We start from the raw sequence: 55,990 nt of genomic DNA, 5'->3' as shown, positions 1-55,990 counted from the left end.
CAGCCGGGTTCGCGGGCCGAGGCAGTCGATCACCACGAGCGCCATCAGGATCAGGTTGATTTGCCCGAACCACAACGTTTCGCGGACCGGTTCGAAGGCCAGCGACCCGGCACCGACCAGCAGCGCGGCCAGCAACGCGGTTCGCCGCCGGGCATGCGGGCGGACCACGACGTAGACGGTCCCGCAGAGCGCCGCGAGCGAGACTGCGAGCATCAAGATCGCGCCCAGCGGCAGCGGCATCGCGGCGAACACCAGGAACACGACGGCCGCGAACGGCGGGTAGATGAACGGCAGGATCAGCCCGGCGCGGGTGGGCGGGAGCGGGCCGTAGACGTCCTCGCCCTGGGCCAGCGCCCGCGCGCCGGACCGGTAGATCTCCAGGTCGAGCGGCCACATCGTGCAGACGAGCCAGAGTATCGCCGCCGCCACCGCCACCGAGGCGATGACCAGCGCGAACACCGTTCGCCGACGGCCGCCGACGTCGTCTAGCCACCGGCGCAGCGCGACAGCGGGGGGCCGGAGGGAAGTCACTCCGCGATCATGCCGGTGCGATCACCCGTTCGCGCAGTGGGGGCGGGACCAGGCCACTTCGTCGACCGCGAGCCACGGGGCGTTCGCGGCGGCCGCGGGGGTGATTCCGGCGAAGGCTTTGACCTCGTGGTGCAGGTGCGACTGGTCGACATATCCGCTGTCCGCGGCCACCGAAGCCGGGCTTTCGCCAGCGGCCAGCCGGTGTACCGCGTGGTCGAAACGGACCAGTTGCGCGGCGCGTTTCGGGCTCAACCCGAGCTGGCTGCGGAAGCGGGACCACAGCCGTTTCCGGCTCCAGCCGGTCTCGTCGGCCAGTTGTTCGATCCGCACCTGACCGTGGCGCGCGTCCATCCGCTGCCAGGCGAAGGCGATTTCCGGGTCGACCGTGCGACCGGCCTCGTACCGTTTCCCCAGCGAGGCTTCTACCAGCGCAAACCGGTCGTTCCAGGAGTTGAGGGCGCGGAGCCGGGCGGGCAGCTCAGTAGGCCAGACGTCCTCAAGGGACACGACCTCGCCGCTGAGATCCGTCCCGAGCACCGCGTGCGCGACCCCGGGGGACAGCCGGATCTGCATGCATTCGATGTCCTGCCCGCGCACACGCATCCCCTGCGGAGCGAGCCCTGCGACAACACTGCCGCGAGCGACGTCGTTGACGAGCAGCCGTTCGCGCAGATTGACGAACAGCGTGACCGCCGGATACGGGACCACCGTCAAGTCGACCAGGTCGACGGTGTCGCCGACAAACCCGGCCATCTGGACACCGGGCAGCCGACTCGGTCGGGACGGCACCGCGATGCTGTGTTTGATGGCGCCGGCTCCGCCGTCGCGGGCGGGATCGCCTTTAAGTCGGCGTGTCGAGGAGCAGCGCACCCGGCCCGGGGGGCCGTGCACGCTGCTCCTCGACACGCCGACGCGATCCCGCGTTGTGGTCCTGATCTGGTACGCGGAGCGTGCGCGCTTCGATAGCTGGACTGACGACGAGGTCCGCGCTGCCGCGAAAGCCGCCGCCGACGCTGTGGTCCAGTGCCCGCCGGAGGACCTGCCGCCGTTCCACGGGATCCCGTTGCCGATCAAGGACCTCGCCACCGTCAAAGGCTGGCCGACCACCTACGGCTCGCTGGCCACCGACCGGGCTCCGCAGCCGAAGTCGGATCCGCTCGTGCAGCGCTTCGCCGACGCCGGTTTCCTCCCGCTCGGCAAGACCACGACGTCGGAATTCGGCGCGGTGCCGTTCACCGAAAGCGAGGCGCAGGGCATCTCGCGCAACCCGTGGGACCCGGACCGCACGCCCGGCGGTTCGTCCAGCGGCTCCGGGATCTCCGTTATCGCGGGAATGGCTCCGGTCGCGCACGCGGAGGACGGCGGCGGCTCGATCCGCATCCCGGCGTCGTGCACCGGTCTCGTCGGATTGAAGCCGACCCGCGGTCTGATCACGAACGCCGTGGTGGAGGTCGAAGGTTTCGCGACCAGCGGCGTCGTGAGCCGGACGCTCGTCGACACCGCCGCGGTGCTGGACGTCATCGCGCGGCACGACCCCGGTGCGTGGTGGTCGCAGCCGACGCCTACGCGGTCCCTTGCTCAGGCGCTGACTAAAGAACCGCCAGCTGGCCTGCGGATCGGCGTCCTCACGACGTCCCTGATCGACGGCATCACCGTCGACCCGGCTTGCCTGACCGCGGTCGACAAAACCCTCCGCGCGCTCGAAGAAGCCGGACACCAGATCGTCGACAAACCGCTTCCGCTGCCGACCTCAGCGGAGCTGATCTCGACGTTCATGAAGGTTTGGAATGTCGCCAGCGCAGGCATCCCGCTGGTCGACCCGGACCGCGTCGAACCGCACAACCGAGCCCAGCGCGAAGCCGCGAAGTCGGTCGATTCCTGGACGTACGCGGAGAGCGTGCACAAGACCCAGGTGCTGTCGCGACGCATTGTCGAGGCCTTCACCGACAGCTTCGACCTGCTGGTCACGCCCACCATGGCCTGCCTGCCGCCGAAGGTCGGCGCGTGGCGGGCGAGCGGAAACCCGGTGGTGGCCGCGTATCCGATGGGCGTCTTCACGTCGCTGTTCAACGTGACCGGCCAGCCGGCGATCTCCCTCCCGCTGCACCACGACGAGGCCAGCGGCCTGCCGGTCGGCGTCCAGTTGGTCGCCGCGCCGTGGCGGGAAGACCTGTTGTTGCAGGTCTCCCGCACGCTGGAGCAGGCACTGCCCTGGACGGACCGGCGGCCGCCGGTGAGCTAGCCGACGTAGGCGGCCAGGTGCTTCCCGGTCAGCGTCCGCTTCTTCTTCACCAGCTCGGCGGGCGTTCCCTCGAAGACCACCTGGCCGCCGTCGTGCCCGGCGCCGGGACCGAGGTCGATGATCCAGTCGGCGTGCGCCATCACGGCCTGGTGGTGCTCGATGACGATCACCGACTTGCCCGATTCGACGAGGTGGTCCAGCAGTCCGAGCAGCTGTTCCACGTCGGCGAGGTGCAGGCCGGTGGTCGGCTCGTCGAGGATGTACACACCGCCGTTCGATCCCATGTGCGTCGCCAGCTTCAGCCGCTGCCGCTCGCCGCCGGACAGCGTGGTCAGCGGCTGGCCGAGCGTCAGGTAGCCGAGCCCGACCTGCTCCATCCGCTCGAGAATCCGGTGCGCGGCCGGGGTTTTCGCGTCGCCTTCGGCGAAGAAAGCGGTGGCCTGGGCGACCGACATCGCGAGCACCTCGCTGATGTCCCGGCCGCCGAAGCGGTACTCCAGCACCGAGGCGTCGAACCGCTTGCCCTCGCAGACCTCGCAGGTGGTGGCCACCCCGGCCATCATCCCGAGGTCGGTGTAGATGACGCCGTTGCCGTTGCAGTTCGGGCACGCGCCCTCGGAGTTGGCGCTGAACAGCGCGGGCTTCACGTTGTTGGCCTTGGCGAAAGCCTTGCGGATCGGTTCGAGCAGCCCGGTGTACGTCGCCGGGTTGCTCCGCCGCGAACCGCGGATCGGGGCCTGGTCCACCGATACGACGTCATCGGATTCCCGAATGGACCCGTGGATCAGCGAGCTCTTGCCCGACCCGGCGACCCCGGTGATCACGCACAGCACGCCGAGCGGGATGTCGACGTCGACGTCCTGCAGGTTGTGCGTGTTCGCGCCGCGGATTTCCAGCACGCCCGTGCGTTCCCGCACCGACGGCTTGAGCGAGGCACGGTCGTCCAAGTGCTTGCCCGTCAACGTCTTGCTCGCGCGCAGACCGTCCACAGTGCCCTCGAAACACACCGTGCCGCCGTTCGTGCCCGCGCCCGGACCGAGGTCGACCACGTGGTCGGCGATCGCGATCGCCTCCGGCTTGTGCTCCACGACGAGGACGGTGTTTCCCTTGTCCCGCAACCGGAGCAGCAGTTCGTTCATCCGCTGGATGTCGTGCGGGTGCAGGCCGATGGTGGGTTCGTCGAAGACATACGTGACGTCGGTGAGCGACGATCCGAGATGCCGGATCATCTTCACCCGCTGCGCCTCGCCGCCGGACAGCGTGCCCGCCGGCCGGTCCAGCGACAGGTAGCCGAGCCCGATCTCCACGAACGATTCGAGCGTCTCGTGCAGCGACTTCAGCAACGGCGCGACCGACGGTTCGGACAGCTTCCCGACCCAGTCGGCGAGGTCGCTGATCTGCATCGCGCACACGTCGGCGATGCTCATCCCGTCGATCTTGGCCGACCGCGCCAGCTCGCTCAGCCGCGTCCCGTCGCATTCCGGGCACGTCGCGAAGGTCACCGCCCGGTCCACGAACGCGCGGATGTGCGGCTGCATCGCCTCGACGTCCTTGGACAGATACGACTTCTGGATCCTCGGCACCAGACCCTCGTAGGTCATGTTGATGCCTTCGATCTTCATCCGCGTCGGTTCCTTGTACAGGAAGTCCTGCAGCTCGCGCTTCGTGTACTTGCGGATCGGCTTGCTCGGATCGACCAGGCCGGAACCGCTGTAGAGCCGGTAGTTCCAGCCGCCCGGGGTGTAGCCGGGGATGGTGAGCGCGCCGTCGTCGAGCGATTTCGTGTCGTCGTACAGCTGGGAAAGGTCGATGTCGTTGATCGAACCGCGGCCCTCGCAGCGGGCGCACATGCCGCCGGTGATGCTGAAGCTGCGCCGTTCCTTGATCTCCTTCCCGGCGCGCCGCACGGTGACCGCGCCCGCGCCGCTGACCGAGGCGACGTTGAACGAGAACGCCTGCGACGACCCGATGTGCGGCACGGCGAGCCTGCTGAACAGGATCCGCAGCATCGCGTTGGCGTCGGTGGCGGTGCCGACCGTCGAGCGCGGATCGGCCCCCATCCGCTGCTGGTCGACGATGATCGCGGTGGTCAGCCCGTCGAGCACGTCGACCTCGGGCCGGGCCAGCGTGGGCATGAAGCCCTGCACGAAACTGCTGTAGGTCTCGTTGATCAGCCGCTGCGATTCCGCCGCGATCGTGCTGAACACCAGCGAGCTCTTGCCCGAGCCGGACACCCCGGTGAACACCGTCAACCGGCGCTTCGGGAGTTCGACGCTGACGTCCTTGAGGTTGTTCACGCGGGCGCCCTGCACGCGGATCAGATCGTGGCTGTCAGCGGCGTGCTCCGACGAGGGCGTGGGCTTCCCCTTGGCCTTGGTCATCGTCTCTCCCTGTTTCTTCCCCAGAGGTCCGGCTCGGACTTCTTCAGCTCGCTTGCTGGATGCGGATCAGGTTCCCGGCCGGGTCGCGGAAGGAGCAGTCGCGGACGCCGTAGGGCTGGTCCGTCGGCTCCTGCACGACCTCGGCGTCGCTGGCCTGCAACCGGTTGAAGGTCGCGTCGACGTCCTTGGTCGCCAGGTTCAGCGCGGCGTAGGTGCCCTTGGCCATCATGTCGGCGATCATCCGGCGTTCGTCGTCGGTGAGGCCGGGGAACGCGGCGACCGGCTGCAGCACGACCGAGGTGTCCGGCTGTCCGGGCGGGCCGACGGTGATCCAGGCCAGGTCCCCGTACTTGACGTTGTTGCGCACCTCGAAGCCGAGGACGTCGCGGTAGAAGGTCAGCGTCGCTTCCGGATCGGTGTGCGGGAGGAAGCTCGCGTGAATGGTCATCTCCATGCCGATCACACTAGGTTCGCGCCGAACGGGGTGCTTCTCGATTCCTGATCGGTCTCGTGACCTGTTTCGCGACGCACGGCGCCATGCCCTCGGTCGCTCCGGTCTCCTCCTGGCGGTAAACGCTTGGCGGCTTCCCGACCAGCTCGGTAAACCGGGTACTGAACGTCCCCAGCGACGAAAAGCCGACCTCGAAACACACCTCGGTGACGCTCAGATCGCCTCGGCGCAGCAACGCCATGGCGCGCTCGATGCGACGGGTCATCAGATACGAATACGGCGACTCTCCGTAAGCGGCGCGGAATTGCCGGCTGAGGTGCCCGGCGGACACGTTGATGCTCCGCGCGAGCGCCTCGACGTCCAGGGGACGCGCGTACTCGCGGTCGATCCGGTCGCGCACCCGGCGCAACCGTGCGAGATCGGCCAATCGCTGCGCGTCGTCCGGTTTGCTGGTCACCCCGAAATCGTGCCACGACGATGGCCGCGGTCCCAGCAATCCGCTCTTTCGGGCTGGTGGCCGATTCGTTCAAGACCCTCGCGCGGCACCCGTGCGACGGTGTCCGGGTGACTGTGAAATGGGAGGCCGTCGCCCCGTTCCTCGCCGGGCACGGCCGGTTGCTGGACCAGCGGCGGTTCGAGCTGCTGGAAGGAAACGGGCGAGCCGAAGAGGTACTCGCGGCGGTCGCGGCCTACCGGAATCCGGACGGCGGCTACGGCTGGGGACTGGAGCCGGATCTGCGCGCGCCGGAAAGCCAGCCGGGCGGCGCGCTGCACGCGTTCGAGATGTTCGGCGACATCGCGCCGGCGACCACGCCGCACGCGGTGCGGTTGTGCGATTGGCTCGAGTCGGTGTCGTTCGCCGACGGCGGGCTGCCGTTCGCGTTCCCGGTCGCCGATCCGACCGCGTGCGCTCCCTTTTGGACCGGAGCCGACCCGACGGCGTTCTCGTTGCAGAGCACCGCGTTCGTCACGTCGGCGGCGTGGCGGGTCGCCGAACACGACGGGGCGGTCGCGGCGCATCCGTGGCTCGCGCGGGCGACCGAGACCTGCCTGCGGGCGATCCGGGACCTCGACGAGATGCCGCACGTCATCGAGTTGAGCTTCGCGATCCACCTGCTGGACGCCGCGTACGACCGGTACCCGGAGGCCGACGAACTCCTGACGAAGCTGGGGAAGTTCCTGCCGGAGAGCGGAATCGTCCCGGTACAGGGCGGCTCCGAGGGCGAGGTGCTGCGTCCGCTGGACTTCAGCCCGGTGCCCGGCCCGTCCCGGCGGCTGTTCGCCCCGGAAGCCGTCGAAGCGGACCTGACGCGGCTGGAACAGGGCCAGCAGCCCGACGGCGGCTGGACGGTCGACTTCGCCAGCTTCTCCCCGATGGCCGCGCTGGAGTGGCGCGGCTACGCCACCGTCGGCGCGATCTCCAAGCTGCGCGCCAACTCCCGGCTCGGCTAAGCGCACCCCAATGTGGCATTGGGTGCATCTGACGCACCGAATGCCACATTGGGTGCATGCGACGCACCCAATGCCACATTGGGGCGGTGCGGCTCAGGGCCAGAGGCGTTCGCGGATCCAGCCAGCGGGTTCGCGGCGGTAGCGGACCCGGATGTGCCGCCGGTCGTGCGAGGCCTGCCAGAACTCGACCGATTCCGGTTGGATCAGGTAGCGCGTCCACGTTTCCGGTGCCGCGTCCGGGTTTTCCGCCACCCACTCCGCGGCTGCCTCGGCCGCTTCGACCAGCTTCGCCGGGTCGGACAGCACCTCCGACTGATGCCCGACGTACGCCTCGGCCCGCGAGGCGGGCGGTCGCGCGAGGAAGTCGTCGGCGGACACCTCGGCCGCGGCCGGGACCACCAGACCGCGCACGCGCACCTGGCGTCCGCGACCAGGCCAGAAGAACGTCAACGCCGCCCGGGGGTTCGCCGTCAGCTGCTGGCCCTTCGGGCTTTCCGAACTGGTCGCGACCGCCCAGCCGTCCTCGTCGACGTTCTTCAGGATGACCACGCGGGCATCCGGCGCGCCGTCGGCGTCCACTGTGGACAGAGTGACCGCGTGCGGGGCCAGCACGTGCTCGCCGGCTTCGGTCAGCCAGGCGAGGAACAGCTCCTCGGGCGTTTCCGGGGTGCGGTCCGGGTCGAAGTCCGGGAGCTGTTCGGGGAACGACTGCCAGCCGCGCAACGAAACCATGTCACCGACCGTACGGCGGTTGCCCCGGCGGCGGGTAATGCGGCGGCTGCGGCCCGGCCGGACCCGCGGCGGGCGGGGGAGCGGTCTGCGGCATCGGCCCCTGCGGAATCTGCCCGGGGAAACCGCCGGGACCCGATTGCGGGGGCTGCTGGTAAGCGGCCTGCTGCGCCTGCCACTGCACCTGCTGGAAAGCCTCGGCGGGCTGCGGGAAACAGAATGTCAGCTTCGCGTTGATCGCGCCGTGCATCGCCGCGCCCCAGAGCTTCCCGCCGGTGAACGCGTACGTCGCGCCCGCGTACGGATCCACCGCGACCATCCGGGTTTCGCCGCCGAACTGGTTGCTCGTCTTCGCGCTTGCCAGCTGCGCGGCGTCCGGATGCACGCGCCCGACGAGCCCGCAGATCACCACGGAAGCGGCGGTCCAGCCGATCGTGCCCTGCACGTTGGCGCGGGCGTGCTGGGTGGCCATGCCGGTGAACTGGTGCAGCGTCGCCGCGTCGACCTCGGGATAAGCACCGGCCACGACGCAGTAGTTCATCGTGGACAACATGATCGACTCGGTGAACAGGCCGACGGCGGCGGTCACCGGTCCGATCTGGACGGTGTTGAGCCTGCCGCCGCTGCGCACCACGCGTTCGGCGACCACCTGCAGGTACTGCTCGGGCGTGAGCACGTCCGCGACCTCCCGGGCTGAGCGGAATCCGCCGTCATCGTCGCACGCGCCGCCTTCGCGCGGACTTCACCGGGCATGGTTGACTGTGCCCGCCATGCGCCGACTTCTCGTTCTCGCCCCAGCCCTGGTCCTGCTCGCCGGCTGCAACCCGTCGAGCCCGGCGAAGGAGACTCCGTCTTCGGCGCCGGCGAGTTCCGCGTCGGCTTCCGCGGGGCTGCCGCCCGATCCGCAGCCCGCGCGCACCGCGGAGTGCCCGTACCTGTCGAACGAGACGGTGCAGGACGCGAACGGACAGCACGTCACCAAGGTGAGCGTGTCCGACGACGAGCCGCATCCGACGTGCTTCTTCTACCGCCCGGACGGCAGCCTTCAGCTGTCCGTGCGCGTGTACGTGGGCAAGAGCGACGTCGCGACCGCGCTGGTCAACAAGGCCGCGCCGGTCGACACGTCGAACCCGGCCTCGGATCCGGCGGGGTGGAAGGGCGGCTACCAGCCGGCCGGCGACGGGGTGGTCTACGCCGTCGCGAAGGGCGAGGCCGCCGTCATCGTGACGAGCAATCAGAAGCAGAGCATCAAAGCACGCACAGTGGCGAAAAAGGCTATCGCTGCCCTGAAGCTCTGAGTAACGGGCTCCGCACGGGTGAGTGAAGTTGATCTTGTATTACTCTAAGCAGCACGCGCAGTCCCCCCAACACTCGCGCGGCGGGTGCCCGTCCGGCACCGAATACTTGGTTACCCCTTTTGACGACAAGGACAGATTCGTGGCTGACACCCTCAAGGAAATCCTGCTCGACTCGAGCCGTCGCCCCAGTGTGGTCACCGACCTCGGAGAGCTCGTGGACGCCGAGGTCTCCGACAAGGGCGGGGTCTCGGGCGCGGTCGTGAAGACCGGCTTCGCCGCCGTCAAGAAGATCAAGCCGGGCATCATCCCGTCCGCGGTCGACAGCCTGCTGGACGACTTCGCCGGTGCCCTCGAGCCGTTCTACGGCGACTACCGCGCGCAGGGCGGCAACGACTTCGGCGCGTACCTGACCGGCCGCTCGGACGAGGCTTCGGACGCGCTGCTCGGGGTTACCGACAGCCGTGCGGACCGCAGCAGCCGCGACAGCATCAAGAAGGTCTACTCGAAGCTGCGCCCGAACGGCAAGAAGAACGTCGCGGAGGCGCTGCCGCGGCTCGGCCAGCTGATCGACAAGCACGCCGCCACGGTCTGAACCGACTGAGCGACAACACGAAAAAGGGCCCCGGGACGCACTTCCCGGGGCCCTTTTCGCGCGTTCAGTTCTTCTTCTCCGCAGCCGACGTGCTCGGCGCCTTGCCGTTCGTCTTCGGCTCGCCCGGCTTGGCGTCCTTCGCGTCCTTGGCTTCCGGAGCCGGCTTCGCGGGCGGAGCGGGCGGGGTGGCCTTCGGCGGCGCCGGGGCGACCGGCGGCTCCTGCTGACGCGACTTCAGCGCGACGGCGGTGCCGACAGCGACCGCGCCGAGACCGAGGATCCACGGCCAGCGGCGACGCTTGCGAGTGCCCTTGGCCGCGCTCTTCGCCTCTTCCAGCGCGACGCGGAACTCCTTCTTCGCCGCCTTGAAGTCCTTCTTGCCGCGGCGCTTGGACTCGCCGGCGGACGAGGCGGCCCTGATCGCGGCCTTCTTGGCCTTGCGGCCCGGCTTCTTCAGCTCGGCGATGCGGGCGAGCGCTTCCTTGCGCGCCGCGGCGGAGCTCTTCTTCAGCTCCTTGCGAGTCAGCTCCGTCTTCTTCGCCAGCTTGCGGCGGGCCCGGCGGCTCCGCTTCCCCAGCTCCTCCGCGCCGGCCTCGGCGGCCTTCGCGCCCGCCTTGCCAGCCTCGACGACCAGCTTCCGCAGGTCCGCCGAGCCGGACTTGGCCGACTCACCGACCGATTCCACGGCCCGGGTCATGGTCTTCACCTCATCAATCGTTGTGAAACAGATCTGTTGCTTGACATCTATCCTGCCCTTTTTCCGCCCGCACCGCTGCGGCTTCCCGTTCGAGGCGGATCGGAAACCTCAAGAAAGTGGTCTCTTCCTGGGCTGATGTCCAGCGCGACGGGCCGGGACCGCCCCCTGAACCCCCCATTTGTGCGAAGGGGTGGCACGATGGCGGCGTGACTGAAAGCGCCCGCAAGGCCACCCTGCACACCAACCAGGGTGACATCCACGTGAACCTGCTGCCCGACCACGCGCCGAAGACCGTGGCGAACTTCGTGGGGCTGGCCACCGGCTCCAAGGAGTACACCCAGCCGAACGCGAAGGGCGGCAACTCCGGTCCGTTCTACGACGGCTCGATCTTCCACCGCGTCATCGACGGCTTCATGATCCAGGGCGGTGACCCGACGGGCACCGGCCGCGGCGGCCCCGGCTACAAGTTCGGCGACGAGTTCCACCCCGAGCTGCAGTTCTCCAAGCCGTACCTGCTGGCCATGGCGAACGCCGGGCCGGGCACCAACGGCTCGCAGTTCTTCATCACCGTCGCGCCGACCTCGCACCTGAACTTCCGGCACACGATCTTCGGCGAGGTCGCGGACCAGGACTCCCGCACCGTCGTCGACGCCATCGCGACCGCCGCGACCGGCCCGGCGGACCGCCCGCTGTCCGACGTGGTCATCGAGAAGATCACCGTCGAAGACTGACGAGCCGCAGGCAGGGACGGGGTTTCGGTAGGTTGGAGTCATCGTGAGCCAACCGCCGAACCCGTCCGCGCCGTCCATGCCCGGTTGCTGGTGGCATCCGAACCGCCAGACCGGACTCAGCTGCGCCCGCTGCGGGCGTCCGGCCTGCCCGGACTGCCTGCGCGAAGCCCCGGTGGGCTTCCAGTGCACCGACTGCGTGCAGACCGGGGCGCAGCAGCAGAAACAACAGCAACGGCAGTACCGCAACGCCGGGATGGGCTCCCGCACGATCGCGGGGGCCCGGCTGTCGAATTCTTACGTCGTCACCGCGACGTTGATCGCGGTGAACGTGGTGATCTTCCTGATCACCGCGATCCAGGCGAAGAGCCTGTTCAACAACGGTTTCGCCCCGCTTGAGCAGATGGGCGTCCTGCAGACCCGGGCCGCGCTGGGCAACGGCGAGTGGTGGCGGATCATCACCTCGGGTTTCCTGCACTACGGGCCCATTCACATCGCCGCGAACGCGTTCTCGCTCTGGATGATGGGCCGGGCGCTGGAGCAGGTCTTCGGCAAGGTTCGATATCTGGCGCTTTATTTCGTGTCCATGCTCGGTGCCTCCACCGCGGTGCTGCTCTTCGAGGACACCCGCCTTGGCACCGCCGGTGCCTCCGGCGCGATCTTCGGCTTGCTCGGCAGTTACGCGGTGATCGTTCTCAAGCTCCGGCTCAACCCCACCGCGCTGCTGATCAACCTGGTGATCAACGCCTACATCACCTTCTCCATCTCCGGCATCTCGCTCTTCGCGCACGCGGGCGGGCTGGTCACCGGGGCATTGGTGACGGCCGCGATGCTCTACGCACCGGCGCGGAACCTGGCCCGCTGGCAGGCGATCGGCACGGCTATCGTCGCGGTCGCGCTCGTCGGGCTGATCGGCTGGCGAGCCACCGAGATCCCGCCGCAGACGTGCCTGTACGTGCAGTACCAGGGCCAGTCCCAGTACGTCTGCGTGTCGTCAGGCTCCGGTGGAGCGAGTACGTAGCTCGGTCAGCACGTCCAGCACGTCGCGAGGATCCTCGCCGAGGTCGGTCTGCCCGAAGATGAACAGCTGATCGCCGTGCTCCAGCTCAAGCGTCACGCCGTCGCGGCCGAGGCGGCGCGTGCTGCGCAGCCGGACCGTCGTGCCGGTCCAGGGGAGCCGGTGCGTGCCGTTGAGCGTGCGAGCGCGCAAACCGTCGTCGTCGGCGGCCAGACGCGGCCGTACGAGCGTCCAATGGACCGCGAACGCGCCGACGGCCAGCGTGGCGAGGCCGGTGAGCACCGCGCCCTTGCCGTCGCCGAAGGTCGCGTCCAGCACGGTTCCGACCAGCAACAGCGTGGTCAGGCCCCACGCCACTACCACGAGGTTTCGGCGCGGAGCCCACGAGGCCGGGTGGTTATCCACAGGGGTTATCCACACTGGGGATGAGTCACACCGGTGTGATTCGGTGTCAATCGGCCGTCCGGAGCAAAGCTGATCCGGCGGATGGTCAGCGCCACCGCATCGTCATCAGCAGGCCGGCGATCATCGCGGCGAATCCGATCGCGAAATTCCAGTTTCCGAGCTGGCTGAGGAACGAAACCTTGTCGCCCGCGATGTAGTTCACGACCAGCCAGATCAGCCCGAGGAGCATGAGGCCGAACATGACGATCTTGTAGAACAGGTTCGACGGTCCCGCGGCCTGGACCTTCACCGGGGTGCGGCGGTCGACAGGCGGGGTGTACGCGGTCTTCTTGCGGACCTTCGACTTCGGCATCGTTTCCTCGCGTGCTCTCGGGCATTCCTGGTGGCGGCATCCTGGACGAGGTCCCGCTGTCGGGGTGCGCAACCAGCGCCACGTGCACACGTTAACGTAAAGGACGGCTCCGCAGCACCGGGCGGGAGCGGTCGGGTTTCTCAGACTGTGACAATAGCGCCACCTGGAGTGCCGAGGAGGGCTCCGGCCGGGCGCGGGAGGAGCTTGCGTGACGCCGCAAGATTGGCCGGGCGAGGACGACCGCCGCCCCGGCACGGGACCTGACCGCCCGGTCCGCCGACAACCCCCGCCGCCGAGAAGGCAGTCCGGGGAGACGCCGCCGCGGCGAAGAGTGGCCGGCGATCCGGGCCGGAGATCACCCGAACAGCGCACGCCGATCGACCGGGGCGGACCGGCCCAGGGCGGCGGCGAAAACCGGCCTGGGCAAGGGCGGGCAGGGGATGGCAAGCCCCGCGAGGGTGACCCCCGCGGCGGTGATTTCGGCGGCCCTCGCGGTGCCGCACCCCGTCGTACCGCCGAGTTCCGCGCCGAGGACAACCCGCGCGGCGAACGACGCCCGGCCGACCCGCGTGCGGGTCGCCCCGAACCCGGGGACCCCAGCCGCCGTCCCCGCAGCGGAGATCCCCGCCGTCAGCCGGAAGAAGGCCGTCAAATGCCTCGCCGGGTAGGCGCTGCGGCCCCGGATCCGTCCCGGCGGCGGATGACCGGCCCGGAGTTCGCCGAGCAGCCGACCGAGGTGTTCTCCGCGGTGGCCGTCGCCGACGAGGACGACAAGAAGAAGGCCAAGAAGACCCCGCCGCCGCTGGGCAAGGGCGGGATCGCGATCCGCACCGCGGGCGAAATCTTCATCACGCTCGGCGTCGTCGTGTTGCTGTTCATGGTGTACGAGGTGTGGGTCACCGACCTGTTCTCGGCGGAGAAGCAGCACACCGCGAGCGACCAGCTCGACGGCGACTGGCAGCAGGACCGCACGCTGCACCCCGAGCTGATCGACGGCAAGGCGTTCGCGCGGATCCACATCCCGTCGTTCGGCGCGGACTTCAACTTCACCATCCAGGAAGGCACCGGCGAGGACTCGCTGGCGGTCGGCCCCGGCCACTACAAGGGCACCGCGCTGCCGGGCGAACCGGGAAACTTCGGCATCGCCGGACACCGCGTCGGCAAGGGCGCGCCGTTCAACGACCTGGACAACCTGAGCTCCTGCGACCAGATCGTCATCGAAACGCACAGCGATTTCTTCATCTACCAGGTGCTGCCCTACGACGACGAGATCAAGGGCTGGAGCAGCGGCAAGGGCGCGCAGCCGGAATGCAAGGGCGTCTCGACGCTGCGCAACTCGAGCATCCCCGGCGGCGGACCGTACGACGAGACGTTCGGCCGCAAGGTCGTCCAGCCGAGCCAGGGCGACGCGGTGAACGCGGTGCCGTACAAGCCGGCTGACGCGTTGCCGAAGGCGCAGCAGGCTTCGCTGCTCACGCTCACCACGTGCCACCCGCAGTTCTCGGCGAAGGAGCGGCTGATCATCACCTCCGTGCTGACCCGCCAGGTGCCGAAGACGCAGGTGCCGGATTACACGACGCTGCTGAAGAAGATCGGAGTCGGTTCCTGATGTACGGCTGGCTCTGGCGGCATCTGCCCGGTCCGTTCGCGGTGAAGTTCGTGATCGCGCTCGTGCTGGTGCTCGGCATCGTGGCGCTGTTGATGTTCGTGGTGTTCCCGTGGCTGGACCCGCTGCTGTGGTTCAACAACGTGTCGGTGAACAACTGAGGTTCGGCGTCTTCCTGGTCTCGGGCCGCTTCCCAGGCCAGGACGACGCCGCCGTCCTGCGGCGTACCGTCCGTGCGGCGGTCGCGGCCGAGGCGGCTGGTTTCGACGACGTGTGGCTGGCCGAGCACCACTTCATGCCTTATGGCGTCTGTCCGTCGGCGATCACGCTCGCCGCGCATGTGCTCGGTCAGACCTCGCGGATCAGCGTCGGCACTGCGGTGAGCGTGCTGTCGACGACGCATCCGGTCGCGTTGGCTGAGCAGTGGTCAATGCTGGACGCAATCTCCGACGGCCGATTGCGGCTGGGTGTTGGCCGGGGTGGGCCTTGGCAGGATCTGGAAGTGTTCGGCACCGGGTTGCCGCGCTATGAAACGGGTTTCGCCGAGTCGCTGGATCTTCTGCTGACTGCCGCTACTGGCCGGGTTTCGGCTTCTGGCGACCACTTCGTCTTCCGGGAGGTTTCGCTGCGCCCTGCTCCGCAACGGTCTCCGCAAGTCGTAGTGGCCTGCGGCGGACCTGATTCTCCCGCTGTCCGGCTGGCTGCTGAACGTGACTTGCCGTTGTTGCTGGGCCTGCACGCGGATGACTTCGAGAAGGCCGCAACTGTCGCTGCTTACGGTGCGCCCGCGGCTCATGTGTCGACCGTGCTGTGCCAGGTCGGCGACGATGCTTCCGCGGTGGTGCGCCGTGCTTTGCCGGGCTGGCTGTCGGATGGCCTAGCCGCCCATGTGCCGGTGGACGACCGCCCCGGCCCGGCGCGGGATCCTTGGGAGTACACGGAAAACCTGTGCGCCATCCAACCGGTCGGTCCGGTCGAGCATTGCGTCGAGACCCTGCGAACGAGCCTCCGGCGCACCGGGGTATCCCACGTGATCATGTTCGTGGAAGCATCCGGCACGCCGGAGGGCACGATGGCGAATATCGCGCGGATCGGTGCCGAGGTGTTGCCCGCGCTACGGGATTAGCCGGGCGACTGGGGTTCGCGCCTTCTAATCTCTAGGTCGCAGGTTCGAGTCCCGCCGGGGGCACCACGGTCTCAACCAGCCTGGGTCGAACGAAATCCGAACGAATTCGGAATCGGCCGGTCACAGCCCCGCCGACAATCTCCACAAGGTCGCAGCGTCAGTGACGTCAGTGGAATGCGGAACCAGCTAAAGAGCGGCCTGGCCAGAGAAATCCCCTGACCAGACCGCACCGACTCAGCAGTCCCGCAGTTCCGGGCTCTGGTTCAGCAACTGCCCCCGAGGCGAGACGAACGCCCGGTACCGATCCCCGTCCGTTTCGCGGAACACCGCTACCCGGTGGCAGTTCTGGAATGCCAGCTTCACCCCGAAATGCCGTTCCAGCCCGCCGCGGATCGCGTCCGAGGCCAGGGCTCGCAGGAGCTGACCGCGGGCGGCCTCGCTCGGCGGCGGGGTTTCGTTGTCCGCGAATCCGTCCGCGGCGGTGTCCGCTTCCGCGATCACTCCGGTGATGACCTCCCACGCGTACGGCAGCGATTCCCGCACACAGGCCACGAACTCGGCGTCGGAGACCTCTCCGCGTTCGGCTTTTTCCAGCAGCGCGGGCGATACGTCCAAGGACAAGACAACCTCCATGGTCAGCGGTACCTCTCAGAGCTACCGGCCCGCCGGACCCGGCCACAAGAGAAAACGAGTTTCATCACCACTTTGGTGGATCACTCCCACCGGAACAGCCGCACGGCGAGCGCCGTTCCGCCCAGCGCGAAGGCGGCCAACGCGACGAACTGCAGCGGCTGCCCGCCGTCGCCGACCCAGGCGTCTTGCAGCGGTTGGGCGCCGGGCGGGAGGTAGCCGCCGATTTTCTGGATCGCTGCCGGCAGCAGTGGTCGTGGCAGGTAGCCGCCGCCGACGAACATGATGGGGAAGAACGCGATCATGGCCAGTCCGCCCGCGGCTTTGCCGGTGCGGGCGAGGGACGCGGCGATCAGGCCCAGTGCGAACACCGAGACCAGGCCTAGCAGCAGGGCCAGCAGAAACAGTCCGGGATGGCGGGGAATCGGCACGTCGAAGCCGATTTTGGCGACGGCGAGCATCAGTGCCACCCCGGCCAGCGCGACGGCGGCGTGGATCAGCACCTGGGCGAGCAGGAGATACGCGGGCGGCACGGGAGTGGTGGCCAGACGGCGGAGAATGCCGTGCTCGCGGTAGGTGGCGACGGCGGCGGGGATGACCTGCAGACCCATCATCGCCAGCGCGATGACGACCAGCGAAGGCACCCACAGGTCGACAAATCGATATCCACCGGTGACTGGGCTCGGTTCTCGCATTCCGGGGATCGAGCCGACGCCCAGCAGGACCGCCGTCGGCAGGAAAACGCCCAGGAGAGCCCAGAGCGGCGTGCGCAGGAACAGTTTTGCTTCGGTGATCAGCAAAGTACGCATCGGGAGAGCTCCTTCAGCCGCGAGTGAGCGCGACGAACGCTTCGTGCAGGGTGGGTTGGCCGGTGATGGCGAGCAGTTCGGCAGGGGTGCCGGTGGCGACGACGCGGCCCTGATCCAGCAGCACCAGGCGGTCGCAGAGCCGTTGTGCCTCGTCCATGAAGTGGGTGACCAGCACGATCGTCACGCCGGAAGCGCGCACGTTCTCGACCAGTTGCCAGGTTTCCTGCCGGGCGTGCGGGTCGAGGCCGGTGGTCAGTTCGTCGAGGATCGCCAACTCGGGGCGGCCGACCAGGGCGAGGGCGATGGACAGCCGTTGCCGGAGGCCGCCGGAGAGCTTGCCGAAGGCGATGTCGCGGTGGGCGTCGAGGCCGAGTTGGGTCAGCAGCAACTCGATGTCGGCCGGGTTCGGGTAGAAGGACGCGAACAGCGAAAGCGCTTCCCGGACCCGCAGTTTCTCCGGAAGGCGCGCATCCTGCAGTTGGGTGCCGACGCGGCGGCGCAGTTCGGCAGTGTCGCGCGCCGGGTCCAGGCCCAGTACGGAAATCGTGCCGGAATCCGGCGAACGCAGGCCCTGCAGGCATTCGACAGTGGTGGTCTTCCCGGCTCCGTTCGTGCCGAGTACGCCGAAGATCTCGCCGCGTTCGACGGAGAACGAGACGCCGTCGACCACGACCCGGCCCGCGTAGGCCTTGCGGAGTTCGGAAACTTCGATGAGTCGCATGCGAACGACGCTAGAAGCGCCCGCGGTCCGGCAGAATGAGCCGGAAACCCTAGTTGAGGTGGGGTTTTGCGGGGGCCGGGGTGGGGCTAGGGCCACCCCGATCCGGGAGCTGCGGCCAGGGTCCGGGACGACCGGAGCGGCGAGACTGGGGTGCGAAAGGGGGTGTCATGACGTCGGTGCGGCGCGCGTGGGCACTCGCCGGTTTCGCGGTGGTGAGCTGGGTCGACGTTTTGCTCGAGCTGATCGCGTTCGCGCTGCTGTGCGTCGGTCTCGTGCTCTTCTTCTCCCCGGTTGTCGAAATCGCGCGGATCCGGTCGCGGCGCACCCGGGAGCTGGTCGCCCGGTGGACCGGGCGGGAGATCCCGAGTCCGTACCGGCCGGAGCCGCCGGAGCCGGAACGCGAGCGCGACGGCTGGTATCGCGACGGCACCCAGCTCTACCGGCGCGCGTGGTGGATCCGCTGGAACCGACGTTTCACGTGGATCATGGAGGATCCGGCGACCGCCCGGGAGTTCGGCTGGCAGCTGCTGAACCCGCTGGTCGCGTTGGGTTTCGCGGTGTTCTCGCTGGTCGCCGGACCGGTCGCGCTGCGCGGCTACGCCCGGTGGACCGGCTACTGGCTTGGTCCGCACGCACCGTGGAAGAAGCGCTGGCTTCGTCGCCGGTCCGAGATGCTCGGGTATCAGCTCGGGCTGTGGGCGATCTCCGTGGCGCAGCTGGGCATGGCGGTCGTCCAGATCGTCGTGCTGATCGGCGCGGTGCGGGTGTTCCCGGCTGTCACGTTGGCCAGCCGCGCGGTCGCCGACACCTTCCGCCGCGAAGCGGAGCGCTGGACCGGGGTGCGGATCGCTCAGCCGTACGTGCCGCCGCCCGCGCTGCCGGTGCCGCGCGGCGACGGGCTGTACCAATTCGGCAAGCAGCTGTACGAGGAACCGTGGTGGCCGATGCTGCGCGCCCGGATCCACTGGGTGCTCCACGACCGCGCGACCTGGCGGGACATGGCGGCGGCCGTAGTGCTGTCGGTCGTGACGCCGGTGCTGTGGGTGCCATCGGCAGCGTTGGTTTTCTGGGGGATGTACGGCCTGGTCGCGCTGTGGATCACTGACCAGTACGGCTGGTTCGAGATGGTCGGGCTGCCCGCGGCGACCAGCACCGGTGGCGCGTTCGCGATGACGCCGGTGGCGTTGGCGGCGGTGTTCGTCGGGCTGCTGCCGACACCGTGGCTCGCCAAGTGCCAGGCAAAAATCGGCCGGTGGCTGCTCGGCCCGACCGAGGCGTCCCGGCTTGCCCAGCGCGTGCGTCGGCTGGACCAGACCCGCGTCGAGGTCAACGTCGCGCAGGCCGCTGAGCTGCGGCGGATCGAACGCGACCTGCACGACGGCATCCAATCCCGGCTCGTCGCGATGGGGATGAAGCTCGGCGCGGTGGAGGCCTTGATCGACCACGATCCGGACAAGGCGAAACAGCTGGCCGCGGAGTTGCGGGAAGCGTCGTCGGAGGCGCTCACCGAGCTGCGGTCGCTGGTGCGGGGCATCCATCCGCCGGTGTTGTCGGAGCGTGGACTGGTCGACGCGGTGCGCGCGGCGGCGTTGGACAGTCCGTTGAAAGTCGAGGTCACGGCCTCGGTGCCGGGCCGGCTCGAACAGCCGGCGGAGGCCTGCGCGTACTTCGCGGTGTGCGAATTGCTTGGCAACGCGGCAAAACACGGCGAGGCCCGGCGCGCGACCGTGGTGCTGGAGTATCTCGACGGGTTGCTGCGCGCGACCGTCACCGACGACGGCAAGGGCGGTGCCGACGCCGCGCGCGGCACGGGTTTGCGCGGGATCGAGCGGAGGCTGTCCGGATTCGCCGGTAGGTTGGCGCTGACCAGCCCGCCGGGCGGCCCGACGGAGGCGATTGTGGAGGTGCCGTGCCAATTCGACCCCGGACCGTCGTCGCCGAAGACCAGTACCTCCTCCGAGACGGCCTGACCCACCTGCTCGCCGCGCACGGTTTCGACGTCGTCGCGGCCGTCGGCTCCGGGCCGGAACTCGCCGCCGCGCTTCGGGAACACCGGCCTGATGTGTCCATTGTGGACGTAAGAATGCCGCCGACCAACACTGACGAGGGCCTGCAGGTCGCCCTCGCCGCTCGGCGGGAGACACCTGGGCTGCCGATTCTCGTGCTGTCGCAACACGTCGAGCAGCTGTACGCGCGCGAACTCCTGGCGGACGGCACCGGTGCGGTCGGCTATCTGTTGAAGGACCGGGTATTCAACGCGGAACAGTTCATCGACGCCGTCCGCCGGGTCGCCGCGGGCGGGACCGCGATGGATCCCGAAGTGATCGCGAAACTGGTGGCGGGCAATGCTTCCGATCCGCTGGCGGCCTTGACGCCACGGGAACGCGAGGTGCTCGGCTTGATGGCGGAAGGCTGTTCGAACGCCGCGATCGCCAGCCGGTTGCACTTCAGCGAAGGCGCGGTCGGCAAACACACCGCGAATATCTTCGCCAAGCTGGGCATTTCCGCTTCGGACGACACGAATCGCCGCGTGCTGGCCGTGCTGAAGTTCCTCGGTTCTAGCTAAGAGGTACTCGCACCGCGGGCGGAAGCGGTCCGGCCGCCGGCTGCGCCCGAAAAGACTGGAGCAGCAAAGCCGTGAACCGTCGCACCGCCGCGACTCGGGCGGAAGCCGGTTCCACCCGGATGCCTTCGTTCGCGACCAACGCCAGCACGAGGTCTTCCAGCACGAAATCCGCGCGCAGATCGCCGCTTTTCTTCGCTCGGTGGATGAGTTCGAGCAGCAGTCGCAGCGTCCGGACGCGGTCGGCGGCGAAGTCGAGGCGTCGCGGCAGTTGCGCGACAAATGCGCGGAACCCCTGCTGACGGGCGTGCGCCTCGGTGAGTTTCTCCACCGCCAGGACGAAACCCTGCCACGGGTCAGCCGCGGCGAGGCCCTCCTCGACGATCGACGAGCACAGCGCCAGTTCCTCGGCGAACGTTTCGGCGATCAGCGCGTCTTTGGTCGGAAAATGCCGGTAAACCGTCGCGACGCTGACCTCGGCTTGCCGCGCGATCTCCCGCATCGGCACGCGGTATCCGCGGACGGTGAAGGCCACTCGGGCTGTGGCGAGAATGCGCACGCGGTTGTGCGCGGCGTCGGTCCGTCTCACTTCGGCCGTCACCCCTCTCACTTCCGCCCGAACCGCTGACCTGCCGGAATACCGTCGGACGCATGAAAGCCGTCCAGTTTTCCCAGTATGGCCCGCCCCGCGTCGTGCACGTCGCCGATGTCGCCGAACCGCACGCCGGGCCTGGGGAGATTCGCATTTCCGTGCGCGCGTCCGGCTTTTCCGCGGGCGAGACCGCCATCCGGTCCGGTGCGCGCAAAGGTGCGAGGCTCCCGTTCCGGACGGGGTACGACGCTGCTGGCGTGGTGGACGAAGTGGGCGATGGAGTCACGGGGATAGAGCCCGGCGCGCACGTCTTCGGCATGACGGCGGCGGATCGTCGCGGGGCCAACGCCGAGTACGCCGTTCTCGTTCACTGGGCCGCCAAACCGGCTGCGTGGAGCTGGGCCGAGGCGGGCGGTGCCGCGGGCGCGATCGAAACCGCTACCCGAGTGTTGGATCAGTTGCCGGGCGAAACGCTCCTGGTGCACGGTGCGGCGGGCGGGGTCGGCACGGTCGCGGTCCAGTTGGCAGTGGCGCGCGGTGTCACTGTTATCGGCACCGCGAGCCCGCGCAACCACGATTTCCTGCGCTCACTCGGTGCCGAGCCGACGACCTACGGACCCGGCCTGGTCGACCGGGTCGGCAGCGTCGACGCGGTGTTCGACTGCGCCGGGGGAGCGCTGCCGGACCTGATCGAGATCGCCGGAGACCCAGCGAGGGTCGTGACGATCACCGACGCCACTGCACCCCAGCACGGCGTGCATTTCTCCCACAGCGCGGCGATCCCCGGAGCGGATCCGTTGGCAGTACACGGCCTCGCCACTGCGATAAAGCTTGCCGAGGAAGGGCGCTTAAAGATCCCCGTCGCGGCGACCTTCCCGCTGAGCCAAGCCGCCGCCGCGCACGAGTTGAGCGAGGGCAGGCACGCCCGCGGGAAGATCGTCTACGTGAACTGACTCAGGCGCGCGAAACCCGCACCATCTCGTCCCGTTCCACGACCTTCACCCGCTCGCGGCCCTCGGCCTCGCCGAGCGACTTCTCGTGCGTGTCGAGCTTGCCCCACCCTTCCCAGGTGGTGAACGAAATCCCGCGCGCGGCGAGGAATTCCAGGATCGCGTCCGGCGACGAATGCCGGGGCGCGGCGAGGGTGTCCGCGTCCGCCAGCAGGTTCGCGACGGTCTCGGCCGCGTCGCCCTTCGTGTGCCCGATCAGGCCGACCGGACCGCGCTTGATCCAGCCGGTCACGTACACGCCGGGAACCTGGTTCTCGTCCAGGTCCAGCACCCGGCCGCCCTGGTTCGGGATCACGCCCGCGGTGTGGTCGAACGGGATTTCCGGCAAATGCGACGACAGGTACCCGACCGCGCGGTACACCGCCTGGACGTCCCAGTCGTGGAACTCGCCGGTGCCGACGACCTTGCCGTCGCGGTACTCGGTGCGTTCGGTGCGCAGCCCGACGACCTTGCCGTCCTCGCCGAGCACCTCGGTCGGCGCGTGGAAGAAGTGCAGGTGCAGCCGCCGCGGACGGGTGCCCTCGTCGCGAATCGCCCATTCCTGCAGGGTCTTAACGACCATGTCGGTCTGCTTGGAGGACCGCAGTTCCGCGACGCTCGCCTCGTCGAACTCCATGTCCTCGGGGTGCACGATCACCTCGACGTTCGGCGAATGGTCCAGTTCGCGCAGTTCCAGCGGCGAGAACTTCGCCTGCGCCGGACCGCGGCGGCCGAAGACGTGCACGTCGGTGACCGGGCTGGCCTTCAGGCCCTCGTAGACGTTCGCCGGGATGTCGGTCGGCAGCAGTTCGTCGGCGGTCTTGGCGAGCACGCGCGCCACGTCCAGCGCGACGTTGCCGACGCCGAGCACCGCGACCGACGACGCGTTCAGCGGCCAGGTGCGCGGCACGTCCGGGTGGCCGTCGTACCAGGACACGAAGTCGGCGGCGCCGTGGCTGCCGTCGAGGTCGATGCCGGGGAGGTCGAGCGCGCGGTCGGCCATCGCGCCGGTCGCGAAGATGACCGCGTCGTAGAACTCGCGCAGGTCGTCGAGCTTCAGGTCGGCGCCGTAATCGATGTTGCCGAGCAGCCGGATGTTCGGCCGGTCGAGCACCTTGTGCAGGGCGTTGACGATGCCCTTGATGCGCGGGTGGTCGGGTGCGACGCCGTAGCGGATCAGCCCGAACGGCGCGGGCATGCGCTCGAACAGGTCGATCTCGACGTCCGCGTCGGACTTGTCCAGCAGGTCGGCGGCGTAAATGCCGGCGGGACCGGCGCCCACGACGGCGACACGAAGGATTCGGCTCACCGGTCCACGGTAAGTTAGGTGATCCTAACAATCACTGTGATCTGGCGTACGGTCCAGCAGGTGGGAGCCGCTAAGCTGGCGGCATGCGCGTTCTCGTCGTCGACAACTACGACAGCTTCGTCTACAACCTCGTCCAGTACCTGGCGCAGCTCGGCGCCGACTGCACGGTGTGGCGCAACGACGTCGTCGACCTAGATCGCGTGTCGGAGTTTGACGCGGTGCTCGTCTCGCCGGGCCCGGGGACTCCGGAACGTGCAGGTCAGAGCATTGACGTGATCGCGAAGTGCGCCGAGACGCGCACGCCGATGCTGGGCGTCTGCCTCGGTCACCAAGCCCTGGGCGTGCACTTCGGAGCCACCGTCGACCGGGCGGACGAGCTGCTGCACGGCAAGACCAGCCAGGTGCGGCACACCGGTGCCGGCATCCTCGCCGGGCTGCCGGAGGAGTTCACCGCCACTCGCTATCACTCGCTCACTGTGCTGCCGGAGACCATCGACCCGGCCGTTTTCGAAGTCACCGGGACCACCGAGAGCGGCATCGTGATGGGCATGCGACACCGCGAGCTGCCGCTGGAGGGCGTGCAGTTCCACCCCGAATCCGTGCTCACCGAATGCGGGCACCGGATGCTGGCGAACTGGATGGCCTCGGCCGGACACCCGGTCGCGCCGTCCGTCGTCGACGACCTGGAGCGGGCCACCCGCACCCTGCAGAAGGCCGCGACTGCGTGACCGCCCCGACTCCGCTGATCCGGCTCAGCGGAGTCGGAAAACGTTACGGCAGCGGTGAGCCCGTCCTGACGCACGTCGATTTCGAGGTGCCCGCCGGACGGGTCGTCGGCATCCTCGGCACCAACGGATCGGGCAAATCGACGCTGCTGCGGATCCTGGCCGGGGTGTCGCGCGCGTCGTACGGCGACCTCATCGGAAGCCCGGCGGTCGGCTACCTGCCGGACCGGTTCCCCGGCGGCCAGCGGCTGAGCGCGCGGGCGTACCTGCGGCATCTCGCGCGGATCCGCGGGCTGGCCGACCTGTCCGGCATCGACCCGCTGCTGAAGCGGCTCGCGCTGGTCGGCAGCCCGGACGCGCAGCTGCGGACGCTGTCGAAAGGCAACGCGCAGAAGGTCGGCCTCGCGCAAGCCGTGCTGGTGCGACCGGACCTGCTGATCCTCGACGAACCCTGGTCCGGCCTCGACGTCGGCACCCACGCGGTGCTCGGCGAACTGGTCGCGGAAACCCGGGCGCGAGGCGCGAGCGTCGTGTTCACCGACCACCGGCCGGACGTCGTGCGCGCCCACGCCGACGAGGTGTACCGGCTCGAAGCCGGCCGGCTCGCGCCGCTGGAAACGCATCCGGAGCGCAAGCGGATCACGCTGCTGCCGGTGTCGTCGAGCGTCGACAACTGGTCCGCCGAACCAGGCGTGCACACGGTCGCCGACCAGGCAGGCGGCGTGGTCCTGACGGTCGACGCCGAACACGCCGACGCCGTACTGCTGCGCGCCCTGTCCGGCGGCTGGTCGGTGCGGGAGGTGGCGCCGTGCTCGCAGTGAGCCGCTACTACCTGGCGCTGCTGGGACATTCGCAGCGGTACCTGCCCGCGGGGCTCGCGTACCTCGCGTTGTGCTCGATCCTTTACGCAGACCCGAGTTCGCCGGTGATTCCGCTGTATGGCGTTAGTGGAGCAGGGGTTCTCGTACTTGGCTGCTGGCTCACGATCGCGTTGCTGGACATCGAAGATCCGGTGCAGCGGTTGATCACCCTCAATCACGCCGGGGGCAACCGGAAAACTATTGGCGGCGCGGTGCTTACGGTTTTCGGCTGCACCTTGGTGTGCACGCTGGTGACTGTCGCATGGGCCGCGACGCATCGGAATCAACTGCATTGGCAGATCGTCAGTACTGGACTGGCGACCCATGTGGCGTGCGCTTTGGCCGGTATCGCGATCGGGCTGCCGTGCTCGCGACTGCTGGTGTCGCGGATCGGATGGACGGTGCTCGCCGCGGTTCTCGTGCTTGGCGTGGTGCTGCTGGGAAAGTGGGTCCCGCTGGTGCATCCGCTGCTGGAAGCGCTGATGAGCGGCACTCCGTACGGCGGTCCGCTCGGCTTGGCGATCGGCACGTCGGTGGTGTTGCTGGCGGCGAGCATGACGGTGGTGGGCGCGGTTTCGGCCCGACGATCTTGAACAACGGGGAGGTCTCATGGCGTCTGGCACGATCCTGATCACTATCCCGGAAGCGGCGGATGACGAGCTCCGGAAGCTCGCGGCATGGTTTCGCGACGAGGACGACTTGCGCGGCCGGGTCCGGGCCCAAGACGCACCGGCGCGTCCTGGCGAAATGGGCGGCGCGCTGGAGGCGATTACCGTCATCGCCACCAGCGGGACCGCGACCGCGCTTTGCCGCTCGTTATTCGACTGGCTGGCTCGGCGCCGCGAAGCACGCAAAGTTTCGCTCAAGCTGACGATGGGCGAGGACACGCTCGAACTGGAGTGCGGCTCGGGCGACGACTCCGCTCAAGTGCTCGCCGCGGTCCGGAAATTCCTCGACCAGGAGTCCTGATCGGAGTGAGCGCGCTTCCCGACCCGGAGTTGTCTCGAGCGATCCTCATCGGCACGAGCGACTTCGAGTCCGAGCTGTTCGTGAACCTGCCGGCAGTCCACAACAACCTGTCGGACTTGCGTTCCGCGCTCAGCGATCCGCGGACCGGGATTCTCGGCTGGGAACACTGCTATGTCGTCGACAATCCGGATTCGCCGACCAGCCTGGCGAAGCGCTTGCGCCGCTACTCCCGGGAAGCCGAAGACTTCCTCTTCGTCTACTACGCGGGCCACGGGGTCCGGCACGAACTCCGTGACCGGCTTTACCTGACGACGCGGGAGACCGACCCCGAGGAACCGGAGACGACGGCGGTCGCCTTCGACACCCTGCGCGACGCGGTGGAGACGAGTCCGGCTCAGGTCAAGTTGCTCATCCTGGACTGTTGTTACTCCGGAATGGCGATCGGGGCGATGTCCGATTCCCGGCTGGACTCCCGGGAGATCGAGGTTCGCGGAACGACGGTGATCGCTTCCTCGCCGAAGAACCGGGTGTCGCTCTCGCCGCCGGGAGACCGCAATACCGCGTTCACCGCTGAGTTGCTCACCTTGCTCACGAGCCGTTCTCACGCGCGTCCGCTGGACGTCAACAATCTCTACGGCGCGCTCGACGCGGCTCTCGCGCGCCGTGGAATGCCCCGGCCGAAGATGCAGGCGATGGACACCAGCAGCAGTCTTTTGCTGCGCCGGGAACCGTTGCCGGAGAAGCTTTCGCCGGTGGTTGAACCGGATCCTCCGGTCGCTCCGGAACCGAGCAGAACCAGGCTGGACACCGCGGTGATCACGCCCGCGGAACCGGTTGTGCCGATAGCGAAACCGAAACCCCGCAGGCCTAAAGCCGAAAAGGTCCCGAACGCTCCGGCAGCGGCTCAGGACGATCCGCGTCCGGTATCGCCACGTGGCCAACAAGCAGTGTGGCTGTGGCGGTCGGTGCTTGTTGGCCTGCAGTGGATTGTCCTTTACGTCAGCCTTGGCTACACCGTTGGCGGTCTGGCTATCGCGCTGGCCAATGATGTTTCCGCCAGTAGCAGGTTCGGCGCTCTCGCGACGGGGTTGGTGATGGTCGCGGTTGCCGGAGTGACCGGGACTTTTCTGTATCGCCGGCTGCGGCAAGGCCGACGGATCGATTTCGCGGAAGCGTTCCCCTGGCTCGGCGAACACGCGGAAAGAGTGCGCTCGGTGTTCCTGTGGGTGCTGCTCACGTGTTGTGCCGTGACCGCCGCGATGGGAATATTCTCCCCCACTCGAACCCCTGAGCCCGGGTCGACGACTTCCACGCTGGTCGTGAATGTTGCGATGCCGTCAGTTTTCTCCCTGGCCGCGGTCATGTGCGTATCCGCGCTGGTCAAGCAGCATCGCAGACGGAAACACTCGCTGTAGTTCGCAAATTGCATTCAGCAAATGCCGATTTGGGGGTTCCGGGTTCGGTAGCGAGTCGGTTACCCTCGCGCCGTCTGTTCGGCCCGGGAGGGGAGCATCCGTGACGGCAGGGATCGCCGCGATCAGCGTGGACGGCTCCGCGGACGAATTGCGGCAACTGGTTTCCTGGCTCGGCGCCGAGGACGAACTCGCCGGCCGGGTGCGGCTCGCCGGGGCGGGCAGCGACGTCGTCGTGATGGTGAGCAGCCGGTCGGCGGGCACGTTCTGCCGGTCGCTTTTCGGCTGGTTGCGCGGGCAGCGGGACGGGCGGCGGGTGTCGCTCACCGTGAAGCGTTCCGGGGCCGTCGAAGAGCTGGACGTCGACTGCGGCGGCGGGCACGACGTCGACGAGGTGCTCGCCAGCGTGCGGAGTTTCCTCGACCAAGACTGATCGGCCGGCGCGAAAAAGGGCCCGCACGGTGCGCACCGTGCGGGCCCTCCTTTACGAGCGGATCAGGGGTTGTGGATCCCGCCCGGCGGGAAGATGCCGCCGGAGCTCGACGTCGTCGAGCCGCTGCCGTCGTCCGCCTTGATCGTCAGGTTGATCGTCTGGTTCGGGCTGATCTGGGTGCCTGCCGGCGGGTTCTGCTTCACCACGGTGTTCGGCTGGCCGCTTCCGCTGTGCGTCGTCTGCGGCTGGATGCTGCCCGACCAGCCCAGGCTCTGCAGCTGCTGCGTCGCCTGGTCCTGGGTCATCCCGGTCAGGTCCGGCATCTGGATCTGCTTCGGCCCGGACGACACGGTCAGCCGCACCGGGCTGTTCGGGGGCAGGTTGCCGCCGTTCGGCTGCTGGTCGATGACCTGGTCCTTCGGCTTGTCCGAGGCCTGGTCGGTGCGCTGGACCTGGAAACCGGCGTTCTCCAGCGTCTGCTTCGCCGTCGCGTAGTCCTGGCCGACCGTGTTCGGCACCTTCTTCTGGTTGACACCCGCCCCGACGACGATGTCCACCGGCGTGCCCTCGGTGGCCGAGGAGTTCGCGGTCGGGCTCTGCGACACGACCTTGCCGACGTCGCTCGGGTTGTCGACGTTCTTCGACGTCGTGTTGCCCAGCTTCAGCTTGGCCTGCTCGAGCGCCGACTTCGCCTCGTCCGGCGACTTGCCCTGCAGGTCCGGCACCGTCGTGCTGCCCGGCTTCACCCCGATGGTGAGGGTGATCGTGGTCGAGGTCGGCACCGACGCGCCGACCTGCGGGTCGATCGCGATGACCTTGTCGATCTGGTCCTCGGTGCAGCTCTGGCCGCCGGGGTTGTTCGCCTCGGGGCCGCACACCACGTTCTTGGTCGGCCCGAACGACGAGAAGCCCACCTGCTGCAGCTGCGACTTCGCCTGCACCACCGGCTGGTTGACCACCGGCGGGATCTGCGCGTTCTCGCTCTTGGCGCGGAACGATCCGCTCAGCCAGAAGATCAGCAGCACCACGCCCGCCACGAGCAGCGCGGCGATCACCCCGAAGATGATCCGGCGGCGGCGCTTGGCCCGCGGGTCCTCTTCCGGGTCGTCGGCGTACTCGTCGTAGGCCGGCGGCTGGCGGCGGTCGGCGTTCATCACCTGGGTGCGCTCGTCGTCCGACATCACCATCGGGGCCGACGGCCGCTGCCCGGACAGCGTCCGGACCAGGTCCGACCGCATCTCGGCGGCCGACTGGTACCGGTTCGCCGGGCCCTTCGACAGCGCCTTCAGCACGACCGCGTCCAGCTCCGGCGACACCGCCGGGTTCACCGAGGACGGCGGGTGCGGGTCCTCCCGGACGTGCTGGTACGCCACCGCGACCGGGGAATCGCCGGTGAACGGCGGCTCGCCGGTGACCAGTTCGTACAGCACGCAGCCGGCCGCGTAGACGTCCGACCGGGCGTCCACCGACTCGCCCCGCGCCTGCTCCGGCGAGAGGTACTGGGCGGTGCCGATGACGGCCGCGGTCTGCGTCATCGCCGACTGGCCGTCGTGCATGGCGCGCGCGATGCCGAAGTCCATCACCTTGACGGCACCGTTCTTCGTGATCATCACGTTCGCCGGCTTCACGTCGCGGTGCACGATGCCGTGCCGGTGCGAGAAGTCGAGCGCGGCGCAGACGTCGGCCATGACCTCCATCGCGCGCTTCTGCGACAGCGGGCCCTCGGTCTTGACGATGTCGCGAAGCGTCCGGCCCTCGACGTACTCCATGACGATGTACGGCAGCGGCCCGACGTCGGTGCTGGCCTCGCCGGTGTCGTACACGGCGACGATCGCGGGGTGGTTCAGCGCGGCGGCGTTCTGCGCCTCGCGCCGGAATCGCTCCAGGAACTGCGGATCTCGGGCTAGGTCCGCGCGCAGGACCTTGATCGCGACTTCCCGGCCCAGCCGCACGTCGTGCCCGTGGTGGACCTCGGACATACCTCCGTAGCCGAGCGTGTCGCCCAGCTCGTACCGATTGGAGAGCAGTCTGGGTGTCGTCATCGCTTCGTGCCGTTCCATTCCGTCCAAGGTGTGGTCATCATGCCTTGCAGGCCCTGGGCCTCGCTCGTACCGGCCGGGGTGGCTGAGGTCGGTCCGCTCCCGCTGTCCACGCTTCGCGGCGTTCCGCCGTTGCCGGCCGACACCACTCTCGCGATCAGGAACGCCACGGCCACCAGGACCACGACGACGACCACCGCGAGCAGCACCCACCAGCCCCATTGGTTCCGCTTCGGCGGCGGAACCGGCTGTACCGGCGGACCCGGCGGAGCCGAGAGCGGCCGGAACGCCGGATTGGAGCTGGGTCCGATCGGCGCGCCGGCACCCGCCTGCGGCACTGCGGGCGGGACCGGCGGCACTGGTGGTTGCCCCGCCGCGTAGGCGGCGTTCACCAGGCCGAGCGGGGTGGGCAGCGGGCGGCCGGCCCGGATCGCGGCTACCGCGCCGGCGAACTCGCCGCCGCTGGCGTACCGCTGCCGGGGGTCCTTCACGAGCGTCGCCTCGATGACCGCGCGCGCACCCGGCGGGACGTCCGGCGGCAGCGGCGGCGGGACGTCGCGGATGTGCATCATCGCGACCGTCACCGCGTTCTCGGACAGGAACGGCCGGTGCCCGGCGAGGCATTCGTACCCGCACACGGCGAGCGAATAGACGTCGCTGGCCGGTTCCGCGTCCTGGCCGAGCGCCTGCTCCGGCGCGATGTAGTGCGCCGTGCCCATGACCATGCCGGACCGGGTGACCGGGGCCGCGTCGGCGGCCTTGGCCACGCCGAAGTCGGTGATCTTCACCTTGCCCGCGGGGGTGACCAGGATGTTGCCCGGCTTCACGTCGCGGTGCACCAGGCCCTGCTCGTGCGCGGCCTGCAGCGCGGTTCCCGCTTGCTCGAGCAGATCGAGCGTGTAGTCCGCGGTGAGCCGCCCGTGCTTGGCGAGGATGCCCGCCAGCGGATCGCCCTCCACGTACTCCATCACCAGGTACGCGATGGACAGATCCTCGTCGACCGTCTCGCCGTAGTCGTGCACCGCGGCGATCCCGGCGTGGTTGAGCGACGCGGTCATCCGCGCTTCGGTCCGGAACCGGTGCAGGAATTCGGCGTCGCCGGACAGTTCGGCCTTCAGCACCTTGACCGCGACGATCCGGTCGAGCCGGGTGTCGCTCGCCTGCCAGACCTCGCCCATCCCGCCGACGGCGATCCGGTTCGTCAGCTTGTAGCGCTCGGCCAGCAGCTGACCCGAGGACAGCATCGGCTATCCACCCCCGAGCCGGGCGGCGATGGCGGCGCGGCCGATCTCGGCGGCCACCGAGCCGCCGGTCGCGGCGAGACCGCGGTTGCCGCCGTTCTCGACGATGACCGACACGGCGATCTGCGGGTTGTCCGACGGCGCGAACGCGGTGTACCAGGCGTGCGGCGCGGTGTTCTTCGAGTCGGCTCCGTGCTCGGCGGTACCGGTCTTCGACGCGATCTTCAGCGCGTCGTTCTTGCCGCCGCCCTTGGTGAAGGACTCCGACGCGATCATCATGTCGGTGAGGATCTTGTCGTTCTCCGGCGACAGCGCGGGCTTGCCGGTGAGCTGCTCCGGGTCGACGTTCTCGACCGTCGACAGGTCCGGGGCCAGGATCGACTGGATCAGCTGCGGCTTCATCGCGTAACCGTTGTTCGCGACGGTCGCCGAGAGCAGGCAGTCCTGCAGCGGGGTGAGCCGGACGTCGCGCTGGCCGATGCCGCTCTGGTACAGCGCGCCCGGCGAGTCGAGCGGGCCGACGGTCGAGCCGACGACCCGCATCGGCACGGTCAGGTCGTTCTGCCCGATGCCGAAGTTGGCCGCGGCCGCCTTCATCTTGTCCGCGCCGAGCTGGCCGGCGAACGTCGCGAACGGAACGTTGCACGAGTGCGCGAGCGCGTCCTTGAACGTGTTGCCGGGGCAGGTTTCGCCGCCGTAGTTCTCCAGCGTCGTGTTCGTGCCCGGCAGCTGCACGTTCGGCGCGGTGCTGACCTGGGTGTCCGGGCCGATCCCGCTCTCCAGCGCCGCGCTGGCGGTGACGATCTTGAACGTCGACCCCGGCGGGTAGTTCTCCGAGATCGCCCGGTTCAGCATCGGGTTGTTCTTGTCCTTGGAGTAGGCGTCCCACGCCTTGTTCTGGTCGGTGCCGTGCGTCGCCAGCTGGTTCGGGTCGTACGACGGGGTCGACACCATCGCCAGGATGCGGCCGGTCTTCGGCTCCATCGCGACCACCGCGCCGGTGTAGCCGCGCTGCGTCATCAGGTCGTAGGCGGCCTTCTGCACCTTCGGGTCGATGGTGAGCTTCACGTTGCCGCCGCGCGGATCGCGGCCGGTGACCATGTCCGACAGGCGGCGCACGAACAGCCTCGGATCCGACCCGTTCAGCACGTCGTCCTCGGCGCGCTCGAGCCCGCCCGCGCCGTAGTTGATCGAGTAGTACCCGGTGACCGGGGCGTACATCGGGCCGTCGGCGTAGGTGCGGAAGAACTTGAACTTGTCCGTCGAGGGCTTCACGCCGGCGAGCACGGTGCCGTCCGGCGTGACGATCTGGCCGCGCTGGCGGGAGTACTCGTCGTAGAGGACCCGCTGGTTGCGCGGGTCAGTGCGGTACGTGTCGGCCTTGATGACCTGGACGTAGGTGTCGTTGGCCAGCAGCAGCACGATCATCGCGAGCATCGCCATGCCGACCTTGCGCAGGGGCGCGTTCACGCGGTCCTCCCGTTCGGGTCGCCTTCGGCTGGCGGACGCCGCACCAGCACGGTGTGCGCCTCGGCGATCGGAGCCTGCGGCTGCTGCGGCTTCGGCCGGGAGGCCGGCCTGCGCGCCGCGTCCGAAATGCGCAGCATCAGGGCGACCAGGATGTAGTTCGCCAGCAGCGAAGAGCCGCCGTAGGACAGGAACGGCGCGGTGACGCCGGTTTCCGGGATGAGCGCGGTGACGCCGCCGACGACCACGAAGATCTGGATCACGATGGTGAAGGCGAGCCCGCCGCCGAGCAGTTTGCCGAACGTGTCGCGCACGGCCAGCGCACTGCGCATGCCGCGCATCGCGAGCAGCACGTACAGCATCAGCACCGCGGCCAGCCCGATGAAGCCGAGCTCCTCGCCGATCGCGGCGGTGATGAAGTCGGTGCTCGCGGCGGGCGGGATGTCCGGACGGCCCGCGCCGAGCCCGGTGCCGCCGACGCCGCCGGTGCCGAGCCCGAACAGGCCCTGCGCGAGCTGATAGCTGCCGCCCAGCACGTCGTAGCGCGGGCCGAGCGGGTCGGTCCAGTTCTCCACGCGCTGCTGCACGTGGCCGAACAGGTTGTAGGCGAGGACGCAGCCGCCGACGAAGAACGTCAGCCCGACGACGACCCAGATCGCGCGCTCGGTCGCGACGTAGAGCATCACCAGGATGATGCTGAAATACAGCAGCGACGTGCCGAGGTCCTTCTCGAACACCAGCACGCCGATGGCCGCGGCGGCGGCGATCAGGATCGGGCCGAGGTCACGCGCGCGCGGCAGTTCCACGCCGAGGAACTTCTTGCCCGCCACCATGAACAAGTCGCGTTTGGACACCAGGAACGACGCGAAGAAGATCATCAGCAGCAGCTTCGCGAACTCGCCCGGCTGGATCGAGAAGCCCGGCAGCTTGAGCCACACCTTCGCGCCGCCCGCCTCGGACAGGCTGGCGGGCAGCACCGCGGGCAGCGCGAGCGCGCCGAGCCCGAGCAGGCCGGCGATGTAGCTGTAGCGGGTCAGCGTGCGGTGGTCGTTGACCACCACGAGCACGATCACGAACAGCACCAGCGAAACCGCGGTGAACAGCAGCTGCTTGGTGATCTCCGGCGAGTACTCCTTGCCGCGCTGCAACGCCGATTCGGCCTTCGCCAGGTCGAGCCGGTGAATCATCACCAGCCCGATCCCGTTCAGCAGCGCGACGCACGGCAGCAGCACCGGGTCGGCGTACGGGGCCCACCGGCGCACGGCGAGGTGCGTCGTGGCGAGCACGCCGAGATAAGCGAGTCCCACCCACAGGATCGAGAGCGTCAGCTCCTGCTCCTGGTTGGCTTCGACGATGACCAGCGCCAGGGTGACGATGCCCGCCGCGAACGCCAGCAACGCGAGCTCCGTGCCCCTGCGCTTGGGGAGGTCTCGCGGCGGATTCGTGGCGAACTGGGCGGACGTCGGGTCGGCCAACGGCTGGCCCATCAGTTACCGCCCCCCGTCGGCGGCGTACCCGCCGTCGAGCAGTCCCTCCCCGCGGGCTGGTTCGCCGACGAAGGCGTGCCGCCGGGCGGCGCCACGCTGGACGAGGGCGCACCCGACTGCGGGACGCCCGTGGAAGAGGTCGGCTTGCAGTCCGACAGCTTCTTCTTGAGACGCAGGAAATCGTCGATGTACTTGCGCGCGTCGTCGAGGCTTTCGCGCTTCACGCCGTTCTGCACGGCGATCCGCGCGTCCTCCTGCAACGCGGAGACGCGGAGCTTGTCGGTGCACAGCTGGCCCGGCGGGCACGAGCCCTGCTCGAGCGAGTGCAGGTCGATGCCGAGGACGCTGCCCGGGACGCCGCGATAGATCACGACCTCCTGATCGGGTCCCTCTCCGACGTAATACTGGCTGAGCACGAAGTATCGAGTCGCGATCGCGGCGGCGCCCAGCACGATCAGCACCACGACCGCCCCGACGAGCCAGCGGAACCGTTTCCGCCGTTTCGCCTTCGGGTCTTCCTGCGGAGCCTGCTGCTCCGGTCGCGGCTGCGGCGGCGGCTGGGTCAGTGCGCGCGCCCTGGCCGCGGGGGAGTCGCCCTGATGCATCTCGTCGCTGCCGTCGCCCGCGGCTCCGCCCACGATCGGGGCGTCGTCGCCGAAATCGACGTCGACCACGTCGGCGATGATGACGGTCACGTTGTCCGTGCCGCCGCCCTTGAGGGCCAGCTCGATCATCCGGTCGGCGCAGTCCTGCGGATCCGGGATCTGCACGGCCTCGGCGAGCGTCTCGTCGCTGACCATTCCGGACAAACCGTCGGAGCAAATCAGGTACCGGTCACCGGGACGCGCCTCGCGCACCGTGAGACTCGGTTCGACCTCGTGTCCGGTGAGCGCCTTGAGCAGCAGCGACCGCTGCGGGTGCACCGCCGCCTCTTCCGGCGTGATGCGGCCCTGTTCGAGCAGTTCGTTGACGAAGCTGTCGTCCCGGGTGATCTGGGCGAACTGGCCGCCGCGCATCAGGTACGCGCGCGAGTCGCCCACGTGGACCAGACCAAGTCTGTTTCCCGCGAACAAGACAGCGGTGAGCGTGGTGCCCATGCCGTCGAGATCGGGGTCCTGGGACACCAGTTCGGCGATCGCCGCGTTGCCGTTCTGGACGGCTTCGCGGAGCTGGGCGAGGAGGTCGTCTCCCGGCTCGTCGTCGTCGAGCGGGGCGAGCGAGGCGATGACGACCTTGCTGGCCACCTCACCTGCGGCGTGCCCGCCCATGCCGTCGGCGAGCGCGAGAAGACGCGGGCCGGCGTAGACGGAGTCCTGGTTGTTGGAACGCACCAGGCCCCGGTCGCTGCGGGCCGCGTAGCGGAGGACGAGAGTCATGGGCGAAGCTCGATCACCGTCTTGCCGATCCGGATGGGGACTCCGAGCGGGACCCGGAGGGGTGCAGTGACCTTAGCCCGGTCGAGGTAGGTCCCGTTCGTCGAGCCCAGATCTTCCACGTACCAGTCCTCCCCGCGCAGCGCGATCCGGGCGTGCCGGGTCGATGCGTAGTCGTCGTCGAGCACCAGCGTCGAGTCGTCGGCCCGGCCGATGAGGATCGGCCGCCCGTCGAGCGCGATGCGGGTGCCCGCGAGGGCTCCGTGTGTGACGAGGAGCTGCTGCGGGGCCTTGCTGCCCCGCGGCTTCTTCTCTTTGTTGCGGCGGAAGGACGGCACCTGGACCCGGAGGCCCGACGCGGCGTAGAGGTCCGAGCGCACGACTCGGAGCGCGGCGAACACGAAGAGCCAGAGCAGCACGAGAAAGCCCACTCTGGTGAGTTGAACGACCAGCTCTGGCACTTGTTGTGTCCGCTCCCGCCTGTGCCTGCAAGCCGCGGCGCCACGCGCGCCGCGGATCCCCCCGCACGACAATTCTGCGGGAACCCTGTGGACGGTCTGCGATCAGCCCTGGGTTCGGAACACCAGGGACGAATGGCCCACCCTGATCACGTCGCCGTCGGCCAGCTGCCAGGTCTGCACCGGAGTGCCGTTGACCGTGGACCCGTTGGTCGAACCGATGTCGGCGAGCGTCGCGCTCTGGCCGTCCCAGGTGATCTCCAGGTGTCGCCGGGAGACGCCGGTGTCCGGGAGCCGGAAGTCCGCGTCCTGGCCGCGGCCGACCACGTTCGCGCCCTGCTTCAGCGAGTAGGTGCGGTTGGAGCCGTCGTCCAGCTGGAGGCTCGCCTGCAGCTGGCGTCCGGGAGCCGGGGCGCCCTGCTGCGCGTACGGGTCCTGGCCGTAAGCCGCCTGCGGCTGGCCGCCGTACTGGTCGTACCCGCCCTGCTGGCCGTAACCCTGGTCGTAGCCGCCCTGCTGGGGCTGCCCGCCGTAACCCTGGTCGTACCCCTGCTGCGGCTGCCCGTAGCCCTGGTCGTACCCGCCCTGCGGAGCCTGGCCGCCGTAGCCCTGGTCGTAACCCTGCGCGGGAGGCTGGCCGCCGTAACCCTGGTCGTACCCCTGCTGCGGCGGCTGCCCGCCGTAGCCCTGGTCGTACCCGGGCTGCTGGCCCTGGCCGCCGTACTGGTCGTAGCCCTGCGCGGGGGGCTGGCCGCCGTAGCCTTGGTCGTAGCCCTGCTGCGGCTGACCGCCATAACCCTGGTCGTACCCGGGCTGCTGGCCACCCTGCTGTCCGTAGCCGTACTGGCCCTGCTGGCCGTACGGGTCACCCTGGTCGTATTGGCCGTAGCCGGGGGGCTGGCTCATTGGTGGGTCTCCTGCGTTGCTGGGTCGTGCCGACCGTGACGGCCCTTCCCCCGCAGTGTCGCGGGCGTCGGGATCGACGGACGAACGGGTCTTGAACTGTCCAGTATGCAGCGCCTCGTTGCGCTCGAGTGATACGACGACGTCACCATAGGTGTCCCAGCCCTGTGCGGCGAGGTGTTCCGCCACCGCCCTCGCGAGAACCCCGGTGACCCGCTGCTCATCGCCGGCCATGCGATCGTGGTCAGCCGCCCCCAAAGACACGATGTAGTGATTCGGGGCGAGCTGCCGACCGCCTGCCAGCTCACGAACGTTCTCCTCGCCTTCCCTCTCGAGCGCAACCGCCACTTCCTGCGTGACGACGTTGCCGCCGAACATGCGCGCGAAAGTATTCCCCACCAGGTTCTCGAGACGCCTGTCAAAGCGCTCAACGCGACCCACCGGGGACAACCTCCTCACACGTGTGCTTCCGCATCGATCCTATCCGGGGGAGGAAGGGTTGGGCATGCCCCCGGTGAAACCCGTCAGAAGCCCCTGCTAAGCTTTGCTGGCTGCCTCAAGGAAGCAACTCGGGCGAGTGGCGGAATGGCAGACGCGCACGGTTCAGGTCCGTGTGTCCGAAAGGACGTGAGGGTTCAACTCCCTCCTCGCCCACCATGGTCAGAGCCCCAGCCGCTTGCGCGACTGGGGCTCTTTTCCGTTTGTCGGTCGTTCCTTTGCCCGGGGGCCGAGCCCCCGGAACCCCGCGGTGCCTTCGGCTGCGGTTGGTGGGCGGGTTGGGCCGTGTGGGGGTGGGCCAGGACACATTTTGTGTCGCTGGGGTGATGTGGGGATTCCTGGGTGCGTGTTGTGCGGGGTGGCTAACTGGTTGCTGAGAGTTACCGCGGCTTGAGTCTGGGGGTGACGATGAAGCCCTATCCGTTTGTGGCGTCTCCTGGGCGGTGGTTTCCTCCGGCTCTGGTTCAGCGGATTCGGGTCATGACGATTCGTTGGGGTTTCGCTAGTGCCGGAATCGGCTTGCTCATGGTTGTCGCGGTGCCCATTTTCGGGTACGGGCTGCCCACTTCTTATGACGTGACTACTGGGCTGACGGTCGTCTTGGGGGTGCTCGCGGCGAGCTGTTTGATGATTTCCGGGGTTGGGCTGGTGGTGGCGCGTTCCTATGTCACGGTGGGGCATCTCGGGCATCGGAAGGAGTACACCGTCCTGGGGGTCCAGCTGGGGACGGCTGTTCCGGGGTGGGTGGCGGCGATCGGGTTCGTTCTCTGGTACGTCATTTCTGTGACGACTTCGGGCAGCTACTCCGGGGTGGAGCAGGTGCACTTCACCGTGCCCATCGTGCTTTATTTGAGCATCCCAGTCATCGCGGTGGTCATCAATTCGGTCAACTTGCTCATCGCGTTTTCTCTTTTCTTTCCCTCACCTCGCAGGCTGAGCGGGTACTGATGGGTCCGGAGCCGGAGCGGTACTTCGAGGGCGACTGGCATGAGCCGGTGCGTGTTGTGGTGTGGCAGGGGGATGCGCGATGGAGTCCATCGCCTGCCTGTTTGTACGGGGAAGACGGCTCGATGGTGCTGCTCGCGCCGCGGTGAATCGGTAAGCTGGCGGTCACTCGGGGTGAGGGGTGGACTGGTGCACAACGAAGTCGGGTCGGTCGGTGGCGGTAGTTCTCTCGTGCAGGCGCAGTACATCGGCACGGTCAACCAGCAGCTGCCCGGACCCGAACGCGTGGTGCCGCACGAGACGCCGCGGGCGTTGCGGCGGTTGGTCGGGCGGGACGACCAGGTCAAGGCGTGTCTCGAAGATCGGCGCGCGCCGCTCGTGGTGTTCGACGGATTGACCGGGGTCGGGCGGCGGGCGTTGGCGCGGTATGTCGCTGAGCAGGTGAAAGACCGTTATCCCGGCGGGGCCTATTACACGGACTACGCGACGCACACGGTCGACGGGGATACGGTGATTTCGGCGGCACTGCGCTCATTGCTGCGCCGCGACGGGGTTCGTGACGAGGTGATGCCCGCCGAACCTGGGCTGGCGAGTCTGTGGCGGAGCCGATCGTCCGGGGCGGCTGCGGTGATGTTGCTGGAGAACGTCACGGAAGCCGAGCAGTTTCTGCAGTTGATGCCTGGCGGGCAGGATTGGCTGGTGCTCGTCGCGGGACGGGTGGAGTCGCCGATCGAGGTCAACGAGGTCGGCGGCAAGACGGTCAGGGTCACTCCGCTCGACGAAGCGCAGTCGGCCCAGTTGTTTCGTGATCTGAGCGGCCTCGACGACGATGATCCGCTGCTGGCGGAGATCCTCGGCTACTGCGGCGGATTGCCGTTGGCCCTCCGGAACGCCGCGACGCTCGTCGTGGTCGGGCGGTGTCCTTCGTTGCCGGAGCTGGCGGCGCGGCTTCGGCGTTCGCGCGCCGAGCTGATGCGGACCGACCGGGGGCCGAAGAAGGGGGAACCGGTGTTTGAAGCGACGTATCAGGAAGCGACGGAACCGGCGCGGCGCGCGTATCGGCTGCTCGGCGCGTATCCGGCGATCGACTTCACCGCGCCGGTCTTTCACCTGCTGATCGGGCTCGACGAGGCCACGGCGGGAGACATCCTCGCCGAGTTGGTTCTGCTGAAGGTGCTTCAGGAAAACCACGGCCGGTACTCCATGCATCCGCTCGTCCACGACCACGCGGCGTCCCTTTCCGGCTTGGGCGACGACGAGACGCACGAGGCGCTTGCCCGGGTGGTGCGCGCGTTCCGCAACGTCGCGTACTACGCGGACGCGGCGATGATCGGGGCCAGGTACCGGGTCGCGGGCACTCCGGAAATTCAGGATCCCTTCACCGGCGATCGGCGGGCCGGCGGATTGGCGTGGTTCGAGGAGAACCGGCGCGCGTTGCACGAACTGCTGCCGGTGGCCAGGGAAATCGGCTTGGTCGACGAGATTTGGCAGATCGCCGAGTCGCTCGCGGCCTACTACTTCGATCGCAAGCGGTACGCCGATTCGCTCAGCAGTCTCCGGCACGGCATCGAGGCCGCGGAAGAGGCCGGGAATCGCGTGGCGGAGGCGCGGTTGCGCAGTCTGGCTTCGCGTCCGTTGACGGATCTCGAGCAGTTCGAGCAAGCCGGGGACTTCGTGGCACGCTCGATCGAGCTGGCGGATCAGGACGGACATGTGGTGTTGCGGGCGTCGGTGCGGGAGTTCGCTGGCCGGTACCACGATGTGGCTGGCCAGCCGGAACAGGCGCAGCAGCGGTACCGCGAGTCGATCGAGCTGAACGAGGCGGCTGGGGAAGCGCGCGGCGAGGCGCTGAGCCGGATGTTCCTCGGGCAGTCGCTCGGTGACGCGGAAGGGCTGCGCGAACTGGAAGCCGCGCATCGGACGTTCGGCGAGCTTGGCGACGGGCGGTTGGCTGCGCGCGCCTTGTTGATTACCGGGCAGGTGCGGGTGCGCATTGGAGTGCCGGGCGGGATCGACGCGTTGACCACGGCGGCGGAGGCGTTCGAGGCGAGCGGGGCGACGTTCTACGAAGCCCAGGCGCGGGAAGCGTTGCACGCGGCGATGGTCGAGGAGAGTCCGCAGGAGGCGCGTAACCACCTGGAACGGGCGATTCGGCTGTATCGAGAACTGGGCAGTCCTCGGGCCGAGAAGCTGGCGTCAGAAGACGACGGTGGTCTCGACGGAACCGAGTCGTAGGGACAACGGACCTGCTGCGCGGCCGGTCGCCACACATGCGTGCAGGGCGGATGCCAGTGCGGCGACGTCAGCCTCGCCGGTCACGGTGAATGTGTTGCCGTCCTGGGTGCGGGCGACGCATCCGCCTGGGACGGCGGCCGCGGCCAGTGTGCAGGCGGGGTGAAGCCGCAATGCGTTGGCGCACCAGGCTTCTGGTGTTGAACGCAGTGCGGTTCTGGTGAGCACGGTGGCGTTGCCGATGCGGCCGAGGTTGTCGTCGCTTTCGTCGGCTACCACGTGTCTCAGCTTGGTCGAGGCTCGTTCGGAGTCCGGTTTCCATTCTTCTACCGAGCGTGGGAATCGGTGCAGGGTAATGGAATTCGAGCTGGTGAACTCCGGGTAAGCGGTGAATGCGAGCGGAACGGACGGCTGTGGGTCCGGGTCCGGTGCGCGCAGGAGTTCCAGGAGGCGGGGTTCCAGACCCGCTAGACGGAGGATGAGCGCGTGCAGTTCCGCGGTCGCGCCGTGGGGGTTGGCGAAGGTGCGTTCGGCGAGATCTTGTTGCCAGGGCTGGGTTTCCGCCGCTTCGATCTGGTCCCGTAGCGGGCGATCCCAGGCGAGCCGGGTGGCGTGCTGGCCGAGTAATTCGGCGCTGGTGCCGGGGACTACCTCGGTGCCGAACGCGCCGAGCAGCAAGGGGCGCCCGGTCGCGGCGGCCAGCAGGGAGACCGAGCCGTGGTCGCCGACGACGACGTCCGCGGCGACGAGCGCGGCCTGCCATCCGCGTTCCGGCGGGAGGAGGAGCAGCCCGGCGTCTTCGGCGGCGGCGAACCATGAGCGGATTTGGAAGGGCCGGTAGCGCGACCAGACGTTGGGGTGCAGCACGAGGCCGACGGCTGCGGAGTCGTAGTCCAGAGCGGCCAGCAGTTCGGCGGGAAGCCGCGGGCGGCGGCCGATCAGCGAGGTTTCTCCCCAGGTGGAGCTGACCAGCACGAACTTCCGGCCGGTCACGCCAAGGGCGGCGCGGTAGTGGTCGCGGTGCGGTTCGCTCCGGAGAAGCTGCTCGAACTGCGGATCGCCGACGAGCACGGTCTGTCCGTCGGTCAGCGGGTCGGCGTCGCGCAGTTGCTTCTGCTGGCTCGGATGCGAGAGCGCCATCAGCACTCGTCCGGACCGCAGCGCGGCCGACGGGATCAGCCCGGAAAGCCGCGTGCCGGCGGACCCGGAGTCGGGAACGTACTTGTGGAATCCGACGCCGTGCGGAAGGACGAGCACCGGACCGGAGACGTGGTCGAAATCAATGTTTTCGCTGGCCGTGATCGCGAGCGCGTAATTGAGCTTCGGAACATTTTCCCACGGGGTGCAATGCGCTTCCGCCCTGGTGAGCAACTCCTCGACGCCCGCGCTGAAGCGGGACCCGCGGTCGACTGTGAAGGTGAAGCGAATCCGCTGGTCATCCTGGAAGAGACGGCAGACTTCGAGCAGCTTGATCGCCGAAGTCCAGGTGCGCACGACTCCGAGCACGACGACCGGGTCGAAAGTCCGCCACCTGCTTTGCTGCTTTGCTGCTTTGCTGCTTTGCTGCTTTGCTGCTTTGCTGCTTTGCTGCTCAATTCAATTCTACCAAATCCGTCCTGGAATTCCTGGTCCGAACCTTACCCGGCCCTGATCGTGGTGAAGGGCTGGACACGGACGGTGACGTTTCCGGTAGCCTGAGCCGGGACCAGCTGGGCGGGGGCAATGGTGAGCGACGGCAACTACTTCGACGGCCAGGCGGACAAGGTCTTCCAGGCGCGCAACGTCTACGGCGACGTGCATTTCCACGCGCCGGAGCAGCCCGCGGCACCGGCGTTGCAGGTCCAGGCGCCGCCGAAGCACTACCGGAACAACGAGCCGCAGCTTGATCTGCTGACTGAGATCCATGACGAAGCCTTGGACCGGGTCGCGATCGCGATTGTGCGGGGTGCGCCGGGCAGCGGGCGGACGACCCTGTGCGAAACCTGGCTGCATCAGCACCAGGATCGGTTCGACCGGTGCTACGAGGTGCGCGTCGGCCATCGGGCGGGCGCGGACGTGCTGGCCGAACTGCTGTCCAAGCTGGGATACGGCCCGGACGAGATGCAGGCGAGTCTCGAGGGGCGCGCGGCGATGTGGCAGTCGCAGACCGCCGGGTTCAAAGTCGCGCTGGTGGTCGACGACGCGTTGAGTGCGGCCGAGGTCAAGGCGCTGCTGCCGACGCACCCCGGGTCGTACGTGCTCGTGGTCGGGTCGGGGTTTGATGCGCTGCACACCCGGCATTCCGCTCGGGAAGTCGTGCTGGAGCCGTTGGGCGACGAGGCGGCGCGGGGCATCTTGACTGAGCTGGTGGGCGAGGAAAAGCTCGCCGCGGAGCCGGAGCAACTGAAGGAACTGCTCCGGATTTGCGCTGGCTCTGCCGCGGAACTCAACGTCGCGGGCATGATCCTCGCTCGGCAGGGCGGGACGGTGCGGCGGCTGCTCGCGCGGATCCGGGCGAAAGGCGCCCTGGCCAGCGCGGTGTTCGATGTCGCCTACGAGCTGTTGAGCGAGCAGGAACAAGCGGTGTACCGGTTCTTCGGCGCGCACCCGGGCAGCGGTGACGTCCGGCTGGAAACCGTTGCGGAGGTGCTCAGTCTCGACGAGTTCGACGCTGAGGACGCCTTGCAGAAACTGGTGTCCGCCAAGCTGATCGAGGTCATCAGGGGTCGCTACCGGATGTCCGAGCTGGCTCGGCTGCACGCCGCGACGCTGGCTGGCGAGCTTTCCGAGGTTGTGGTCGGGTACTACGCCGAGCAGGGGCTCCGGATCGCGGAACGCGCGCTGCCGACTGGCTGGCCAGCGAAGATTTGGCCGGGCTTCGCGCCAGCATCCGAGGGGGACGCTTGGGAGTGGCTGTTCGCTGAGCAGACGAACCTGCTCGCCGCGGCGGAGGTCGCGTTGCAGGCCGGGGTGCACGAGGACGTCATCCGGCTGGCGAGGGCGTTGTGGCCGGTCTATAAAGACGGCGCTTACCCCGTCGAGCTGGCGGCGGTGAGTCAAGACGCGGTCCAGGCCGCGCAGGCTGCTGCGATGCCGCTCGCCGAGGGGTTGGTCCGGACTCAGCTCGGGTTCGCTCAGATGCAACGGCGGGATTGGGCCGCGGCACGGGAGCAGTACGCCGCGGTGGCCGAGCTGGCCACGACGCCGGAGGAACATGCGTCTGCGCTCGAGGCGCGTGGGCTCGCGTTCTTCGAGCCGGGGTTGATCGCGCGGCAGCAGGGACGAGCTGAGGAAGCGGTTTCGCTGTACAGCCAGGCGGAGGTCTGCTTTCGGGAAAGTCTTGCGCTGGCCGAGGAGATCGGTGCCGACCGTCGGCTCGCGTTGATTCGGATGCATCTGGCCAAGGTCGTGTCGCCGGAGGAGGCGGCTGTCCTGCTGGCGCAGGCGGAGCAGGGGCTGAAGAACGAGCCGGGCAACCTGGTGAAAGTCCGGCTGTGGCAGGGGCGGAAGCTGATCGAGGCCGGAGCGTACGAGGAAGGCGCGGCCGCGCTGGCCGAACTCGACTCTGCGGCGGAGAAGGCCAAGCTGCAGCGGGAACGTATCGCGGCGTTGCGGTCTCGGGCGGAGGCGGCGCTTGCTCGCGGCTACCGTGACCAGGCGTTGGCGCACGCGAAGGATGCGTTGAACATCGCTCGGCTGCACGGTTTTACCGCCGAAGCGACGGATCTGCTGATCTGGATCGAACAGCTCTGACTATCCATAGTGGACAGTAAGCTGGGCTTCGTGCTTGCGGCCGCCCGCGGTGAACGGCAGCTGTTCCGGGAAGTCGAGGCCTAGCGAGTCGCGCGCGTACAGCAGCGATGGCACGGCTTGCGGCAGGTCGGTGCCCGTGAAGGAGACGACCAGGCCGTCGCGGCTGCCGGCCAGCCAGCCTGATCCGGCTGGGCAGGCGGCCCATTCACAGCCGGGGAATTCGGCGAGGGTGAGGGCGATCCATCGACCTGGGTCGGGGAATCGGTCGCCCAGCACGATGTCGGCGCGGCGCAGCAGGCGCGGGTCGGGGCCGTCGACATGTACGACTAGGTGGGCGTCGGGCGTGAAGGCGGTGAGTCTGGTGACTTCGTCGCCGCGGACCTGGATCCATTGTGCGCCGGGCTCGGGGCGTTGGACGCGCGGCAAAGGGAACGCGGTGAATCCGGCTGGTTGAGCTGGGGGCGGGAGTTTGAGGGTGCGGTAGCCGAGGTCGGTCAGGAGGGCTGCGGATTGTCCGGGGACGCTGGTGGCGAGCGCGGTCGCGGCGGCCAGGTCTGCGGGTTGGGTCGCGGTGTGCAGTTGCTCGGCTAGGTTTTCGCTGGTCATCATGGGTGCGGTGCGCAGCAGGGCGGCTACTGGGGAGTCCGGGTCGACGGCTTCGTGCGGTGCGGCGGCCAGCAGGACTGGGGTGCCTAGGCACGCGGAGTAATACGTGACGGAGCCGTGGTCGCCGATGGTGACGTCGGCGGCTACCGCGGCTGGTTGCCACAGATCTTCTTCCGGGAGGACGATTACTCCCGCCCGTTCGCAGTCTTGAAGCCACATTTTCAGCTGCCACGGATAATGGCCTTGGCCGATGTTGGGGTGCAGGGCCAGGACGACGGCGAATTCGTCCAGCGGCAGTTGCTGCGCGATGCGGGCGGGGAGGTCTGGGCCGGATCCGTAGGACGAGAGGTGGCCCCAGGTGGACGAGATCAGCACCAGGGTTTGTTCGCCGGTTACGCCCAGGGCTTGACGGTAGGATTCGCGCAGTTCCCGGGCGTCTCGCAGGCGGTCCAGGCAGGAATCTCCGGCGATGACGGCGTGGTCGGCGGCTTCCGGGCAGTACTGCCGCAGCCGGGTGAGCTGCTCGGGGTGGGACAGGACGTGATGTTCGGCGATCACCTCGCCGTTATGCAGCAGCCATTGCTCCGACAACCCGAAAACCGGTTTCCGGTTTCCGGTTTCCGGTTTCCGGTTTCCGGTTTCCAAGAATTTATTATAACCCATTCCGTGCGGCAAAACTGTCAACGGAGCCCGAATCCGATGCAATTCCCCGCCGTAACTGGCCGCCAATGCCCAGTCGAAGTCCTCCGCGACGACGTCTTCCCAAGGCTCCAGCGGGATCCCCCGCGCGGCCAGGTACTCCCGCGTCCCCCGGGTGAACGCGCTCGAATCCGGGCACGTGAACACCACCTGCACCCGCGGATCCCCGGCGAACAACGGCAGCACGTCCAGCAGCCGCGTCGCGGCGGTCACGTTGTGCACTACCGCCAGCAGCGTCCGTTCCGTGGGCACGGTGCGCCATCGGCGCGGCACAGGGAACGACAAAGGCACGGAGAGCGATCCTACCGATCGCGCTCCGTGCCGGTCGTGCGAAAAGCCTCAGAGGCTGATATTGCCTTGTACGTCACGCAACTGGACGACCTTGGCCCCTTCGGCCACCGTGCCCACGTGGTTCGTGACCCCGCCGCTGCGCGCCTCTTGGTGCACCTCGAACTCGGTGCGCAGCGCCGCGCCGAACTCCGGGTCCTGGCGGCTGACCTCGTCGAGGCGTTCGGCCAGCGCGGTCACCGTGGCCGGATTCTCCGGGGTGGCCGCCTCCAGTTCCGCGGTCGCCTTGCTGTTGCCGGAGAACTTGCGCTTGACCAGGTCGTACAGCCCGGTCGCGGCCTTCGTGGCCAGCGCGGTGGCGACAGCGGTCAGGATCGGCTCGGGCATGCGACTCTCCTCAGGTCGACGGCCCTTCCACCGTACTCACTTCGCGTGCTCGTCGATCCAGTCGGCGAGCACATCGATGCGCGACGTCGTTTCCGCGCCGGTGTGCGGGCAGTCCGGGCCGTTGTTCTCGATCGAGATCAGCTTGCCGTCGGTGAAATACGGCGCGCCCGTGTCGTAGGCGCACGCGCTGGTGGACGCTTCCGGCGCGACGCCGTGAATGCCGACTGTCGTGCCGCCGACCGACGAGATCTTCATCGTGCCCTGCTGCAACTGCTTGGACGGCACCGGATTCTGCGCGGTCCGGCTGCCCCAGCCGGCCAGCGTGACCTGCTGTCCGACGCCCGGCACCAGGTGGTTCACCGTGAGCGGCGTGACGCCGGGGACCGGGCTGTCGAGCTGCGCCAGTGCGACGTCGTTCGGGCCCGCTTGCAGAACCTGCGTGACCTTGCGCTGGACGCCTTTCTCCTTGGTCTCGTCCACCAGGCCCAGCGACACCGTCGTCGGGTACGGCACCGGGCCGGACACCCGGTTCTTGTTGGCGTCGTGGAAACAGTGGCCGGTGGTGACGATCCACTGCGGCGCGACGAGCGCTGCCGAACAGAAGCTCGAGTACGTGCTTCCGTTCGGCAGCGGGATTCCGGTCATGCTCAGTTTCGCGGCGAAGCCGAATTGGCCCGCTGGGACATCAGAGCCGTTGGCGACGGCCAAGGCCGGGCTCGCGGTGAGGATGGGCAGGAGAACTGCTGCGGAGATCGCGGCGCGGACGCGCATTCTGTCCCTTCGTCCGGTGCCACCGGCGGACGCCGATGAACTCGGCCTTCCACGCTAACGACACTGTCCGCGATGCGGAATTCCCTTGATGGGCGACGAAAACCGACCGATCTCGCGACTTGCCCTCACTGGGTGTGCGAGGCGATCCAGTCCTTGAGGATGTCGACGCGCGCGGTCGTCTCCGGGGTGGAGTGGGGGCAGTCCGGGCCGGTCGACTCGACCGAGATGATGCGGCCGGTGTGGTCGCCGTCGTCGACGAAGTACGGCGCGCCCGAGTCGTAGCTGCACGCGCTGGTGTCCTTCTTCGGCGCGACGCCGACGATGGTCGCGGTGGTGGCGTCCGAGCCGACGACCTGCATTTCGCCCTGCTGCAGCTTGTCCGACGGCTTCGGCGAAACCTCGGTGAGGCTGCCCCACCCGGCGAGCAGCACCTTCTGGCCGGTGGTCGGCGCGGCGGGCGAGACGGTCAGCGGCTTGATGTCGGTGACCGGCGAGTCGAGTTTGGCGATCGCGACGTCGTTGATGCCAGCCTGCTGTACCTCGGTGACGTTGCGCCGTTCGCCCTTGCCGGGCTCGTCGGTGGTCGCGCCGAGAAGCACCGAAGTCCCGTACGGCACCGGGCCGGAAACCGGCTTGCGGTTGACGTCGTGGAAACAGTGCCCGGCGGTGATGATCCATTGCGGCGCGATGAGGGAACCCGAGCATCCGCTCGAATAAGTGGTGCCGTCCGCCTTCGGGATGACAGGCATGGACAGCTTGGCCGCGAACGGATACTCGCCGGGCGCCACATCGTTGCCGTTCGCGACCGCGGACGCGGGCGCCGCCACGGCTAGCGCGGCGCCGGCGGCGAGGAAGGCAGCGGAAAGGGCAGCACGCAAACGCATGAAATATCCTCCGGAAGACGACTACTCAATGCGAACGTAGGCGTCTCCGGTTTCCCCCGAAAGGGGGATCAGCCGGGGCTGCCCGATCGGGCTTGCCCGGCTGCCCGCGTTTTCTTGAATCAGCTCACGCCGACGAGATCGACGACGAAAACCAGGGTTTCGTTCGGGGCGATCACGCCGCCCGCGCCGCGCTCGCCGTAAGCGAGGTGCGGCGGGATCACCAGCTGGCGGCGGCCGCCGACCTTCATGCCCGCCACGCCCTGGTCCCAGCCCGGGATGACCTGGCCCGCGCCGACCTGGAAGTCGAGCGGTGCGCCGCGGTCATAGGAGGCGTCGAATTGCGCGCCGGTGGAGTGCGAGACACCCACGTAATGCACGCTGACGGCATTGCCCGGCTTGGCTTCGGGGCCGTCGCCGACCGTGATGTCTTTGATCTGCAGCTCGGCGGGCGGCGGTCCGTCCGGGCGCTCGACTAGGGGCTTTTCCACGCTCATGGGGCTCACCGTACCTATCGGTCAAACGCCGCGCCTGATGGACCGCTACCAGGGAGGACTACTCCCAACGAGGGGATAAACGCGAAAACTCTTCACATGTGCCCTACCCGTCGGTAGCGTGCGCTGGGTCACCCTGGGGAATCCTTCGTGGACGGAGTGCGGCATGCGACGACGCATCCCAATCCTGGCCGCGGGCGCGGTAGCCGTGCTCACGGCCGGGTTAGTGCAGATCGGGACCGCGGCACCGGCTTCCGCCGCGTTGCCCGGCAACGACTATTGCGCTGGTCAGTGCAACGACATCCTCCCGCCGGGCGAGAACGGCAGCGCGACGCTCGCCGAAATCCTCGCCAACAAGGCGTTCGGCACGCAGCCCGGGCACGCGGACGACCAGCTCGGCAAATACGCCGACCTGGCGGGCGGATACAAGACGCTGACGACCGACACCATCGGCAAATTCTTCAACGACTCGTCCTTCGGCGTGCCCGCCGACCAGGTCGCGAGCACGCTGAAGCCGCGCGACGACGTGACGATCACGCGCGACAAGGCCACCGGCGTCCCGCACATCCAGGGCACGACGCGGTCCGGCACCGAGTACGGCGCGGGATACGCCGCGGCGCAGGACCGCTTGTGGCTCATGGACATCATGCGCCGGGTCGGCCGCGGCCAGCTGACGTCGTACGCCGGCGGCGCGGAAGCGAACCGCGAGCTGGAGCAGTCTTTCTTCGCCTCCGCGCCCTATACCGAGGACGAGCTGCAGCAGCAGATCGACGACGTGGCTGCGAGCGGTCCGCGCGGCCAGCAGGGGCTCGCCGACGCGAAGGCGTACATCGAAGGCATCAACAAATACATCACCGATTCGCACAACGGCCGGTACTTCCCGGGCGAATACGTGCTCACCGGGCACGTCGACGCGATCACCAACGCGGGCACCATCGAACCGTTCAAGCTCACCGACCTGGTCGTGCTCGCTTCGGTGGTCGGCGCGCAGTTCGGCGCCGGCGGTGGCGGCGAGGTGCAGAACGCGGTCGCGAAGCTGGCGCTGCAGGAGAAGTACGGCGTCGAGCAGGGCGAAAAGGTGTGGCAGAGCCTGCGCGCAGAGGACGATCCCGAGGCCGTGAAGACCCTGCACGACGGGCAGAATTTCCCGTACGGCAACACTCCGGCGAACCCGCGGGGCGCGGCGTTGCCGGACAAGGGTTCGGTGACGAACCAGCAGCTCGTGTTCGACCAGACCGGTTCGGCCGCCGCCGCGCAGGCGAAGGTCAAGGTTTCCGCGCCGAAGGACCAGGAATCCGCGCGCGGCATGTTCGACAACGGCGTGCTGCCGGGCAACATGCTCAAGGAAAAGCACGGCATGTCCAACGCGCTGCTGGTGTCCGGCGCGAAGACCGCCAGCGGGCATCCGGTCGCCGTGTTCGGTCCGCAGACCGGGTACTTCGCGCCGCAGCTGTTGCTGCTGCAGGAAATCCAGGGTCCGGGTATCAGCGCGCGGGGCGCGTCGTTCGCCGGGCTCAGCATGTACGTGCTGCTCGGGCGCGGCCAGGACTACTCGTGGAGCGCGACGACCGCGGCGCAGGACATCATCGACACCTACGCGCTGCCGCTGTGCGACCCGAGCGGCAAACCCGCCACAAAGGACTCGAACTACTACCTGTACCAGGGCAAATGCCTCCCGATGGACACCGTGGAGCGCAAGAACGCCTGGTCGCCGACCGTCGCGGACGGCACCGCCGCTGGGTCGTACACGCTGCGCAGCTACCGCACGAAGTACGGCCCGGTGACCTCGCGGGCGACGGTGGACGGGAAGCCGGTGGCGTACTCGTCGCTGCGGTCCTCGTACTTCCACGAGGTGGATTCGCTGATCGGGTTCCAGGAGTTCAACGACCCGGGCTACGTGAAGTCGGCCGCGGACTTCCAGCGCGCCGCGAACGACGTCAACTTCACCTTCAACTGGTTCTACGCGGATTCGAAGGACATCGCGTACTTCAACTCCGGCGCGAACCCGGTGCGCAATTCCACTGTGGACCCGATGATGCCCGCGTGGGGCGATCGCGGCTTCGACTGGAAGGGCTGGAACCCGGCGGGCAACAAGGCTGATTACACGCCCGCGGCGCAGCATCCGCAGTCGGTCAACCAGGACTACTACGTCAGCTGGAACAACGCGCAGTCCAACGGCTACGCGTCCGGCGGCGCGGACAAGTCGGCTGTGCACCGCGCCGATCTGCTCGACGCGCGGGTCAAGGGCCTGCTTTCCAGCGGCACCAAGGTGACCCGGGTCAACCTGACCCAGGCGATGGCGGACGCGGCGCTGGCCGACCTGCGGGCGGAGAAGGTGCTGCCGTTGCTGCTGCAGGTGCTCGACAAGGCCCCGCTCACCGGCGCCGCGGCGGATGCCGAGGCGAAGCTGAAGACGTGGATGGAGCACGGACACCAGCGCGTCGAGTCCAGCCCGGGCAGCAAGGCCTACAACGACGCCGACGCGATCCGGATCATGGACGCGTGGTGGCCGCTGCTGGTCACCGGCGAGTTCAAGCCGTCGATGGGCGACGACGCGTTCGGCGCGATGACGAACGTGCTGCAGATCAACGAAAGCCCGTCCGGCTTCCAGAACGAGACGCCGGGCAAGCACGTCGGTCAGCCGCACCAGGGTTCGGCTTACCAGCACGGCTGGTGGGGTTACGCCAGCAAGGATCTCCGCACGGTGCTCGGACAGCCGGTCGCGGGCCCGCTCGGCGCGAAGTTCTGCGGCGGCGGCGACCTGACCGCGTGCCGGCAGACGCTGGTCGACTCGCTGACCACGGCCGCCGGTCAACCGGCGAACACCGTGTACCCCGGTGACGCCGACTGCTCGGCGGGCGACCAGTGGTGCGCGGACTCGATCATCCAGCGTCCGCTGGGCGGCATCGCGCACGGCAAGATCAGCACGCAGAACCGGCCGACGTTCCAGCAGGTCGTCGAATATCCCGCGCACCGCGGCGACAACGTCTCGAACCTCGCGGCGGGCAAGCCGGTGAACGCCTCCAGCGCGGAAACCGGGTTCTACAACTCGCCCGCTTCGAACGCGGTCGACGGCAACGCGGGTACGCGGTGGGCGAGCGATTGGAGCGACAACCAGTCGATCACCGTGGACCTGGGCTCGGTGCAGCAGGTTTCGCGCGCGGTGCTGTCGTGGGAGAAGGCGTACGGGAAGGGGTACAAGATCCAGCTGTCCACGGACGGCACCGACTGGCATGACGCTGCTGCGGTGACGGACGGGAACGGCGGGGTGGACAACGTCTCGTTCGCACCCTCGGACGCGCGATTCGTTCGGATGCAGGGGGTCTCGCGCGGGACTAAGTACGGGTATTCGCTGTATGAGTTCGAGGTTTACGCGCACTGAGTTCTGTCGTTACTGACGTGATGATGAGGACCGCTCCGGCCAGCATGATCGGCCGGGGCGGTTCTTTCATGAACAGGACGCTGATGAGGCAAGCGAGGATGGGTACGGCGTAGGCGTAGGTGCTGACCAGCGCGGCGGAGGTCGTGCGGAGGAGCCAGGTGTAGAGGCCGAAACCGGCCAGCGAATCGACGAGGGCCAGGTAGCCGAGTGCCAGCCAGGAAGTGGCGGTGGGTTGGCCGACCACTTCGCCGGTCGCCGCGCCGATGGCGAGGAGAACGGCACCGCCGCATAGCAACTGCACGGTGGTGGTCGCCCATGGTCCGGGGAGGTTGGGCGTGCGCGCGGTCAGGACGGTGCCGATCGCCCAGACGAGACCGGCTGCGGCTACGACGAAGGTCCACGCGTTGGGCTGCGTGCCGGTCAGCAGGGCGACGCCCGAGAAGCCGACGAGCACTCGCAGCAAACCGGCTCTGGTCGGACGTTCCCCCAGCATGGCGTTCAGCACGGTTACCCACAGCGGAAGCGCGGCGACCACCAACGCGGCGGTCCCGGCGAAGGTCGTGCGCTCGGCGAGCGCCACGGTTCCTTGTGCGCCGAGCAGGCAGACGCCGGTCGTCGCGGCGGTCGCGAGCTGGCGGAAATTCAAGCCTCGCAACGCGGTTGGCCGGAGGGCGAGCAGCACCAGGCCCGCAGCGAGGAATGCGGTGCCGGAAGCCGACAGCGGCGGAAGGGTTTGCGCCATGACCCGCATCGCGGGGAACGACGTTCCCCAGCACAGCCAGAGGCCAGCCAACGCCAGAAAGACCATGTACTTCAGCACAGCTCACCTGCGGGTATGCGTCCAACAACTTCTCGTCATCTCCCGGATGCGGTGAGATCATCAAGCGGTGGACGTGACGGTGGCTCAACTCGAAGCATTGCTCGCGGTGGGGGAGCACGGCAGTTTCACCCGCGCCGGGCAGGAACTCGGGCGGACGCAGTCGGCGGTCAGCCGGGCGATTGCCGCGTTGGAGAGTGCGCTTGGCGGGCCCGTCGTGCATCGCGGAGAAATCGGATTCACCGAACTTGGTCGCACGGTGGCGAAGCACGCGTCATCAGTGCTGGAGGGGTTGCGGGCGATCAACGATCTCGCCGCGGACATTCGCACGCCGACACTGAGGGTCGGCGCGGTGGCGAGTGCGCTGGTGCGTTTCGTGCCAGCGGGAGTGCTGCGGCTGCGACGGGATTGGCCGCGGAGTCAGGTGCTTGCCTTGCAGGGCGAGGACGACGAACTCCTCGCCTGGCTGGCTGACGGAACCGTCGATCTCGCTGTGACCACCCAGCCCGGCCCGGATTCCCAGCGAGCGCTCGAAGACGAATTCCTTGCCGTGGTGCCGAAGGAGCATCCGGCCAGCCGCCGGAAGCGGATCCGGCTCGCTGAGTTGATCCGGCTCGGGGTCGCCGATCCGGGTGGCACGTGCGGGCCCGCCTTGGCGGAGGGATTCGCGGCGCACGGTGTCGAATGGCGGCCGGACCATGTGGTCCGCGACGTCGGGACGGTGGTCGCGATGGCTGCCGCCGGAATCACCGCGGGGGTCGCGCCCGCGATGGCGTTGCCGGATCCGCCGCCGCCCGCGGTTGTGATCCGGCCGCTGGAACCGCGGCTGTCCCGGGCCGTCTACCTGCATTACTGTCCTGCGGACCGCGATGTTGTCCACCTTGTGGAACACCTGACCACCTGGTGATATTCGTCGCCTGCCGTTCAAGCGGTCGCGAAGTTACCGTGTCCGCATGGACGACTGGACTCCGCGGACCCGCGCGATCGCGGCGGGTCGGCCGCACGGCCCCGGCGAACCGCTGACCACGCCGATTGTTGCGACGAGCACCTTCGAGGCCGGTGGCGACGCGGTGTACGCGCGTTCCGACGGCACGGCTACCTGGGCTGCCTTCGAAGAAGTCGTCGGCTCGCTCGAGGGTGGCACCGCAGTCGCCTACGCGTCGGGCGTCGCCACGTTGTCCGCGGTGCTGGATTCGTTGCCGGTCGGGTCGACGGTTGCGGTTCCGTCGTTTAGTTACGCCGTCACGCGCGGAGCGTTGAAGCACGCACAACAGATCGGTCGCCTCACGGTCACCGAATTGGAGCCGACGGACACTCAGGCGTGGCTCGACTGCGACGCCGATCTGTTGTGGCTCGAATCGCCGACTAACCCGACGCTCGACGTGATGGACATCGAGACCATCGCGCGCGGCACAAGGGGACGCGTAGTCGTCGACAACACCTTCGCGACTTCGCTGCATCAGCAACCACTGTCGCTCGGCGCGGACATTGTCGTGCACAGCGCCACGAAGCTCATTGGCGGACACAGCGATCTTCTGCTCGGTGTCGCGGTCGCAGCCGAGCAGAACATTGTGGACGAGCTTCGTGCGGCGCGTACTCGGGTCGGCGCGACACCGGGTGCGCTCGAAACGTGGCTTGCGTTACGCGGTTTGCGGACGCTTCCGGTGCGGCTCGCCGAGCAAACCCGTACCGCGGAGTGGCTGGTGTCCCGGTTGGCGGAACACCCGGCGGTAACAAAGGTTCGCTACCCCGGTTTCGGGATGATGGTGGCGTTCGAGGTCGACGGCGCCGACGCGGCGGACAAGGTGTGCGCGAGCGTCCGGTTGATCCGGCCGGCGACGAGCCTCGGCGGGGTGGAAAGCCTGATGGAACGGCGTGCGTGGCTTCCCGGCGAGGAGCGCGTGCCGCCGGGGCTCATCCGGTTTTCCGTCGGGTTGGAGGACCCGGAGGACCTGTGGCGGGATTTGCTGACCGCGCTCGGCTGATTTCCGCCATTCTTTAACGAGGGCTGTGCGGGTTGCCTCGCGAGTGTTACGGTATGGGCACGACAAGCCGGATTCCCGGCATTCGGGCGAAATCATCGCCGTCGAGAAGGCGTTCGTTACGCCTTTCTCTCGTGCCATTAATCACCAGCTAAAGGGTTACCCCTATGGGCTGAATCTTCGGCAGGATCAGCGAGCGCGGTGGGGGTCATCGCGCTTTTCCTCAGAGGGGTAATCATCTTGAAGAAGACCCTGGGCAGACTCGCGGGCGCTGTGCTCGCGGGCGCCCTGATCAGCCTTACCGTCGTGCCCGCCGCGAACGCGGAGACCGCGCCGGAAACCTCCGCCTCGGCTCCGGCCACCACGGGCGAGACGGCTCCCACCTCGGCCCCGGCCAGCGAGACCGGCAAGCCGACTGAACCGGGCAAGCCGACCGAGACCGGCACGCCGACGGAGACGGGCAAGCCGACCGAGACCGGTAAGCCGACCGAGACGGGCAAGCCGACGGAGACCGGTAAGCCGACCGAGACCGGCAAGCCGACCGAGACGAGCAAGCCGACCGAGACCAGCACTCCGGAAGAGCCGCCGTTCGTCGACGACACCGGCTACGGCTCGGACCTCGACGGCGACCTCGGCATCCTGCGGATCGCTTGCGTCGCCGGCGCGCCGACCAACGTGCACTCCAAGGACTTCGACCTGGTCGAGGGCCCGGAGCAGGACGAGACCGACGGCCGCTACTGGCTGTGGCTGGTCAAGCGGCACGCGGGTGTTTCCTTCGACACCGGCACCGTCTACGCGTCCTGGACCTGCGGCGGCAAGTCGACTGACGGCGGGCACGTTCCCCCGGCGGGCGGCGCGGGCTCGGGCTCCGCTGGCACCACCGGCGGACACGGCGACTCGCAGGTGAAGTACACGCCGAAGCGCGGCATCGAGACCGGCTTCGGGGGCATGGCCGCCTGATGACCAGGAAGTTCGGGCAGGGTGTCGCGGTAGCGGGCACCCTGCTCCTCTCCCTCTCGCTGAGCGCGTGCGGCTCGGACGCCCCCGCGGCTCCGGCCGCGCAGGCCCCGGCCAGTGCGGCGGTCCCGGTGACCAAGCCGTTCTCCGGGCTGCGGCCGACGTCGGTCGAGATCCCGAAGATCGGCGCGAAGTCGACGCTGATCACCGTCCTTCCCAACAAGGACGGGCAGATCTCGGTTCCGTCGGTGAAGAACCCGATGCAGGCCGCGTGGTACCGGCTTTCGCCGGTGCCGGGCGACGTGGGTCCGGCGATCGTGCTCGGGCACGTCGACGGCGACCACAAGCCGGGGATCTTCTACAAGCTCAAGGACGTGAACCCGGGCGACGAGGTCGACGTCGAACGCAGCGACGGCAAGAAGCTGAAGTTCGTCGTGGACCGCAAGGAACAGGTCCCCAAGGACACGTTCCCGACGCAGGCCGTCTTCGGCAACACGGACAAGCCGCAGTTGCGCATCATCACCTGCGGCGGCGTGTTCGACCACGCCGAGCACAGCTACAAGGACAACATCGTGGTGTACGCGAACCTGGTCTCCTGACTCAGGTCCGGAGCTGCCCCAATGTGGCATTGGGTGCGTCAGACGCACCGAATGCCACATTGGGTGCGTCGCATGCACCCAATGCCACATTGAGGTTTTCTCAGTAGGGCTGGGCGGGGTGCGTGTCGTCGG

At 68.4% G+C, this 55,990-nt stretch carries 56 protein-coding genes and 1 tRNA gene (1 of these 57 cut by a window edge); 27 read left to right on the top strand and 30 right to left on the bottom strand.

Going from position 1 to position 55,990, the window contains the following annotated elements; translation table 11 throughout:
- Together ACFORO_RS00285 and ACFORO_RS00280 are read right to left on the bottom strand one after the other, a co-directional pair.
- Positions 1-531: the beginning of a glycosyltransferase 87 family protein gene (locus ACFORO_RS00285; RefSeq protein ID WP_377872877.1), read on the bottom strand. 669 nt of this gene lie to the left of the window's left edge; only the first 531 of its 1,200 coding nucleotides appear in the window; its start codon is at positions 529-531; its stop codon lies off the left edge, out of view.
- Positions 532-552: 21 nt separating this feature from the next.
- Positions 553-1,284, bottom strand: a complete 732-nt coding sequence (locus ACFORO_RS00280; RefSeq protein ID WP_377896475.1) for an AraC family transcriptional regulator — start codon at positions 1,282-1,284, stop codon at positions 553-555.
- 172 nt (positions 1,285-1,456) lie between these two features.
- Between ACFORO_RS00280 and ACFORO_RS00275 the strand changes: the two genes are divergently transcribed.
- Positions 1,457-2,773 (top strand): amidase, encoded by a 1,317-nt coding sequence (locus tag ACFORO_RS00275; protein WP_377896474.1) that lies wholly within the window; start codon positions 1,457-1,459, stop codon positions 2,771-2,773.
- Here ACFORO_RS00275 and ACFORO_RS00270 read toward each other — a convergent pair.
- Genes ACFORO_RS00270 through ACFORO_RS00260 form a run of 3 tightly spaced genes read right to left on the bottom strand, consistent with a single transcriptional unit; the run spans position 2,770 to position 6,062 of the window.
- Positions 2,770-5,154 (bottom strand): ATP-binding cassette domain-containing protein, encoded by a 2,385-nt coding sequence (locus tag ACFORO_RS00270; protein ID WP_377872880.1) that lies wholly within the window; start codon positions 5,152-5,154, stop codon positions 2,770-2,772. The two genes, ACFORO_RS00275 and ACFORO_RS00270, sit on opposite strands and share 4 nt — an antisense overlap.
- Positions 5,155-5,197: 43 nt before the next feature.
- A complete protein-coding gene (locus tag ACFORO_RS00265; protein WP_354735936.1) occupies positions 5,198-5,608 on the bottom strand; it encodes a VOC family protein in 411 nt (136 codons plus the stop codon).
- A gap of 10 nt (positions 5,609-5,618) precedes the next feature.
- Positions 5,619-6,062 (bottom strand): helix-turn-helix transcriptional regulator, encoded by a 444-nt coding sequence (locus ACFORO_RS00260; protein WP_043831515.1) that lies wholly within the window; start codon positions 6,060-6,062, stop codon positions 5,619-5,621.
- Positions 6,063-6,169: 107 nt separating this feature from the next.
- On the opposite strand from ACFORO_RS00260, the gene ACFORO_RS00255 reads away from it, so the two are divergent.
- Positions 6,170-7,057 carry a hypothetical protein gene (locus ACFORO_RS00255; RefSeq protein WP_377872881.1) on the top strand — a complete coding sequence of 296 codons (888 nt, stop codon included), beginning with the start codon at positions 6,170-6,172 and terminating at the stop codon, positions 7,055-7,057.
- A gap of 93 nt (positions 7,058-7,150) precedes the next feature.
- Here the strand turns inward: ACFORO_RS00255 and ACFORO_RS00250 are convergent, their stop codons facing one another.
- Positions 7,151-7,789, bottom strand: coding sequence for a pyridoxine/pyridoxamine 5'-phosphate oxidase (locus tag ACFORO_RS00250; RefSeq protein WP_377872882.1), 639 nt, complete (start codon positions 7,787-7,789; stop codon positions 7,151-7,153).
- A 1-nt stretch (position 7,790) separates the two neighbouring features.
- The gene (locus ACFORO_RS00245; protein ID WP_377872883.1) at positions 7,791-8,462 is read right to left on the bottom strand and encodes a hypothetical protein; all 672 of its coding nucleotides are present in this window, start codon (positions 8,460-8,462) and stop codon (positions 7,791-7,793) included.
- Between the two features lie 94 nt (positions 8,463-8,556).
- On the opposite strand from ACFORO_RS00245, the gene ACFORO_RS00240 reads away from it, so the two are divergent.
- A complete protein-coding gene (locus tag ACFORO_RS00240) occupies positions 8,557-9,084 on the top strand; it encodes a DUF2020 domain-containing protein (protein WP_354735944.1) in 528 nt (175 codons plus the stop codon).
- A gap of 139 nt (positions 9,085-9,223) precedes the next feature.
- Positions 9,224-9,676 (top strand): DUF6918 family protein, encoded by a 453-nt coding sequence (locus tag ACFORO_RS00235; protein WP_354735946.1) that lies wholly within the window; start codon positions 9,224-9,226, stop codon positions 9,674-9,676.
- A gap of 64 nt (positions 9,677-9,740) precedes the next feature.
- Here the strand turns inward: ACFORO_RS00235 and ACFORO_RS00230 are convergent, their stop codons facing one another.
- Positions 9,741-10,373: a hypothetical protein gene (locus tag ACFORO_RS00230; protein ID WP_377872884.1), complete on the bottom strand. Its 633-nt coding sequence runs from the start codon at positions 10,371-10,373 to the stop codon at positions 9,741-9,743.
- A 206-nt stretch (positions 10,374-10,579) separates the two neighbouring features.
- On the opposite strand from ACFORO_RS00230, the gene ACFORO_RS00225 reads away from it, so the two are divergent.
- Together ACFORO_RS00225 and ACFORO_RS00220 are read left to right on the top strand one after the other, a co-directional pair.
- Complete coding sequence (locus ACFORO_RS00225; RefSeq protein WP_354735950.1) at positions 10,580-11,104, top strand: peptidylprolyl isomerase; 525 nt, start codon at positions 10,580-10,582, stop codon at positions 11,102-11,104.
- A 43-nt stretch (positions 11,105-11,147) separates the two neighbouring features.
- Entirely contained in the window at positions 11,148-12,122 is a 975-nt protein-coding gene (locus ACFORO_RS00220) for a rhomboid family intramembrane serine protease (protein ID WP_377872885.1), read from the top strand.
- On the opposite strand, the gene ACFORO_RS00215 is transcribed toward ACFORO_RS00220, so the two are convergent.
- The 3 genes from ACFORO_RS00215 to ACFORO_RS00205 form a co-directional block, all read right to left on the bottom strand.
- Positions 12,096-12,524, bottom strand: coding sequence for a PH domain-containing protein (locus ACFORO_RS00215; protein ID WP_354735954.1), 429 nt, complete (start codon positions 12,522-12,524; stop codon positions 12,096-12,098). The two genes, ACFORO_RS00220 and ACFORO_RS00215, sit on opposite strands and share 27 nt — an antisense overlap.
- Before the next feature lie 85 nt (positions 12,525-12,609).
- A complete protein-coding gene (gene crgA, locus ACFORO_RS00210; protein ID WP_354735956.1) occupies positions 12,610-12,876 on the bottom strand; it encodes a cell division protein CrgA in 267 nt (88 codons plus the stop codon).
- Between the two features lie 355 nt (positions 12,877-13,231).
- The gene (locus tag ACFORO_RS00205; protein ID WP_377872886.1) at positions 13,232-13,528 is read right to left on the bottom strand and encodes a hypothetical protein; all 297 of its coding nucleotides are present in this window, start codon (positions 13,526-13,528) and stop codon (positions 13,232-13,234) included.
- Between ACFORO_RS00205 and ACFORO_RS00200 the strand changes: the two genes are divergently transcribed.
- From ACFORO_RS00200 to ACFORO_RS00190, 3 genes are read left to right on the top strand one after another with little or no spacing between them, the layout of a single operon-like run.
- Entirely contained in the window at positions 13,529-14,485 is a 957-nt protein-coding gene (locus ACFORO_RS00200; RefSeq protein WP_354735958.1) for a class E sortase, read from the top strand. It abuts the gene before it with no gap.
- Positions 14,485-14,643: a hypothetical protein gene (locus tag ACFORO_RS00195; RefSeq protein ID WP_009085537.1), complete on the top strand. Its 159-nt coding sequence runs from the start codon at positions 14,485-14,487 to the stop codon at positions 14,641-14,643. The genes ACFORO_RS00200 and ACFORO_RS00195 overlap by 1 nt, the downstream gene beginning before the upstream one ends.
- Entirely contained in the window at positions 14,613-15,608 is a 996-nt protein-coding gene (locus ACFORO_RS00190) for an LLM class flavin-dependent oxidoreductase (RefSeq protein ID WP_377872887.1), read from the top strand. Before ACFORO_RS00195 ends, ACFORO_RS00190 begins: the two co-directional genes overlap by 31 nt.
- Before the next feature lie 234 nt (positions 15,609-15,842).
- Here the strand turns inward: ACFORO_RS00190 and ACFORO_RS00185 are convergent, their stop codons facing one another.
- From ACFORO_RS00185 to ACFORO_RS00175, 3 genes are all read right to left on the bottom strand, one after another.
- On the bottom strand, positions 15,843-16,229 hold the full coding sequence (locus tag ACFORO_RS00185; RefSeq protein WP_344282305.1) for an SCO5389 family protein: 387 nt from the start codon (positions 16,227-16,229) through the stop codon (positions 15,843-15,845).
- 92 nt (positions 16,230-16,321) lie between these two features.
- Positions 16,322-17,047: an ABC transporter permease gene (locus tag ACFORO_RS00180; protein ID WP_377872888.1), complete on the bottom strand. Its 726-nt coding sequence runs from the start codon at positions 17,045-17,047 to the stop codon at positions 16,322-16,324.
- Between the two features lie 13 nt (positions 17,048-17,060).
- On the bottom strand, positions 17,061-17,768 hold the full coding sequence (locus ACFORO_RS00175; protein ID WP_377872889.1) for an ABC transporter ATP-binding protein: 708 nt from the start codon (positions 17,766-17,768) through the stop codon (positions 17,061-17,063).
- Between the two features lie 167 nt (positions 17,769-17,935).
- Here ACFORO_RS00175 and ACFORO_RS00170 point away from each other — a divergent pair, with 167 nt between their 5' ends.
- Positions 17,936-19,738, top strand: a complete 1,803-nt coding sequence (locus ACFORO_RS00170) for a sensor histidine kinase (protein WP_377872890.1) — start codon at positions 17,936-17,938, stop codon at positions 19,736-19,738.
- On the top strand, positions 19,678-20,334 hold the full coding sequence (locus ACFORO_RS00165; protein WP_377872891.1) for a response regulator: 657 nt from the start codon (positions 19,678-19,680) through the stop codon (positions 20,332-20,334). Before ACFORO_RS00170 ends, ACFORO_RS00165 begins: the two co-directional genes overlap by 61 nt.
- On the opposite strand, the gene ACFORO_RS00160 is transcribed toward ACFORO_RS00165, so the two are convergent.
- Positions 20,327-20,920 carry a TetR/AcrR family transcriptional regulator gene (locus ACFORO_RS00160; protein ID WP_377872892.1) on the bottom strand — a complete coding sequence of 198 codons (594 nt, stop codon included), beginning with the start codon at positions 20,918-20,920 and terminating at the stop codon, positions 20,327-20,329. The two genes, ACFORO_RS00165 and ACFORO_RS00160, sit on opposite strands and share 8 nt — an antisense overlap.
- Before the next feature lie 62 nt (positions 20,921-20,982).
- On the opposite strand from ACFORO_RS00160, the gene ACFORO_RS00155 reads away from it, so the two are divergent.
- Positions 20,983-21,876, top strand: a complete 894-nt coding sequence (locus ACFORO_RS00155; protein ID WP_377872893.1) for an NADP-dependent oxidoreductase — start codon at positions 20,983-20,985, stop codon at positions 21,874-21,876.
- Between the two features lies 1 nt (position 21,877).
- On the opposite strand, the gene ACFORO_RS00150 is transcribed toward ACFORO_RS00155, so the two are convergent.
- Positions 21,878-23,194 (bottom strand): FAD-dependent oxidoreductase, encoded by a 1,317-nt coding sequence (locus tag ACFORO_RS00150; protein WP_354736207.1) that lies wholly within the window; start codon positions 23,192-23,194, stop codon positions 21,878-21,880.
- A 110-nt stretch (positions 23,195-23,304) separates the two neighbouring features.
- Between ACFORO_RS00150 and ACFORO_RS00145 the strand changes: the two genes are divergently transcribed.
- The 6 genes from ACFORO_RS00145 (at position 23,305) to ACFORO_RS00120 (ending at position 27,620) form a co-directional block, all read left to right on the top strand.
- A complete protein-coding gene (locus ACFORO_RS00145) occupies positions 23,305-23,949 on the top strand; it encodes an aminodeoxychorismate/anthranilate synthase component II (protein WP_377872894.1) in 645 nt (214 codons plus the stop codon).
- A gap of 14 nt (positions 23,950-23,963) precedes the next feature.
- On the top strand, positions 23,964-24,767 hold the full coding sequence (locus ACFORO_RS00140; protein WP_354736209.1) for an ATP-binding cassette domain-containing protein: 804 nt from the start codon (positions 23,964-23,966) through the stop codon (positions 24,765-24,767).
- Positions 24,755-25,399: a hypothetical protein gene (locus ACFORO_RS00135; RefSeq protein ID WP_377872895.1), complete on the top strand. Its 645-nt coding sequence runs from the start codon at positions 24,755-24,757 to the stop codon at positions 25,397-25,399. The genes ACFORO_RS00140 and ACFORO_RS00135 overlap by 13 nt, the downstream gene beginning before the upstream one ends.
- A 16-nt stretch (positions 25,400-25,415) precedes the next feature.
- On the top strand, positions 25,416-25,775 hold the full coding sequence (locus tag ACFORO_RS00130) for an effector-associated constant component EACC1 (protein ID WP_377872896.1): 360 nt from the start codon (positions 25,416-25,418) through the stop codon (positions 25,773-25,775).
- A 5-nt stretch (positions 25,776-25,780) separates the two neighbouring features.
- Positions 25,781-27,190 (top strand): caspase, EACC1-associated type, encoded by a 1,410-nt coding sequence (locus ACFORO_RS00125; RefSeq protein ID WP_377872897.1) that lies wholly within the window; start codon positions 25,781-25,783, stop codon positions 27,188-27,190.
- A gap of 100 nt (positions 27,191-27,290) precedes the next feature.
- Positions 27,291-27,620 carry an effector-associated constant component EACC1 gene (locus tag ACFORO_RS00120; RefSeq protein WP_377872898.1) on the top strand — a complete coding sequence of 110 codons (330 nt, stop codon included), beginning with the start codon at positions 27,291-27,293 and terminating at the stop codon, positions 27,618-27,620.
- A gap of 62 nt (positions 27,621-27,682) precedes the next feature.
- On the opposite strand, the gene pknB is transcribed toward ACFORO_RS00120, so the two are convergent.
- The 7 genes from pknB to ACFORO_RS00085 all read right to left on the bottom strand — a co-directional run bounded on the left by pknB (position 27,683) and on the right by ACFORO_RS00085 (position 37,029).
- A complete protein-coding gene (gene pknB / locus ACFORO_RS00115) occupies positions 27,683-29,662 on the bottom strand; it encodes a Stk1 family PASTA domain-containing Ser/Thr kinase (RefSeq protein ID WP_377872916.1) in 1,980 nt (659 codons plus the stop codon).
- Positions 29,659-30,903, bottom strand: coding sequence for a serine/threonine-protein kinase (locus tag ACFORO_RS00110; RefSeq protein WP_354735988.1), 1,245 nt, complete (start codon positions 30,901-30,903; stop codon positions 29,659-29,661). The genes pknB and ACFORO_RS00110 overlap by 4 nt, the downstream gene beginning before the upstream one ends.
- A gap of 3 nt (positions 30,904-30,906) precedes the next feature.
- Complete coding sequence (locus ACFORO_RS00105) at positions 30,907-32,370, bottom strand: peptidoglycan D,D-transpeptidase FtsI family protein (protein ID WP_377872899.1); 1,464 nt, start codon at positions 32,368-32,370, stop codon at positions 30,907-30,909.
- Positions 32,367-33,854 carry an FtsW/RodA/SpoVE family cell cycle protein gene (locus tag ACFORO_RS00100; RefSeq protein WP_377872900.1) on the bottom strand — a complete coding sequence of 496 codons (1,488 nt, stop codon included), beginning with the start codon at positions 33,852-33,854 and terminating at the stop codon, positions 32,367-32,369. Before ACFORO_RS00100 ends, ACFORO_RS00105 begins: the two co-directional genes overlap by 4 nt.
- Positions 33,854-35,230 carry a PP2C family protein-serine/threonine phosphatase gene (locus ACFORO_RS00095; RefSeq protein WP_354735994.1) on the bottom strand — a complete coding sequence of 459 codons (1,377 nt, stop codon included), beginning with the start codon at positions 35,228-35,230 and terminating at the stop codon, positions 33,854-33,856. The genes ACFORO_RS00100 and ACFORO_RS00095 overlap by 1 nt, the downstream gene beginning before the upstream one ends.
- Positions 35,227-35,688 (bottom strand): FHA domain-containing protein FhaB/FipA, encoded by a 462-nt coding sequence (locus ACFORO_RS00090; RefSeq protein WP_037718919.1) that lies wholly within the window; start codon positions 35,686-35,688, stop codon positions 35,227-35,229. Before ACFORO_RS00090 ends, ACFORO_RS00095 begins: the two co-directional genes overlap by 4 nt.
- Positions 35,689-35,790: 102 nt before the next feature.
- A complete protein-coding gene (locus ACFORO_RS00085) occupies positions 35,791-37,029 on the bottom strand; it encodes a DUF3662 and FHA domain-containing protein (RefSeq protein ID WP_354735996.1) in 1,239 nt (412 codons plus the stop codon).
- A 130-nt stretch (positions 37,030-37,159) separates the two neighbouring features.
- On the opposite strand from ACFORO_RS00085, the gene ACFORO_RS00080 reads away from it, so the two are divergent.
- The 3 genes from ACFORO_RS00080 to ACFORO_RS00070 all read left to right on the top strand — a co-directional run bounded on the left by ACFORO_RS00080 (position 37,160) and on the right by ACFORO_RS00070 (position 40,266).
- Positions 37,160-37,245: transfer RNA gene (locus tag ACFORO_RS00080), tRNA-Leu, on the top strand.
- A 321-nt stretch (positions 37,246-37,566) separates the two neighbouring features.
- On the top strand, positions 37,567-38,034 hold the full coding sequence (locus ACFORO_RS00075; RefSeq protein ID WP_377872901.1) for a hypothetical protein: 468 nt from the start codon (positions 37,567-37,569) through the stop codon (positions 38,032-38,034).
- A gap of 186 nt (positions 38,035-38,220) precedes the next feature.
- Positions 38,221-40,266, top strand: a complete 2,046-nt coding sequence (locus tag ACFORO_RS00070) for a hypothetical protein (protein WP_377872902.1) — start codon at positions 38,221-38,223, stop codon at positions 40,264-40,266.
- Here ACFORO_RS00070 and ACFORO_RS00065 read toward each other — a convergent pair.
- On the bottom strand, positions 40,228-41,757 hold the full coding sequence (locus ACFORO_RS00065; protein WP_377896473.1) for a hypothetical protein: 1,530 nt from the start codon (positions 41,755-41,757) through the stop codon (positions 40,228-40,230). The two genes, ACFORO_RS00070 and ACFORO_RS00065, sit on opposite strands and share 39 nt — an antisense overlap.
- A gap of 231 nt (positions 41,758-41,988) precedes the next feature.
- Here ACFORO_RS00065 and ACFORO_RS00060 point away from each other — a divergent pair, with 231 nt between their 5' ends.
- Positions 41,989-43,995 (top strand): hypothetical protein, encoded by a 2,007-nt coding sequence (locus ACFORO_RS00060; RefSeq protein ID WP_377872904.1) that lies wholly within the window; start codon positions 41,989-41,991, stop codon positions 43,993-43,995.
- Here the strand turns inward: ACFORO_RS00060 and ACFORO_RS00055 are convergent, their stop codons facing one another.
- The 5 genes from ACFORO_RS00055 to ACFORO_RS00035 form a co-directional block, all read right to left on the bottom strand.
- Positions 43,996-45,591: a hypothetical protein gene (locus ACFORO_RS00055; RefSeq protein ID WP_377872905.1), complete on the bottom strand. Its 1,596-nt coding sequence runs from the start codon at positions 45,589-45,591 to the stop codon at positions 43,996-43,998.
- Positions 45,592-45,639: 48 nt separating this feature from the next.
- The gene (locus ACFORO_RS00050) at positions 45,640-45,975 is read right to left on the bottom strand and encodes a hypothetical protein (RefSeq protein ID WP_344282217.1); all 336 of its coding nucleotides are present in this window, start codon (positions 45,973-45,975) and stop codon (positions 45,640-45,642) included.
- Between the two features lie 36 nt (positions 45,976-46,011).
- The gene (locus tag ACFORO_RS00045; protein ID WP_377872906.1) at positions 46,012-46,746 is read right to left on the bottom strand and encodes a S1 family peptidase; all 735 of its coding nucleotides are present in this window, start codon (positions 46,744-46,746) and stop codon (positions 46,012-46,014) included.
- Between the two features lie 125 nt (positions 46,747-46,871).
- Entirely contained in the window at positions 46,872-47,630 is a 759-nt protein-coding gene (locus ACFORO_RS00040; protein ID WP_354736010.1) for a S1 family peptidase, read from the bottom strand.
- Positions 47,631-47,749: 119 nt separating this feature from the next.
- On the bottom strand, positions 47,750-48,124 hold the full coding sequence (locus ACFORO_RS00035) for an FKBP-type peptidyl-prolyl cis-trans isomerase (protein WP_354736012.1): 375 nt from the start codon (positions 48,122-48,124) through the stop codon (positions 47,750-47,752).
- 163 nt (positions 48,125-48,287) lie between these two features.
- Here ACFORO_RS00035 and ACFORO_RS00030 point away from each other — a divergent pair, with 163 nt between their 5' ends.
- Positions 48,288-51,503 carry a penicillin acylase family protein gene (locus ACFORO_RS00030; protein WP_377872907.1) on the top strand — a complete coding sequence of 1,072 codons (3,216 nt, stop codon included), beginning with the start codon at positions 48,288-48,290 and terminating at the stop codon, positions 51,501-51,503.
- Here the strand turns inward: ACFORO_RS00030 and ACFORO_RS00025 are convergent.
- Complete coding sequence (locus ACFORO_RS00025) at positions 51,457-52,323, bottom strand: EamA family transporter (RefSeq protein ID WP_377872908.1); 867 nt, start codon at positions 52,321-52,323, stop codon at positions 51,457-51,459. The two genes, ACFORO_RS00030 and ACFORO_RS00025, sit on opposite strands and share 47 nt — an antisense overlap.
- A gap of 67 nt (positions 52,324-52,390) precedes the next feature.
- Here ACFORO_RS00025 and ACFORO_RS00020 point away from each other — a divergent pair, with 67 nt between their 5' ends.
- The 4 genes from ACFORO_RS00020 to ACFORO_RS00005 all read left to right on the top strand — a co-directional run bounded on the left by ACFORO_RS00020 (position 52,391) and on the right by ACFORO_RS00005 (position 55,858).
- Positions 52,391-53,227, top strand: coding sequence for a LysR family transcriptional regulator (locus ACFORO_RS00020; RefSeq protein ID WP_377872909.1), 837 nt, complete (start codon positions 52,391-52,393; stop codon positions 53,225-53,227).
- A gap of 46 nt (positions 53,228-53,273) precedes the next feature.
- Positions 53,274-54,305, top strand: coding sequence for a trans-sulfuration enzyme family protein (locus ACFORO_RS00015; RefSeq protein ID WP_377872910.1), 1,032 nt, complete (start codon positions 53,274-53,276; stop codon positions 54,303-54,305).
- Between the two features lie 237 nt (positions 54,306-54,542).
- Entirely contained in the window at positions 54,543-55,262 is a 720-nt protein-coding gene (locus ACFORO_RS00010) for a hypothetical protein (protein WP_377872911.1), read from the top strand.
- Positions 55,262-55,858, top strand: coding sequence for a class F sortase (locus tag ACFORO_RS00005; protein WP_377872912.1), 597 nt, complete (start codon positions 55,262-55,264; stop codon positions 55,856-55,858). Before ACFORO_RS00010 ends, ACFORO_RS00005 begins: the two co-directional genes overlap by 1 nt.
- The last annotated feature ends 132 nt before the right edge of the window (positions 55,859-55,990 follow it).

The organism is Amycolatopsis halotolerans (assembly GCF_042647905.1).
Classification (GTDB): Bacteria; Actinomycetota; Actinomycetes; order Mycobacteriales; family Pseudonocardiaceae; genus Amycolatopsis; species Amycolatopsis halotolerans.
Note: the sequence above shows the minus strand (reverse complement) of the source record. Positions and strands in the feature narration are given on the sequence as shown.

Bases quoted from the DNA above. Each gene is read 5' to 3' on its own strand.
- ACFORO_RS00280 (WP_377896475.1), bottom strand. From the start codon at position 1,284: ATGGCCGGGTTTGTCGGCGACACCGTCGACCTGGTCGACTTGACGGTG.
- ACFORO_RS00270 (WP_377872880.1), bottom strand. From the start codon at position 5,154: ATGACCAAGGCCAAGGGGAAGCCCACGCCCTCGTCGGAGCACGCCGCT.
- ACFORO_RS00265 (WP_354735936.1), bottom strand. From the start codon at position 5,608: ATGGAGATGACCATTCACGCGAGCTTCCTCCCGCACACCGATCCGGAA.
- ACFORO_RS00250 (WP_377872882.1), bottom strand. From the start codon at position 7,789: ATGGTTTCGTTGCGCGGCTGGCAGTCGTTCCCCGAACAGCTCCCGGAC.
- ACFORO_RS00240 (WP_354735944.1), top strand. From the start codon at position 8,557: ATGCGCCGACTTCTCGTTCTCGCCCCAGCCCTGGTCCTGCTCGCCGGC.
- ACFORO_RS00230 (WP_377872884.1), bottom strand. From the start codon at position 10,373: ATGACCCGGGCCGTGGAATCGGTCGGTGAGTCGGCCAAGTCCGGCTCG.
- crgA (WP_354735956.1), bottom strand. From the start codon at position 12,876: ATGCCGAAGTCGAAGGTCCGCAAGAAGACCGCGTACACCCCGCCTGTC.
- ACFORO_RS00200 (WP_354735958.1), top strand. From the start codon at position 13,529: ATGCCTCGCCGGGTAGGCGCTGCGGCCCCGGATCCGTCCCGGCGGCGG.
- ACFORO_RS00195 (WP_009085537.1), top strand. From the start codon at position 14,485: ATGTACGGCTGGCTCTGGCGGCATCTGCCCGGTCCGTTCGCGGTGAAG.
- ACFORO_RS00180 (WP_377872888.1), bottom strand. From the start codon at position 17,047: ATGCGTACTTTGCTGATCACCGAAGCAAAACTGTTCCTGCGCACGCCG.
- ACFORO_RS00175 (WP_377872889.1), bottom strand. From the start codon at position 17,768: ATGCGACTCATCGAAGTTTCCGAACTCCGCAAGGCCTACGCGGGCCGG.
- ACFORO_RS00170 (WP_377872890.1), top strand. From the start codon at position 17,936: ATGACGTCGGTGCGGCGCGCGTGGGCACTCGCCGGTTTCGCGGTGGTG.
- ACFORO_RS00155 (WP_377872893.1), top strand. From the start codon at position 20,983: ATGAAAGCCGTCCAGTTTTCCCAGTATGGCCCGCCCCGCGTCGTGCAC.
- ACFORO_RS00145 (WP_377872894.1), top strand. From the start codon at position 23,305: ATGCGCGTTCTCGTCGTCGACAACTACGACAGCTTCGTCTACAACCTC.
- ACFORO_RS00130 (WP_377872896.1), top strand. From the start codon at position 25,416: ATGGCGTCTGGCACGATCCTGATCACTATCCCGGAAGCGGCGGATGAC.
- pknB (WP_377872916.1), bottom strand. From the start codon at position 29,662: ATGACGACACCCAGACTGCTCTCCAATCGGTACGAGCTGGGCGACACG.
- ACFORO_RS00110 (WP_354735988.1), bottom strand. From the start codon at position 30,903: ATGCTGTCCTCGGGTCAGCTGCTGGCCGAGCGCTACAAGCTGACGAAC.
- ACFORO_RS00100 (WP_377872900.1), bottom strand. From the start codon at position 33,854: ATGGGCCAGCCGTTGGCCGACCCGACGTCCGCCCAGTTCGCCACGAAT.
- ACFORO_RS00095 (WP_354735994.1), bottom strand. From the start codon at position 35,230: ATGACTCTCGTCCTCCGCTACGCGGCCCGCAGCGACCGGGGCCTGGTG.
- ACFORO_RS00075 (WP_377872901.1), top strand. From the start codon at position 37,567: ATGACGATTCGTTGGGGTTTCGCTAGTGCCGGAATCGGCTTGCTCATG.
- ACFORO_RS00050 (WP_344282217.1), bottom strand. From the start codon at position 45,975: ATGCCCGAGCCGATCCTGACCGCTGTCGCCACCGCGCTGGCCACGAAG.
- ACFORO_RS00045 (WP_377872906.1), bottom strand. From the start codon at position 46,746: ATGCGCGTCCGCGCCGCGATCTCCGCAGCAGTTCTCCTGCCCATCCTC.
- ACFORO_RS00040 (WP_354736010.1), bottom strand. From the start codon at position 47,630: ATGCGTTTGCGTGCTGCCCTTTCCGCTGCCTTCCTCGCCGCCGGCGCC.
- ACFORO_RS00035 (WP_354736012.1), bottom strand. From the start codon at position 48,124: ATGAGCGTGGAAAAGCCCCTAGTCGAGCGCCCGGACGGACCGCCGCCC.
- ACFORO_RS00030 (WP_377872907.1), top strand. From the start codon at position 48,288: ATGCGACGACGCATCCCAATCCTGGCCGCGGGCGCGGTAGCCGTGCTC.
- ACFORO_RS00015 (WP_377872910.1), top strand. From the start codon at position 53,274: ATGGACGACTGGACTCCGCGGACCCGCGCGATCGCGGCGGGTCGGCCG.
- ACFORO_RS00005 (WP_377872912.1), top strand. From the start codon at position 55,262: ATGACCAGGAAGTTCGGGCAGGGTGTCGCGGTAGCGGGCACCCTGCTC.